This is a genomic window from Paenibacillus sp. FSL R7-0340, from assembly GCF_038002205.1.
Lineage (GTDB): Bacteria > Bacillota > Bacilli > Paenibacillales > Paenibacillaceae > Paenibacillus > Paenibacillus polymyxa_B.
In genome coordinates, this window is the sequence record NZ_JBBOBY010000002.1 from 580,343 (window position 1) to 638,013 (window position 57,671).

The window sequence follows — 57,671 nt, forward strand, 5'->3', positions numbered from 1 at the left end:
ATATGATGTACACGACCCAGCTTCCATGGATGCCATTTTGGAAGAAGTAGGAAAAGTAATATCAAAAAAATAGAGATATAACCCCAAATAAATAACAGGGACTGTGGTACAATCAGTATAAATTATGCTGATAGACTACAGTCTTTTTTTGTCGAATGAACATGTTAAAGCATGAGATATGACTAACGGTATAGTGGACAAGTTTAGGCTGGAATGCGAGAATAGGTACATATGAATTGTAATGACTCACGGGAAGGATGGGATACTGTGATGCGTTTTGGTATTGTTGGAACCAACTGGATAACAGAGAGGTTTATTCAAGCTGCGATGGAGACGGACGAATTTTCCCTGACGGCGGTGTACTCACGCACAGAGGATAAGGGCAAAGCTTTTGCTGACAAATATAACAGCCAGCCGGAGGTTTTTACAGACCTGGCGCAAATGGCCGCAAGTGATCAGGTCGATGCCGTATATATTGCCAGCCCCAATTCCTTACATGCGGAGCAGGCGATCTTATGTATGAATCACGGAAAGCACGTGTTGTGTGAGAAACCTTTTGCGTCTAATACAGCAGAGGTGAAGAGCATGATCGAAGCCGCGCGCAACAACGATGTTCTGCTGATGGAGGCCGTTAAATCCACACTTATGCCTAACTTTAAAATAATAAAGGATCATATGTATAAAATAGGCCGGGTTCGGCGTTATTTTGCAAGCTACTGTCAATACTCCTCACGCTTTGATGCTTTTAAGCAAGGTAAGGTATTGAATGCGTTTAATCCAGCCTTTTCCAATGGTTCCTTGATGGACCTTGGAGTGTATTGTTTGTATCCTATGGTGACTTTGTTCGGCAAACCTGAGGAGGTTCGGGCGGTTGGTGTACTTTTATCCTCTGGTGTCGATGGCGAGGGCAGTATCGTGATGAAGTATCCTGATATGGATGCTACGGTCATGTATTCCAAAATTACAGATTCCTATCTGCCTGCTGAAATTCAGGGTGAGAATGGAACGATGGTGATCGACAAAATCAGTCAGCCCTATGAGGTGAAAATTCATTATCGGGACGGCACGATTGAAGATCTGACCAAAGCTCAGACGCGTGAGCCCATGTATTATGAAATTCAGGAATTTATTGATTTGATCAAGAGTGGTGAACGCAACAGTTCCATTAACTCCTTGGAGTGTTCACTTACAGTCGCTGAAGTGATGGAGGAGGCAAGACAACAATTCGGCCTTCGTTATGAAGCAGATTTGAAAAATACTTCTGCACATTAATCAGTGGAATGATCAAGATTACAATGCACAAAGGGCTGCCGATTTTGCAAACTTTGCAAATATACGGTTAGCCTTATTTGGCTTTGTAGCCCTAAAAGTGTAAGCAATTGTAATGACAGGAGTCAGAAGGCTATATTCATTTTTTATTGACAGATTCTCCTTCTTGTCTTAAGGTGTTAACAATGCAATATACAGTTAAATAATCCCACCTTCGTTCAAACGAAGATTAGGGAATTTTTTTAGGGTATAAATCCGATTAAATCCACCGGATTACTAAAATAGGATGGAGGAATACATACATTGTAGACGTAAGGAGGAAGCAGTTTGATAAAGTTTGAACAAGTTAGCAAAATATTTACCTTACCCAATCGTAAGGTAAATGCACTCGAAAAGGTTTCGTTATCGGTTAAAAAAGGAGAAATTTTCGGCGTGATTGGCTTTAGCGGTGCAGGTAAAAGTACGCTGCTGCGGCTTGTCAATTTACTTGAACGCCCCTCAGAGGGACGAATTGTCGTTAATGATCAGGATGTTACTCAGATACGTCCTAAGGAACTAAGGAATTTAAGAAGACGGATCGGGATGGTATTCCAAACCTTTAATTTGTTTAACTCTCGTACTGTATATGGGAATCTGGCTTATCCTCTAAAACTGGCTAAACTGCCCAAGGCACAGATAGATGCTCGTGTTAAGGAACTGCTGCAATTTGTTGGATTGGAGGATAAAGCGGATTCCTATCCGGAGCAGTTATCTGGCGGGCAAAAGCAACGGGTCGGCATTGCCAGAGCACTAGCGAATTCGCCCGATATTCTCATCTGTGATGAAGCGACCTCGGCCCTCGATCCGGAAACGACAGAAGATATATTGAGGCTGCTGAAAAAAGTAAATGAAGAGTACCAGATTACGATCTTGCTCATTACCCATGAAATGAATGTGATTCGCAGTATTTGTGATCGTGTGGCGGTGATGGAGAATGGTAGGGTGATTGAGCAGGGCAGTGTGTTCGATGTATTTGCCAATCCACAGACGAAGACGACGAAAAATTTTATTCGCTCTGTACTGAATGATCAGCTTTCACCCAAACTGCTGAGCAAGATTCGGGAGCATCACGCTGGCCGATTGTACAGACTTGTTTTTCGGGGTGGGGCGACCAGTGAACCGGTGCTTTCTAGAGCGACACGGAAGCATAATCTGGATTACAACATTGTATATGGAAGTATTAATGAGCTACAGGGAGCGCTGTTCGGAAGCTTAATTGTCGAGTTAATCGGTGCAGACAATGAAGTTAACAAGGTCGTGGAGGAACTACGAACGACGGTGGAGGTCAGGGAGGTCGTCGATCATGAGAGTTAATTGGGATACATTTTGGCTCAAGGTAGTGGAGGCTACAGGGGAAACGCTTTTGATGGTTGTTGTCACGCTGATTTTTGCCAGTATTCTGGGGCTTATGATTGGTTTAGTACTGTATGTGACACGTAAAGGGAGCTTGTTTGAAAACAAATTTGTGTTTATGTTTCTGAATTTGCTGATTAATATCATTCGCCCGATTCCGTTTATCATTTTTTTAGTGGCGATTAGCCCGTTTACGCGTTTAATCATGGGAACCACGATTGGAACCTCGGCGGCTATTTTCCCAATGACTATTGTAGCGGCCTTTGCTGTAGCGAGAATTGTGGAAAATAATCTGGTCTCCATAGATCCGGGCATGATAGAAGCTGCCAAGGCACTGGGAGCGACTCCATTTCAGATCATCACGGGTGTGTTGATTCGGGAAGCGCTGGGACCTTTGATTCTAGGGTTGACGTTTATTACCGTGGCCTTGATTGATTTCTCTGCCATGGCTGGTACGGTGGGCGGAGGAGGCCTTGGGAACCTGGCAATGACCTATGGTTATCAACGATTCGATACTTCGGTCATGATTGTCACGATTGTTTTGCTGATCCTTTTTGTACAGGTCGCCCAATATACGGGGAATTACTTGTCTCGTAAATTTCTACGGCGCTAATGGGAACAGAGTATTATACATAACGATTAAAGGGGAAATGAAAATGAAAAAAATATTTCGCTTGGGTTTATTGGCTATTCTTAGTGTAGCGGTTCTATCTGCTTGCTCAGCTAACGGTTCGGGCTCAAATGCAAATGAAAAAGTACATGTTAAAATCGGGGTTTCAGGATCTGAGGACACGTATTGGGATGTGCTCAAGAAGAAAGCAGAGGCCAAAAATATTGAAATTGAGCTGATCAGTTTCTCGGATTATACATTACCCAATAAGGCGCTCGCCAATAAAGAGGTAGATTTGAATTCCTTTCAACATTTGGCCTTTCTCAGTCAGTTTAATGTAGAAAATGATGTGAATATCGTCCCTATTGGTGCAACGATTATCGCTCCAATGGCACTGTACTCTGAAAAATTCAAAAACGTATCGGATATTCCTGACGGCTCCAAAATTGCTATACCGGATGATCCGTCCAATCAGGGACGGGCTTTAAAACTTCTCCAGTCTGCAGGGCTGATTAAATTGAAGCAGGATGCGGGCCTGTATCCGACCACGGATGAAATCGAAGGGAATCCTAAAAAGCTGGAGATTGTCCCAGTTGTCGCCCAGCAGACGCCGCGCGTCTTGTCTGATGTAGCCGCCTCAGCTGTGAACAGCGGTGTTGCTACAGATGCCGGGCTCAAGCTGGATGGAGCCATCTACAAGGATGATGCAAGCAGCGAAGAAGCGAAGCCATATGTGAACGTGTTTGCTGCCCGTGCGGAGGATAAGGATAATGCGACTTACAAAACGATCGTGGATTTGTACCATGATGCTGATGTAGCCGAGGCGGTAAAACAGGATTCCAAAGGAGCTAACGTCGTGGTAGACCAGTCTGCCGAAGAGCTACAGGCCACATTGGATAAGCTGGTAGCAGATGTTAAAGCGCAAAAGAAATAAGAATGTTGAACAGAAGTAGGGTTGGAAGCATACTAATCTATTTTCGAAACGAGGAGAGATTGCGATGAGTACAACGAACACGGTCGATACACATAGACAGCGGATTATTGAGGAAATTGAGGATTCTCGTCAGCTTTACACGGAAACGAGCCGGTTTATTCATGCTAATCCCGAAATCGGCAATCAAGAATTTCAGGCTTCCCAGGCACTGACGGGCATTTTGGAGCAAGCGGGGTTTGAGGTAACTCGGAATGTAGCGGGACACGAAACCGGATTTGTTGCCCGTAAGGCTTCTGCTAGACCAGGTCCGAAAATCGGATACTTGGCTGAATATGATGCATTGCCCGGTCTGGGCCATGCTTGTGGCCACAATATTATCGGAACCGCAAGCACGGCAGCAGCCATCGCCTTGGCGCAGGTGATCGACGAAACGGGAGGTGAGGTGTATGTGTTCGGTACACCAGCGGAAGAAGGCGGTCCTAATGGCAGTGCAAAAGGCAGCTTCGTGAAGCACGGGCTGTTCGAAGGGATTGATGCTGCACTGATGGTTCATCCATCTGGTGTGACCCGGCTGACCTCACCAAGTCTGGCAGTTGATCCGCTAGATTTTCATTTTTACGGCAAAGCGGCTCACGCCGCAGGATCACCAGAGCAGGGAATCAATGCGCTCGATGCGGTGCTGCAGTTGTTCAGCGGTATCAATGCTTTGCGTCAGCAACTGCCGACCGATGTGCGTATTCATGGCATCATTACGCATGGAGGAGACGCGCCCAATATCATTCCGGACTATGCGTCGGCACGCTTTTTCATTCGGGCAAGTACTTGGCAGCGCACAGAGGAGGTTTCCACGAAAGTTCGCCATATCGCAGATGCTGCTGCTTTGGCAACAGGAGCCACTGTGAAAATCGAACGTTTTCAAAATGAAGTGCGTGATTTCATTCTGAACGATACCCTGGATGAGGTAGTAGGTCGTGAACTGGAAGCGCTGGGAGAACAGCTGGATCGTGGCCCTCGTGCCGGACTGGGTTCGACGGATGCGGGAAATGTAAGCCATGTTATCCCGACTGCACATGCTTACATTAAGATCGGTCCGGATGATCTCATCGCTCATACGGTGGAATTCAGGGAAGCGGCTGGCTCTGAGAAGGGTGAGGAAGCCTTAGTGATTGGAGCCAAGGCGTTAGCCTTGTCAGGCTTGGAGCTACTGGTGAATGAAACACTACTGGTTGCGGTGAAGGAAGATTTTAAGCGTACGCATTCAGCGGCACAGTAAGCCAAGTCCACACATGGCATAGCAGAGCCGTCTAATATGAGTGTTATAGTTGAAGAGGATATCCTACAGTCTGTTTGGCTGCATGGATATCCTTTTTCATTTTCTTATAAGCTGCTATCATTGCTCCTCAATCGCTAGGTCACTCATAACCTCATTTTTACAAAGTACTATATTTCCAAAAACAACGTATTAACATTTGATTGTTATGATTATAGTTATAACTTTTACATATTAACTGCAAAGAGGAGTGTACACATGTTTAAGAAGTTTCAAAAGTGGTCAGCAACATCTATGTCTGTTGCTCTTGCACTAGGTTTGATTACTGGCATGTCAGCCTTACCTGTCCATGCTGAGTCACCAGGGAACACAGATCAAGGGATTAGTAAAGTTACAGCTACATTTTATGGAGACACAAAAGTCTCCAAAGGATTTACTTGGTATACTTCAAAACTTTTCACGAACAGCACTGTTCAAGTAATCAAGAAAACGGCTTCTGAAGCTGATTATACGAGTGCTCTTACATTTGAAGGCACTTCCTCTCCATCGACCAATTCTGCAGAAGAGCTTGTCCATAAAGCTGTAGCTACAGGTCTTCAAGCGGACACAGCTTATTATTATCGTGTGGGTGATGCAGCGCGCGGGATATGGAGCGAAACAGGTACGTTTCAAACGGCTCCTAAGAGCGGTGAATTTACCTTCATCGATCTAGCTGATACACAAGCAAAAAGCGAAGATGAAGCCATATTGTCTTCACAGACGCTCGAAAAAGCACTTCAAACCGTAGAAAATGCTCAGTTTGTAGTCCACAACGGAGATATCGTAGATACGGGTACCAAAGAAGAGCAGTGGAACTGGCTGCTGGGGCATTCACAAAAAAGCCTTTTGAATACAACCATTGTTCCTTCAGCGGGTAATCACGAGGATGAGAACTACGCTTTTTATGATCACTTTAATATTAACGAACCTTCTGGTTCCGCTACTAAAACAGGAGCGTACTACTCTTATGATTACAGCAATGCTCACTTTATCGTACTGAACTCCAATGAGGACTCAGAGAAATATGCCAATTTTTCTGAAGCTCAAGTCGAATGGTTAAAGAAAGATGCGGCAGCAGCCAAAAGGGCAGGTGCAAAGTGGATCATTGTTAACATTCATAAAGGTCCTTACACTACCTCTAATCATGCAACAGATTCTGACATCATGGATAAGAATGGAGTTCGTAACCAAATCGCTCCACTAATGGCCGAACTTGATATCGACTTTGTCGTGCAAGGGCACGATCATATTTACGCTCGTACGAAACCAATCAACCAAGAGGGTAAAGCAACAACGCCAACAAAATTAAAAGATACATTAAATGATAAGACGATTGAATATAGTGTGAATCCAGATGGAAGTATCTATGTCATCCCAGCAACCGCTGGCCCCAAAGTCTACTACAAAAACCCAAGTGAAAAACTTGGAGATAAGTACTATAATCTCTTTGAATTAGCTGAAGAGAATCATGCGGCAGTATATGGCCCAGATCCGAGTGACAATCGTAGACCAACACGTGGACAGGTACAGAATTTTGTTGGCATTACTGTAGACGGAAATAAACTTACAGCCGTAACGTATGAAATTGATCAAAACAAAAATGATTCCAAACCTTTTATTGTGGATCAATTCGGAATCATCAAAAAAGATTAGTATAATTGATTTAATAGTTTCTAAATGATCATAAAAGGATATCCTACAGTCTGGTTGGCTGCATGGGTATCCTTTTTCATTTTCTTAGGGGATATCTACTATTGTACTTGTAATACTTACGCCCTGTTCGGAAGCTGGTAAAACGTACATAATGCAATTAACGACTTTACAAGTTTAAACATGGAGTGACTTACAGGAGGATGAAACGACGATGGCTTATCAAGAAATCAATGGAGTACGAGTATGGGGATCACCTGATCCAGGGGCATTATCTCAAGCTCGTACATGTGCCGAAAACGGTAATGTAATTCAAGCGCTGCTGATGGCAGATCATCATAAAGGCTACAGTCAGCCGATTGGCGGTGTGATGGTGTATGACGGACAAATTTCGCCTTCAGGTGTCGGGTATGATATCGGTTGCGGAAATAAGGCGGTAAGAACCAAGCTGTTTGCAGCAGATATTATGCCGCGTATTTCAGCCGTGATGGATGAGGTTGCATGTCATATTTCGTTTGGCGTAGGTCGTGTGAATGCAATTCAGATAGACCATGAACTGTTCGATGACCCGGATTGGGCAGTATATGCGGCGATTGGGAAACAAGAACATGACAAACTGAAGTCCTTGGCGAGAGAACAGCTGGGTACAGTAGGGAGTGGTAATCATTTTGTTGATGTATTCGTCGAGGAAGCGACAGGACAGGTCTGGATTGCCAATCATTTCGGCAGCCGGGGCTTTGGACACAAAACAGCAAGTGGGTTTCTAAATTTGGCCGCTGGACGAGAGTTTCTCGGAAAGGCGCCGGGAGAGCATATGGATCAGCCGCCTGTGCTGCTGGATATGAACAGTGAGTTGGGGGATATGTACTACCGTGCGATGCGCCTTGCCGGACGCTATGCGTATGCGGGACGTGACTATGTGATTGAACAAGTGCTTGGTATTATGGGGACCGAAGCGGACTTTACTGTGCATAACCACCATAATTACGCATGGAAAGAACAGCATGATGGGCGTGACACCATTGTGGTCCGTAAAGGCGCTACTCCCTCGGCACCTGGCCAGATGGGCTTTATTGGAGGAAGCATGGGCGATATTTCGGTGATTGTACGCGGAAAAGATTCGGTAGAAAATCGGGATTCCTACTATAGTACAGTTCATGGGGCAGGTCGTATTATGAGTCGTACCCAGGCAGCTGGTAAAATGAATTGGAAAACCCGCACACGGAGTGGTGGACAAATCACGGACGTACAGATGAAGGAGGCCGTTCTGAACTATAGTGTCGAGCTGCGCGGAGCCGGTACAGATGAAAGCCCGTTCGTCTACCGTAAACTGCGCGAGGTACTGGATGCTCATTCCGAGACCGTGGAAGTTATGCATGAACTGAAGCCTATTGGGGTATGCATGGCTGGGGCTAATGAATTTGACCCTTATAAGGATTAATAAAAAGACTATGCCAGGCAGAAGTGTTCATTCGCCGAGCATAGTCTTTTGAGTACATAAATGAGTATATAATAGAAGGAATTCATTGCTTGATGCGTTTGTTAGTAGCTCTATGTTTACAGCTTGTCAGCAAAAAGCTGTTCTTTAATATAAGCGACTGGCATTTCTTGGCCTGTCCACAGTTCGAACGCCAATGCACCCTGCCACAGCATCATGCCCAGACCGTTAATGGCAGTTGCACCTACGGATTCGGCTTGTTCCATCAGCTTGGATTTAGCTGGGCTGTACACTACATCGGTTACGATCAGATCGGAACGAAGCATGGACACATCTTCAATCACACTTTTGCCTTCTAACGGTTTCATACCAACCCCTGTACCGTTAGCGAGAATATGACTTGTGCGGATCTCTTCACGTAGCTGTTCTTGATTTTCCAATGGATAGATATTCGCCTTAACTTGGGTGTGTTTCATATCTTCATTAATAATACGGACATTCTCTTCTGCACGAGCAAAGAACTGATCGTTACGGGCAAAGATTGAAATTTCAGCCAGACCTGCTTGAGCCGCTTCAATAGCAATCGGTGTAGCTGCGCCGCCAGAGCCGACAAGTGTCATTTTCTTACCTTTCAGGTCAATGCCGTGTTCACGCAAGTTACGAACATAACCAGATCCATCTGTACTGTAGCCTTTCAGTTTACCATCTGTGTTCACGACGGTGTTGACGGCACCTGTAAATTTAGCGCTGTCGTCCAGCTCGTCAAGATACTGTAGAATAGCTGTTTTATTAGGCATAGACACGTTATAACCGCGTATGTTCAGAGCGCGCATCCCCCGTACCACTTCTTCAAGTTGTTCATTTCCTACTTCAAAGGCCATATACACGTTATTTAGACCCAGCTTTTCAAACGCAAGATTATGCATAGCCGGGGACAAAGAGTGTCCGATTGGTGTAGCAAGCAGTCCGATTAGTTGTGTTCTTCCGTCAATACGTCCAGCATTTTTCATGATATAAGCCTCCAAGTAATCTGTGTAGTTTAATGAAATACTTTTTTATATCGATAAGCAACAAACACGGCCAGCAAAATACTGACTACAGCAATCGCAATATCCAGAATGAATACCGAGGTAATTCCCAAACTTTTGGACATGCCCCCGGTAGCCAAAGGCATCAGGATGAACGAAAGACTGGCTGCTATGTTCACGAGAGAAGTCGTAGTGCCTTTGTTCTTGCGGAAAAATTCCGTCATAACCGTGAGGGCAATTTGGAATATGCCTGCGGTAGACAAGCCGATCAGGAATGAACTGATCAAAGTAGCGACAGGATTGTGCCATGTAATTAAAGCTAGCAAAGAAAGTAGGGCAATAAGCGGATATACAATCATGACAGTAATCGGTTTAATGAATTTACCAAGTACCACTGCTAACAAAATAACGGAAACCAATGAACCTATACTATAGTAGCTCAGCAGTTTAATGGCACTGGCTTTGTCCATGCCTAGGGCCTCTTGTCCAAAGGTAGGAAGCCATAGCTGCACGATCATGAACAATACAGTAGAAGTAAAACCGATAATAATCAGAGATAAACCTTCTTGCCAAAACTTAGGCTCGCTGCGGAAAATATCTGTGGATTGGGCAGCCTCGGTTGGAGCCTTTTGTTCCTCAGCTTTGTGGTTGGGGAAAGCAGTCATCGACAAGAAGATACCGTTCAGCAGATAAATCCCTGCTGGAATAAAGAAGGAATATCCATAGAACATATCGTGATTAATAAAGAATGCAATCATGAACGGAATCACAATAGCACCGATAGAGATGGATGCTTTGACCAGTACAGTTGCAGATCCTGCTTTTTTTCCAAAGCCTTCAATTAATGCAGGATACGTTCCTGAATCCATCATAGAGTTGCAAAGCCCTGCGATAATGGCAAATACGAATGCCAGCGAATAGTTAGGTGCAAGCGGAATGCCAATCAGAAAGATTAAATAAGCAAATGATGCAATAACAATGAGTGGTTTTCTTCCGTATTTGTCTGACATTTTTCCGGCTACCCCGAGAGCGAGCAGCTTACCGATCCCAATCGCGGACACCAGATAGCCGATGGCTGCTTTATCCGTGTTCAATTGGACGGTCAGGAAGCTCATATTCGACGAGAGAATAACATTGATCATACCCAGAAGAAAATAGTTGATGTAAAGCCCTGCTGCCATTCTGATATAAGGATTTTTCATAAGTGTAACTCCCAACTTAAATTTTAGATCAATGGCCTAGGTAGGCATCGTCCAGCGGTATTGCATTACGCCTACAGATAAGTGAAATTATTCACATTCTTTCTATGTCATTATTATATAAGGAGTGTTATTATAAATCCAATGCATATTTCTATCGTTTTTCATAGTTTGGGTCTATAATTTAAAATATGAATTAAAGAAGGAGATTACATAATTATGAACCTGAAGCACTTACAATATTTTCGTGTACTTGCGGAGATGGAGCATTTTACCCAGGCAGCTATGCGACTATGTATTACTCAGCCCAGTTTAAGTCATGCGATTTCAGAATTAGAAAAAGATTTGGGAGTTCATCTGTTTGAGAAGCAGGGGAGAAATATTCGGTTAAACAAATACGGACGATTTTTCCTGAAGTATGTGGAGCACGCGATGGATGAATTAGAAAAGGGAGAACACAATTTACGGGAGCTAGTGAGTCCAAGCCATGGAAATATAGATTTGGCGTTCATTTACACGTTAGGCTCACACTTCATTCCAGCGATCATTCAGGCCTTTTCAGCTCTAGATGCCCGTAAAGATATCTCCTTTTCGTTTCACCAAGGGAATACGAACGATATTATCAAGGGGCTGAAGCAGGAACATTATGATGTGGCGTTCTGCTCTCACATGGAAAATGAACCGGATGTGGAGTTTATTCCGTTGGCTCAGCAGGAACTGGTTGTCATTGTTTCGCCTGATCATCCACTGGCGACTCTAGACCAAATTGATCTCAAGGATACAGCGGATTATCCGGTGATCTTCTTCAACAAAAAGAGTGGGGTTCGGCCCATTATTGAGAATTTGTTTGTCAAAGCGGGCGTCACGCCACAGATTATTTGCGAGATTGAAGAGGATACAGCAATGGCAGGGCTGGTGTCTGTCAATTACGGAATTGGGGTTATGCCTCGAATTTCATCGTTAGATTATTTTAACGTCAAAACATTGCCTATTGTAAATCCAGAATACGAGCGTTTTATCTACCTGGCCAGCATCAAAAATAGATATTTATCCCCGGCAGTAGTGGACTTTCGGAACTTTGCACTAAGCTACGGCAAGGAGTTTTATCTGAAAACGCATCAGCGCGTCTAGGTTGGGGTCCCGCAATATTTAAACTTGATAAATCTTAAAATGTGTTCTATACTTCATCATCGACACAGGTAATGTGAAATGATTCACATTTTTAATACTACAAGACTTACTTACAAAAGCAGGTGAATTCATGATGAAACGTTCTTCTTTTCCAGTGGCGACAGGCCTTTATGTAAACTATCTTTTGTTCGGCATGTTTAATATTATGCTGGCGTCCCACATGTCCTTTTTAACAGAGCATTTGCATACAGATCAGGCGGGCATCAGTCTCTTGGTTTCTGCGATGGGATTTGGCAGGCTGTTTACGCTGTACATATCCGGGGTGCTCTCCGATCGTTATGGTCGTAAGCCGTTTATTGTGGTAGCAGGGCTACTAATGGCTGTATTCTTGGTCGGTATACCGCTAAGTCCCAGCTTTGAGATGGCGATCGTACTGGCTGTGCTGGCAGGCGTAGCGAATTCTTTTCTTGATTCAGGTACTTATCCAGCGCTGATCGAAGCTTTTCCCCAATCCTCTGGTTCGGCTACAGTGTTGGTAAGAGGTTTTATATCCATCGGGGCGGCATTTTTACCGTTAATGATTATCTTTTTTATGAATCACGACATTTTCTACGGATTCTCTTTCTTTTTACCAGCCCTCATATTTACTTTGAATGCAATCTACTTGTTCAGAATGAAGTTTCCAGACATGCGGGTTCAGTCACCCAAGGAGCCAGTTGGTGATACTTCTGTATCGAGCGTTGAGCAAGCGGGAAAATTGGAGGCAAATGATCGGAGTAAGCCGCGGTTTTGGCAGGAAGGAGTATGCCTTATCTTGCTCGGATTTACCGGACCTACCTTGCTTTATATTGTGCAATTATGGTTGCCTACTTTTGGACAACAGTTTATCGGTATGACCCAATCAGAGTCTCTCAGATTATTAGTTTATTACAATGTCGGTTCACTGATTTCCGTGTTTGTATTGGTAATTGTGTTAAGAAAATGGGTTAAACCTGTTCACATTATTCTTATTTATCCATGTATTTCCCTGTTGGCTTTTGGAGCGCTTCTCCTATTCAAGTCAGGGGCGGCGGCCATTATTTGTGCGAGTGTCATTGGGTTTTCAATATCAGGTGTACTTCAGCTGACATTAACCGTAATGAGTGAATTTTTTAGTCAACGAAAAGGACAGATTACCGGGTTTGTGTATACAGCAACCTCGCTGTCATACACGGTCATTCCTGTGTTTACAGGCTTTCTTTTGAAACATTCTCAGATATCGAGTGTTTTTATGCTAGCTATTATTGTGAATGTGCTAGGGATCGTACTAGCGGTGTTTGTTAATTTTCGGTACAGTTTAGTTTTTCCAGCAAGTCGCAAATTGTCCCCTAAAATCGTACTTGATACCAAATAAATGACGACTGGACCTAATCATCTGCATGCTTATTCAGAATGCGTTATACTATGAATTATTGTACATGTTCGACTTGAAACTGTAATTTGGGAGTGAGATAGAGATGGCTAAAATCGTAAAGGTGAAAGATGTTCTGATCGGTGAAGGAGCGCCAAAAATTTGTGTGCCCATGGTGGGAGAAACGTTGGAGCAGTTGAAGGAAGAGGCCACTTATTTACGTACGCTCGACCTGGATATCGTGGAGTGGAGAGTCGATTTTTTCGAGCATGTGGAGGATCTGGAAAAGGTTAAAGCTGCCTTACATGAAATTCGGTCTATTTTAGCAAATGTTCCGCTCGTATTTACGTTCCGTAGCGCTCGGGAAGGCGGAGAAAAGGAAATCAGTGCAGCGAGTTATGTGGAATTGAACCGTACAGTAGCCGAAACGGGGCAAGTCGAACTTATTGATGTAGAGCTTTTTAATGAGGAAGCTGATGTGAAGACGCTGGTAGAAGCAGCACATAAGCATAACGTATATGTGATTATATCTAATCATGATTTTCATAAGACGCCGTCGAAGGAGGAGATTGTGTCCCGGTTACGTAAGGCGCAGGAATTGGGAGGCGATCTGCCTAAGATAGCAGTGATGCCAACCAATACAGCCGATGTGCTCACTTTGCTGGATGCCACGCGTACCATGGCAGAAGAGCATGCAGATCGGCCGATTATTACGATGTCGATGGCGGGGAAAGGTGTTGTGAGCCGCCTGACCGGAGAAGTGTTTGGTTCGGCTCTGACCTTTGGTGCTGCTAAGAAAGCTTCCGCACCGGGGCAGATTCCTGTCACTGAACTGAGAGAGATATTGACGGTGCTGCATAACCATTCTTAAAAGATGGATAGGCATTACTCGCTAGTCAGTAATATATCCGCAGTGAACCAAAAAGGAAGGCCCCCATGCGGTAAGCATGCGAGCCCTCCTTTTTGTGTAACTCTTAATTCAATCCCCGAGTAGGTTCATACAACTCCCAACCTAGATTCAGCGTTTGAATAATATAGTCTGCGACTTCTTCCGCATCCAACTGATCCGTATCGATCTTGGAGTGATTCACCGCGTAAATGTCCTGTCTGGAACGGAAGAGATCCTCAATTTCCCCTAAAGTCTTGTTTTGTAGATTGGGACGGGTGTCAATCAGCATCTTGAGCCGATCTTTCCAGGAATCCCAATTTAAATCCAAGAAGAAAACAATCGATGAAGCCAAACAAGCTTGCTTCACCTCTTCCTGTAAAAATGCACCACCGCCAACGGAAATGATTTTGAGGCGTGTGTTGCTGCATAGCTTCAAAATATGCTCTTTTTCAATCTCACGGAAACGCTTCTCTCCATAAGTTTTGAAAATCTCTGTTGTTGGCATGTTGTATTCTCGTTCAATCTCCTGGTCAATATCCACGAAATCGCGATACAGCTTGCGCGCTAGATGGGAACCGATCGTTGTTTTGCCTACACCCATAAAGCCGATGAGCACAATATTTTGTTCTTTTAATGGAATCTCACTATTGTTTTGCACGATAACCACTCTTTTCTCACCAGTAATGTTGAGATGTGACGCTTCAAAGCACTAAATACATTATACGTTCATCAAACGTGTCATTCAATAGTATAGACTACATCAAAAATGAGGTATAGAACGAAATAAGGTTCTGATTACCATTGTAGTGACATAGAGCACGCATTAGAGACTAGATACTCAGTAATTTGATGCGTAAATTGTCAAAAAATAAACTTGTACAAGTATAAAAGAGGCAATATTGTGTACTTAATTGAAAAAAAGGACATATTTTGGCGGAAAATATATTGAAATTACTGGAAGTATGATTATAATAGAGTTATGCAAATTGTAAATGTAATCGCTCTATTTACAATTTGTGCTTTATATTAATTAGGAGACAAAATTGCTTTGAACCAAAAACCAAGTATACATATGCAAATAGTTAAATAACGACTTTTAGACGTGTATCGGTCAATGGGTTCATTGTACGAAGGTGGTGATACGGTCTACGCGCTCTAGTCAACGAAGAATTGACAAGAATAAAAAAATATCTACGAGAGGGATGAATTGAAATGAAAACAAACACAGCTAAAGTATTGAAAAAGGGAATCAGTATCGCTTTATCAGGAATGTTGGTCGCTTTATTTGTCGGCAATTATTCTGCACATGCAGCTCCAGAAGTCGTTCATAAGACCATACTTGTTAAAGCTGGAGAAGTATACGATGGTAAAGGCAAGACTGTAGTGGCTGATCCCGATACCTTGGGAGACGGAAGCCAGAAAGAGGCTCAAAAGCCTATTTTCAAGCTTGAAAATAATGCAACTTTGAAAAATGTGATCATCGCTGCCCCTGCTGCGGATGGTGTACATGTGTATGGCAACGGAACTATTTCCAACGTAACGTGGGAGGATGTAGGTGAAGATGCCTTGACGCTTAAAGAGCCAGGCACGGTAAACATTACGGGCGGTGGAGCGTTCCATGCGTACGATAAAGTATTCCAAATTAATGCCGAAGGCACGATTAACATTAAGAACTTTAGAGCCGATGATATCGGAAAGTTGGTTCGCCAACTTGGGGGCTCTACATTCAGAGTGAATATGACTTTGGATAACTCGGATATTTCCAACGTTAAGGATTCAATTCTGAGATCGGACGGTCCTAACAGCAAAGCTAAAATTACGAACACTCGTTATCACAATGTGAAACAATTGTTCAAAGGCTTTAAATCCAGTAATACGAGCGAGTCCGGCAATACTCAATATTAATCGGAGTAAGATAGGAGTAGAGATATGATAAGGGGCTGTCCAACAGGTCTTGTGATCTGATTGGACAAGCCCCTTTTTTGGTACGGCGAGTTTCCCCAAGATGATCTGGACTTCGTTCGGAACGAGGACTGTGATATGATCGTGCTATTACATTTTATACAAAAAAGTTGGGTAGCTATGAATCCTTTTCATCAATATGTGAATGTTGACGGCACTTTGAATGATACGCTGGCGCGGAATCGTGAAATTTTATATACAGGTACGAATGGTCGGCATGTGGAACGTTTTTACGTGTCTTCCTCTGAAAGTTATATATTCAAACCTCTAACCAACGATGATCAGGAGGGGCGGGAGAGATGGGTGTACGAGCATGTGCTTCCTGCGTTATCACCAATCTATCCCCGATTGCTAGCCTGGTCTGACGCAGACGCGGATGGCGGAGGAGAATGGATGGTTTTTGAGGACCTTGGTCCGTTACATCATCTACACGCAGACGAAACCCTGTTACGGGCTATTGGACTTGTTGCATGGTGGCATGCTTTGCCGACGGATCGTTTTGCTGGAATGCCGCTGCGGGGACCGAAGCCACTCATTCAGGAGATGGTTTCCGAGCTATACACGCGCAAGCCGGATGTGTTAAAGCTTTGCAGCTCACTGGGATTATCTAAGCAACAGATGCAGCGTATGTATGTACAGCTGGAGCATTTATCTTTTTCACAGCAGCTAGTACTGTCTCATGGTGATCTTCATCCGGGGAACTATGCGCTGAGCGGGGAACGGCTTATGGTACTGGATTGGGAGCATGCTCATCTGAACACACCGCTGTGGGATGTATATCACCTGATCGACATGTCCCATCCGTTGTTTCCCCGACGGATGACGTCCGAATTGCGTATTCGTATACTGGACACATACGTGGAGCAGCTGGAGCTGTTGGGGATAAGAGTGGATCGAACGGCATTTATGCTGGAATATGGCATGTTTGCGGTGGTATTTTCGCTCTGGATGCTGTTGTTAATCACAAGTGATTTGCAAAGGATTGGAACGAACCTGCATAGAAACGGCGATAAATGGTCAAAAGAGCAATTAGAGTCCCAGTTGGATGAAACGTTAGCCTGTTTGAACCAATGTGCAGCGATGATGGATTGGGGACAAGCCCAACAATGTAGATAGTAGCTTAAGACATAGACTGTATTTAGTTAGTAAAAGAAGGTGGGAAATAAATCCATGAAAAAAGTCGGTTTGGTCATGAGAAAAATACAATTTGCTGAAGCACAGGGTCCTCGTATTTTTGCAGAACGTCTGAAGCAGATCGGGTTGGAATTGGGGGTGGACATCGTATTTGTATCACCAGAGCGCCATGTGAGCAGCCATGACTGGCTTCCGGGCTATGAGCACGAAAAGGGCGACTTGGTCAACTATGACGTCGTACTGGACCAACTCCATGAGCAGCAGATTGAGCACGTTATTTATACGGTATCTGGCTTTACCTATTTGAACATGTTCTTTAAAAACAGCGTGCTTTTTCCGCATAGTTTTCCTGATCCGGCACTTACAGGCTATGAGATGATGAAGCCTTTTTATCAGATCGTGGACAAGGCTATTGTACAGACTGCCTTTCTCAAGCAGGAGATGGCTTCGAAGTTTGGCGTAACCGACGTGACAGTCATCCCGATCGGATTTAATGAGCGGCTGGTTGAAAAGCATTTTGATCCCTCGCAAGTGGTAGAGAACCGGGTGATGTGGATTGGTAGAGATGAGGAGAACCGACGTCCGGATTTGGTGCTGGAGTATGCGAGGCATAATCCTGACAAGGATGTCTATATGGTATTTGGCGGTGAACGCTACAAGGAAAGTATGAAGAAGTACGATATCCCGGACAATGTTAAACTTCAATTTGCGTTGACGCAAGATGAGGTGTTTGCACTGATGAACACGGCAAAGGTGTATTGGAGCTGCTCCAAATTCGATACGTTCGCGATGCCACTGACCGAAGCGCTGGCTATGGGTAAAATCGTCGTGAAGCCAGAGCATCCTTGCTATGGACATATCAGCTCTACGCATTCTTTTTCAGGGAATGAGAAAAACTGGTTCGAGCTGGTCAATATGGCTGCCGCCTCACCGCGCCGGGTTTCTACAGAAAATCAGGCATACGCTATGGAAAAGTTTTCAAGTCAGGTGATGAAGCAGGGCTATCGGGACTTTTTTGATCATTGGTTAAGCTGAACGGCGAGGCAAAACACTGTGGTTGCAACAAGCGTCTGAATGTCCAGAGTGAAATAAAAATAACCCGCAAGGTGGTCACTTTTTTTCAAATATCCATCATGCGGGTTACGGTTCTTTGACTTATCGTTTGGACTTTACTGGAACCGGGGTTCCTTTTTTAAAGCGAGCCGGTCTTCTCGGAATTCTGCGAATGCCGGAGTCCTCCGATTTAGAAGGTAATGCTTTATGAGTTGTCTTTGTTGACAGTTGGCTGGTTCTGCCGAACTCGACAGTGTAACTGTCTACAGATGAGTCAATGGAAAGTCTACGCATCCCCACTCGTCTGGATGATCCGCTACTATAGTTCCAACACCAATGAAAATCACTGCTAGTGCTTCTCGGAAGCCGTGTGCGGTACGTACCACGCCACGAATTGGAGTGATCTTCAGCATAATAATAGAATGTGGTTCCCCCGACAGAACCACTCCATACTTCTCTCGTATCACCAGGTTCTATCCGATACCAGCCCATTTTAGAATAATTGGTGGGATGACAGTCGGAACTAGGATAAGCATAGGCGGCATAGATGGTATTACTCGTGTTGTTTGTAAAAAAAAGGCTCATCATACACACTTCTTTCCTCATAAATTTGTATTACAATGTCATACTATGAGGAATTTAGAAGAAGAGAGTGGACAATATCTCTCAATCTATGAAAAATGAACCAATCGTTTACGTCCAACTTGCTAAATGATTCTATGTCTGTATCTCCGCTATCGCTTCAGTATGAGCCGTCTTGCGATCCTCAATGTAGCTAACTATCATGAGTAGCAGACCGCCGACAGTGATTAGCGATGCAACCCATGGAATAGCGGCTAGCCCCATTTGATTAATAACAACTCCCCCGATAAAAGCACCGCCTGCGTTGCCCAGATTTAATGCGGAATGGCTGGAGGTAGAGGCAAGTAAAGGAGCCTCATAGGCCAGATTCATGATGCGAACCTGAATACCCGGCATGATGCCGAACGCAGCAATGCCCCAGATAAAGACCGTGATGACGGCCAATACCTTGCTTTGAAGCGTAAATGTCAGAATGGCCAAAATAATAGCCAGCACAGCATAGTTTGCGATCAGGGATGGAAGTAGTTTCCAATCTGCGAGCTTGCCGCCAACGATGTTGCCGATCGTTACCCCTAGGCCAAACAGGACGAGAATCCAGGTAATGCTATGCTCGGCAAAGCCACTAATATCCGTAAGCAAAGGCGTAATGTACGTAAAGACAGTGAACAGGCTACCACAACCGACTGCACCTGTGAGCAGCATCAGTAGCACTTTTGGATTAAACAGGCTTTTGACTTCTTGTTTGAGACTGGAAGGCTTGTCCTGATGAATCACCGGAATGTAGCGAATGATACCAAAGAGAGAAATCAAGCCGATGACCACAATGGCTCCAAAGGAAGCACGCCAGCCGAGCTGTTGTCCGATAAAGGTACCAAAGGGCACGCCAATAATGTTCGCCACGGTCAAACCGGTCAGCACCATAGAAATGGCACCCGCGCGCTTGTCAGGACGAACCAGTCTGGCAGCGATCAGGGAACCGGCTCCCAAAAAGGTTCCGTGCGATAATGCAGTAGCCATACGAGCGGCAATCAGAAGTTCGTAATTGGGAGCAATGACGGAAAAAAGATTGCCTAAAATGAATATAGTCATTAGTAGGCATAGCAGCTTTTTCTGCGGAACCTTATGGGTTAATACAGTAAGTACAGGTGCGCCAATGGCCACACCAAGCGCGTAACTGGTGATTAACTGCCCGGCTTGCGGAATCGTAACATGAAGATCATGGGCTACATTGGGCAGAAGTCCCATAATGACGAATTCGGTCATGCCGATGGCGAAGGCACCAAGGGTTAACCATAGCAAGGAGGGGGGGAAGCGATTTGCTGTCATATTTTCTTGATTACTCATAAGTGTCTTGTATCCTCCTGAAAAAATAGTAATGCGAGTATATCATTACAGGCGATATCTGGCGACCCATTTTGCAAGAATTTTACATACTAAGTTGATAAGTTTTATGTAATTTACAAAAGCGACAGGTAGGAAGGAGGCAAGTATGTTATTTTGGTAGTATGATATGAAGATCGTAAAATGACGCTGTAAGGAACGATCCAAGGAGGATATAACGATGGCACCTAAAGTGGTACATAGTATTACAGATTTAATAGGAGATACACCTTGTGTAAGACTCCAACGGCTCACACGGCCGCAGGATGCGGAAGTGTATGTGAAGCTGGAGTATTTTAATCCAAGCGGCAGTGTTAAAGATCGGGCGGCGGGCAATCTGATTGCCGAGGCGGAAAAGGCAGGACATCTAAAGCCGGGAGGCACCATTATTGAGCCGACGAGTGGCAACACGGGAATTGGTCTTGCGATGAATGCGGCAGCCCGAGGTTACCGTGCAATTTTGGTGATGCCTTCGAATATGACGAAGGAACGGATCAATATTTTGAAAGCCTACGGGGCTGAGGTCGTACTGACACCAGCGGAAGAACGGATGCCAGGAGCGATTCGCAAGGCACTCGAACTGGGGGCTGAAATTGAAGGGAGTTTTATCCCGCATCAATTTGAAAATGAGGCAAATCCGGATATCCACCGTACGACGACGGCACTTGAGATTTTGGAACAGACAGAAGGGAAGCTGGATGTGTTCGTCGCTTCTTCGGGAACGGGCGGTACCATTACGGGAACAGGTGAAGTGCTGCGTCAGCATTTGCCGGATCTGCGGATTGTTGTAGTTGAGCCTAAGGGCTCGCCAGTGCTATCTGGAGGAAAACCCGGTCCACATAAGCTGGTTGGCACCAGTCCAGGCTTTGTTCCCACCGTGCTGAATACGGAAGTGTATGACGAAATCGTGCAGGTTTCCGATGAGGATGCGATTGCAATGACACGGGCGATTGCTGCCCAGGAAGGGATTCTGGTTGGCCCCTCTAGCGGAGCTACGATATGGACGGCGATTCAGGAAGCTCGGCGTTTGGGAGCAGGCAAACGGGTACTTTGCATTGCCCCGGATACCGGAGAGCGTTATCTGAGCATGGGGATATTCGGATAAAAAGATGTGGATTGGGACCAAAGTGATACACGACCGTAAGTAAGTGGTAAAATAGGTGTGTGATAGCGGTTTCACGAACTATTCATATGTGGATAAAGCAGGGAATATTTTGAGGGTTGAAGGAGGAGCAGCATGAAGATTATGCCTTTACAGAAACGTGGAATCTCCGATAGTCGGCTGGCGCTCGGTTGTATGCCTTTTGGTGGAGAATGGAGCCATGCACCGTTTACGCAGGAGCATGTCGTTGAAGCGGAAAGAGCTGTAGAAGCTGCACAATCCATTGGGATTACGATGTTCGATCATGCGGATATCTATCGTATGGGGAAAGCGGAAGAAATTTTCGGTCGGGTTTTAAAGGGACAGCCGGGCTTGCGTGAACAAATCGTAATTCAGTCCAAATGCGGCATTTTTCTGCCGGATGGTACGCTCCCGGGTCGTTTTGATTTCTCATATGCTCATATTATGGAGTCCGTGGATGGTATTCTGAAGCGCTTGGGTACGGAATATTTGGACATCCTGCTGCTGCATCGCCCCGATCCACTGGTAGAGCCGGAAGAAGTAGCGAAGGCGTTCAGCGAGCTTAAGACATCTGGCAAAGTACGGCATTTTGGCGTCTCCAATATGAATGTAAGCCAAATTCGGTTTCTGGAGCGGAGCCTAACGGAGCCGCTGATCGCTAATCAGCTGGAAATGAGCCTGGCGCATCTACATTTTGTAGATCAGACAGTACATGTGAACCAGCAGGCGGGGACGAATGTACATTTTGGCGAAGGTTTGCTGGAATATTGCCAAACCGAGGATATTCAGCTCCAAGCCTGGGGACCGCTGGCGCAGGGACGTTTTAGCGGAGGTTCTTTGAAAGGGGAGCCTGAGCGTGTCGTTAAGACGGCAGAGCTGGTGCAGAAGCTGGCTTCTGAAAAGGAAACGACACGTGAAGCGATCGTCCTTGGCTGGCTTATGAAACATCCGGCACGGATTCAGCCTGTCATTGGCAGCGCCAATCCTGAACGAATCAAGGCATGTCAGGATGCGGAACGCCAGAGTGAGCTGATGACCCGTGAGGAATGGTACGAATTGTACGTCAGTGCGCGCGGACAAGCCTTGCCATAACTCGTATAGCGGACCAGCTTGTTACAACAGGCGTATGTGGATGTAAGTGTATGACTTCGTTTATACGAACCGTAGTTTAATAGCCCCTCCCTTCGTCTCATTAACAGACGGAGGAGAGGGGCTATTTACATGGCTGCATCTCATATTGTCTCAGCAGCTATTCCTCTTCGTAGCGTGCAAGGGCCTTGGCCGTTGTTTCCTTCATTCGTGAAATCAGCCGGGAGCCTTGGACGACCTTGACACGTTTGCCAAGGAAACGGATTTTAGATAGTACATATTCACATTCGTCTGCCTGGAAAGTGAGCGTAATACGATAGGTATCTGCTTGCTGAACATATTCGACCTCTTTTTCAAAGCAGGAAAAAGCATATAAAATACGAGACATTTCCCCGTTGTATACAGGAATAATTTCGATGATGCCCTGTTCTTTTCGCGACTCCAGTATACCGAGTATACGTTGGGTGAATTTTTCGGCCTCTTCAGGCAGAAGCTCATCTTCCGTGACGTTCACGATATTAGACAGCTTGGTAGACATGAGCGTGCGGTGTCTGCGGTTATACCACAGCAGGCTCCAATCTTTTTTGACCATGGAGAACTCCAGCTTATATGGAAAACCGGACATTCGCTCATGCATGTGTCCGTTGCGCAGTTTGTAGGTCATACAGATGCCAGAACGGGAGCGTAGGATCGGACGCAATGTGAGCAGAAGCGGATGATATACGGAGACAGCAGGGATACCTGCTTTTTCCCGCAAACTTCCATCGGCCTCCAGAGGCTCGTCGTCTGCGAGCATCTGCCGAAGCTTATCAAGCGTAGACGGGGTGAAAGCCTCTATTGCTGCCGAGTCTGTCAGCATAGATTGGAGCCAGACTCTTTCCTGCGATGTGGTGGCAAAAGCGCCCGATTCATCCAGCCGAGAGACGATCTGATAGTTAAATATTTTCTCGAACAGACTCATAATAGGCTTGCAGCTCCTTCCATTCCTGTCTGAATTCCTTACGTAGCCGCTGAGGCTCCAATACCTCACAGCTTGATCCGAAGCTGCGAATCCACGGTTTAATCTCGGTGATTCCATTCACTGTGATTTCATAGATAAAGGATTCACTTTCTTCCTCCGCGATCGTACCCCATTGTCCCTGTGACAGTACACGTTCCCGAATAAAGTTGCGCTTCGCGCCCTCAGGATTAAAAAAACGTACCCGTACCTTCACAGGACGACCTGTATCAACAAGCCAGCTGTACCGCATTTTTTCTTCCAACACCGCTAGCAGATCGGCATGAAACTGCTCTGGTACAGGCTTGCCCACCACCAATTGAGTCATGCCCTCCATACGAAACTTCATGATTCCTTTACCGCCTACATGACCAAGAACATACCAACGTCCATATTGATGATCATAGATGACTTGCAGGGGCAGAATGGTATGTTCACGGCCCTCCGTCTCTTTTTCAAACAGCGGGTTTGTGTTCTGTGACCCGTACATGCTTCGTTTGGACGTCGAAAAATATAAAAAAGTTACACAGCGACGTTGCCGAATGGCGTGTAGAAGCGGATGAATATGGGCTTCGTCCAGAATGCGTGAATAATAGTGGTATTTATATAAAAAAGGTTCAGCCAAATCCCGATCTCCGGCTTGACGGCGCATGGCTTTTTTTAGATGATCTCGCAACAGATATCCCTGAACAGAGGGAAGCTGGGTGTTGGCCATAATGTCTACAAAATCATATAAGTCCAGTAATTCCTCGTCCGTCAGTCCTGTCACCAGATCGTTGCGGACAGCATAGCGATAAGGTCTGCCGCCGGGTTCCTTGCGAACCACGCCGACTTCGACCAGATATTTCAGATCGGAACGAATCGTTTTCTCATCCGGCAGCGAACTGTCGGAAGGTAGCCCGTTGCAGCAAGCATCCAGCAATTCCATAGTGGTCAGAGGCTGTGACTGTAGCGCTGTCAGCAGAAGAGATAAGCGGACGCTTTCTGATTCCTTGAGCGATTTGGCCCGAAACAAGAATAGTAGTAATGGATCAGCGGATTCATAATAATTAAAGCGCAGCATTTCATTAAAATCATGTCCCTGGTCCTCAGGCAACTGCTGTTGTACGGATTGGACGATTTCCTTGAGACGCCGGATTGTTTTATCAAAGGTATGCACTGAAATGCCCAGTCTGTCTGCAAATTGCTGCCGATTATAAGCGCCGCTGGTCAGTGTGAGCATGCGCAGGAATTGAATTTCTTTATCAAAACTCTCTCTCGCCATGATGCATTCCCCGTTTCTGTTGCCGTTCTCCGAAAGCAATTATCCCTTTATTCTAACAGGGAAGGGATGCTGGAAAAAGGGAAATTATTCTTCTTTGTAATACTTTCACCATGTTCACGACTTCCAAAATAAAGCATCATAGAAATATAAGATAGCACGATGAAATAAGAAGCAATACATAACAGAAGGGTGATGCAACATGTTTGGACGACGCAAAAATGAAGTGTTATATCCATGGGTAGGCAAGCTTTCGATTTATGAAACGATTATGCAGGGAATGGATACTCAGGGCAGGCTTACTGATGATCAATTACCGGACGATGAAGAATATTGGGCAGGTCACACGATGCGTTGGGTGGCAGGAGGATTAGATGGAGCATTTGGGCATCATGGTGCTGGCGAGCATGTAGCCGATAAAATCAAGGATCTGGTGCAGCTGTTGTCCAGACAATGTCGTAAGCCAGGAATGAAGACGAGACGTGAGACGTATGTACGCTTGATGGAGGAACATGCGCTCAGTCTGATTGATCCGTTGCTGGATGCGGTGCGCCAGCATCCAGCAATTCAGCCGGATCGTTTGTATGAGGAAGCGCGTTGGCTGGCTGAACACGGAGCACACCGCAATGTGGTGAAGATTGGTATTGCGTTGCTTGGATTGCTGGAGACAGAGCAGCATCACGAGCTTATTTTAACGCTGGCAAAGCATGATGAATTCACGCTATATGCGGCTGTAGCTATCTGTAATATTTCGGAGCAAGCCAACGAACAGTTGTATACGTTAGCCCGCCAGGTACATGGCTGGGGACGTATTCACGTAGTGGAACGGCTGGAACCTACGCGTCAGGAAATACGTGATTGGCTACTGCGGGAAGGATTCCGCAATAATGTCATGTATGAATATCTTGCTTATGAGTGCGCTCATAAAGGCGAGCTGCATACAGCCATCGCCGTTCCGCAGATTGATCAGGAGTTGTTTGACGGAGCAGGCGAAATTCTGTCGGCTTTGCTGGCAGCAGGCGGACCTGCGGAAAGTATAGACGATTATGAGCATGCCGCTATGGTTATAGGTAACTACCTTCGTCATGCCAAGGCCATGTGCACGACGGTGCAACATTTTACGATCATCATGGATATTGCAGACTTTCTGGATGAAGAGGACGATTCATGGGAGACTCGTTATGAGCATGAATGGACACCGGAATTGCGTAGACGTTACGCGTCGCTGTGCCAGCAGATGATGGACGATCCGCAGTGGGTGAAGCTGGTAGAGCAGGAGCTGCAGCATGCAGATTCACCGCATCTCCACTGTGCCATTCGCGCAGCTCAAATGCTAACACTAGATGTATGGCCCGTGCTATTTGATCAATTAAGCAGATACCCAGTCAAGCCTAATCTGTACTTTGAACTCATCAAGACAGAGGATGAACAGCGGGTGCGCAAGTTGGTGGCTTTTGCAGAACAGCACTTGCCCTTGGGAGAGATTGCTTCCGGCCCTGCTAATCTACCTGGGTATGGACTGGAGTATGAAGCGCATCAATGTCTGGGTATGCTGTTGCAACTATTGTCTTCTCACGAAGGAATGGGACAAGAGCTAGTTGCTGCTGGGCTTTGGAGTCCGGTGACCTCCAATCGCCGTGCAGCGCTTCATGTACTCAAGGTATGGTCTTCTGAGATGTGGGGAGAGAAAACGACAGAGCGCCTTCGCCGCTTATCGGTAGCTGAAACGGAGGAGTCGATTAGAGAACAGATTCGGGAAATACTTTAATGATAAGGGAGGGAACAACATGACAGATGTGAAGCATGGGCAGGGTTTCATTCAACCGGACATGTGCGAGACGATTTTGCGTGAGCTGCGCGCGTTGGAGCAGGAGGAGCAGGTGCGCATTGTATACGCTTGTGAATCAGGCAGTCGGGCATGGGGGTTTCCTTCACAGGACAGTGACTATGATGTACGATTTATCTATGTAAGACCCGTAGAATGGTATTTATCTATCTTTGATAAGCGGGATGTGATTGAGCGACCCATCAGCAATTTGCTGGATATGAACGGCTGGGATTTGAAAAAGGCACTCCATTTGTTTCGCAAGTCCAATCCGCCTTTGCTGGAATGGCTGCAATCTCCGATTCCCTATCTGGAGCAGTATTCAGTGGCTGACCAGATTCGTGCGATATCGCCGTTAACCTTCTCTCCGAAGTCCTGTGTGTACCATTACCTGAATATGGCGCGGGGGAACTATCGGGATTATTTGCAAGGAGAACAGGTGAAGATTAAAAAGTATTTTTATGTACTGCGCCCACTGCTGGCCTGTGGCTGGATTGAACGTTACAACATCATGCCTCCGATGGAATTCGTAGACTTGCTAGAGGAATTAATTCCGGCCGATACAGAACTTTATCAGGTGATCGGGCATTTGCTACAACGTAAAAAAGCGGGTGAGGAACTGGATATGGAGCCACGGCTTTCGGTGGTGAATGATTTTATCCAGCAGCAAATTGCTTATTTTGAACAAAAGGCGCCCTTGCTTCAGCATATGGAGAGTGGCCGGGATCAGCAGTTGGATGATTTGTTCCGCGCTGCGGTGAATGAAGTATGGAAAGCATAAGCTGGGAAGGAAAAGTGGAGTATGCACATTACGCTAAAAGCAACCGGAACGAATGCAGGGATGATTTCGCATTTGCTTGCTAAGAATCCTTACAATACGTATGATCGCACAGAAAAAGGCGCACGTGTACGCATGGTGTACACTGTTTTTACCGAGGAAGAGGCTGAGATCGTCATTCAGGCTTCGCCAGATTCGATTGATTTGGTCAAAAACAGTCCAGACAGCTATGATATTACACAATATATAAATGATCGGGAGTTTGTAACCAGCAGCTTATTTTGCACCTATATTCGTGGCTCGCTTGGCACAGCCCTGAACGGTAAACCCAAAGAAGATTATGCAGGATGGGTGACGCACCCTTTTGCGCTGGAGTTATCGTTTGGGCCTGTTGCTTCGGATTTGCCGGATTCTGTGGTGGAGGGACTATTTGCTCCGCTGGGCTATCAAGTGGCCATAGAACGAGGGGAAGCAGATTATTCTTTTCAGCTGAAAAATCGAAGCACCGTCAGATATGTCACGTTAAGTGGCCACCAGACGGTGCAGTATGCGCTGCGTCAGTTATTGCTGTTGATTCCGGTGCTGGATAATTATAAGCATTACTATATTAGTGAAGAAGAGTTTGACAAGCTGAGACGTTACGGTGAAGGCTGGCTGCCAGAGCATCCGCTACGCGAGCTCATCATTCGACGCACGCTTCGTTTTACCAATCTGATTGAGCAATTTGAGCAATCAGATTCTGCTGAAACAGGTACTCAAAAACATATTGAAAAACATACTCAAAAACATACTGTCCAAGCTCAAAATGATAAGCACAAACAGATTCAACAGCCAGAACAGCCACAGGAGGAAGGGAAGCAACAGCCTACTGTACGGCTGAATGAACTGCGATATCAAGCTATTATGGACGTGATTCGCAAGCTGCCTCGAAGACAGAAAATCGTAGATTTTGGTTCAGGAGAAGGGAAGCTTTCGGCTCGGATGGCCCGAATGACGGGCATTGAAGAAATTTGGGCGGTGGAGCCGTCTGCGTATGCACAGGTGAGAGCCATGGAGCGTTTTGCCAAGCTGGAGAGGCATACCGACGCGATCATTCCTACACCCATGATGGGCTCTCTCTTTTATTATGATGAACAATTGCGGGGCAAAGATGTGATGATCCTATGTGAGGTCATTGAGCACGTGGACGAGCATCGTCTGAACCGGGTGATGAAGACGATTGTGACGGAGTATCAGCCAAATGTGCTGATCGTGACGACTCCCAATCGTGAATATAATGAGGTATATCGTATGAACCAGCAAGAGCTGCGGCATGGCGATCACCGTTTTGAATGGAATAGAAGCGAGTTTCAGGAACAATGTGAGCAGTGGATTGAGGAAGCTCCTTATTCGGTAGCGCTGAAGGGGATCGGAGAAGAGATCGAAGGCTTTGGACAACCGACCCAAATGGCTATATTTACGCGCAGAAAGGAGCAGAAGGAAGCATGAGCAATTCATCCAAACGTACGATTCATTTACCGCATGCTGGACTGGTTGTGTTGGTGGGGGCCTCCAACAGTGGCAAAACCACATTATTGGACAGGCTGGTGTGCGAAGGGATTCTACTGGAGACAGAAGTGGTATCCTCGGATCATTTTCGCAAGCTGGTCGGAGATACGGAATTTATAGACTGGAGTGGACTTCCAAGGCTGGAATCGGACGTACTGTTCTATGAGTATCAGCAAATGTCAGCCAAGGCGTTTGAGGCGATGGATACGATTCTGGCTATGCGCTGTCGCTTGAATAAGCTAACGGTTGTGGATGCCACTCATTTGTACGCTGAGGATCGCCAGAAATATGTACAGCTGGCAGCCAAGGCGCACGTTCCTGTTATGGCCTTGGTACTGGATGTACCCGAATCTGTGCTGCTGGAACGTGATTTAGGCAGGGAGCATCCGCGTGGCCGCCAACGGGTCAAGCAGCAGGCACAGCTGTTAAAGCGGAACCTGCGTGGTATCCGTGAGGAAGGCTTTAACGCTTGCTATGTTCTTAAGGATGTAGAAGAAATGAACTTTGTTCGCCGTGTGCAGCCACTGTTTCATGAGATTGGCTCAGGTATTGACATCATTGGTGATATCCATGGGTGCTACCGTGAGATGCTGGAAGTGATAGAGCGGCTAGGATATACGGAAGATACGGAAGGACTATACCATCATCCAGATGGTAGAAGACTAGTATCTGTCGGGGATGTGATGAGCCGTGGCCCAGAATCGTTACAAGCGGTGCAGTTCTGGAAAAAGCACGTGGATGCCGGACTAGCGTATATGATTGACAGCAATCATGGCTGGAAAATCGGCCGTTACCTCGATGGGAGAAAGGTGACTCTCAGTCATGGCGATGAACGATTTGCAGAGGAACTGGCCCAATATGAACAAAAAGCGGGCAAGACAGCGGCGGAACAGCTTAGAAGCGAGTTGAGAGATTTTCTGCTACATGCACCCTCTCATCTTATTTTTGGCAGAAATGGATTGCGACACGTGGTCGTGGCTCATGCCGGGATTAAGGATCATTTTATTGGCAAACAGTCGGCACGTATTTCTGATTATTGCCGCTATGGAGATACGGAAGGACAGGATGCGAACGGAACACCGATCCGCAAGGATTGGTTCGTAGACCATGAATCGGGAGAAATAGTAGTATGGGGACATGATCCGAGACCGCAACCTACCCTTGTGAACCAGACGGTGAATATTGATCAGGGTGTGGTATTTGGCGGGATGCTGACCGCTTATCGTTATCCGGAAAAGGAATTTGTCAGCGTTCCGGCACATGAGAATTATGCGAATGATCCAGATAGCCCACTTGTCCGGTGGCAGAGAAAACGGTTTTCCCCGCCGAATTTACGCAAGCTAATCGCTGGTTACAGTGTGTTGACGGAATCGTATGGCGAAGTGCGCGTACAAGGAGAATGGATCAAATCCGCTATAGATACCGTGTCACATGTGACTGTACCCATGGAGGAGCTGGTGTATATTCCACCGACGATGAGCCCTGCTTCAGCGGTGTCTGCAGAGGAAGGATATCTGGAGCATCCACGTGAGGCGCTAGCTTATTATCGAGGACAAGGAGTACAAACGATGGTGGCCGAGAAAAAACATATGGGTAGCCGAGCTATTCTACTGTTATTCAAAAACGAACAGGCCGCTGTTCAATATGTAGGCTACCCGACATTGGGCGCGATCTACAGTCGGAGTGGGAGAGCTTTCTTTGAACAAAGCCTTGGGAAGCAAGTGGTGGAGAAGCTGAATGTGGATCTACGGACTGCTGGATATTTTGAACGGAACCAGACGGATTTTGTATTGCTGGATGCGGAAATTGTACCGTGGAATCTCAAGGCTAGGGAACTGATTGCTGCACAGTATGCGCATGTGGGGGAGGCAGCCCTGCTGGATCGCAGTAAGCTGGTAGACAAGCTGAAGCAGGCGAAGGTTGCAGGTCGAGAGGTTGGAGACTGGTTGGAGGAAATGGAACAGAAGTACGCGAATGCCGTAACGTTTCAAGAGGCTTTTCAAAAATATTGCTGGGATGTGGACGGTCTGGATGAAATTCGTATTGCACCGTTCCATACACTGGCACACAGCGGAAAGACTTTTTTCGACCATTCTCATATTTGGCATATGGAGCAAAACCGGGAGCTGGCTGGGCTGTCTTCCCTGTTTATGGAGACAGAGTATCGCGTTATCACGGACGAAGCAAGCGAGGAAGAGGTCATTCGCTGGTGGAACGAGATGACAGAGGATGGTCATGAAGGGATTGTGATCAAGCCGGAACGCTTTTTGATGAAAAATCGGGACAAGATGATTCAGCCTGCAATCAAGGTGAGAGGCCGGAAGTATTTGCACATCATTTACGGTATGGATTATCTTGCCCCTGAGAATTTAAAGCGTCTGAAGCAGCGTCGAACGAACAAAAAGGAGCGTCATGCCCTGATGGAAGGAGCGCTTGGTATGGAAGGCGTGGAACGTTTTGTCCGCAAGGATACGGTAGATCGTATTCATGAATGCGTCCTTGCCGCGCTATCTCTGGAATCGGAGCCGATTGATCCGAGATTGTAGTTTGCGAAGGAGGGATTGAGATGGAAAGGGGTACACCGTTAATTGATATTGGCGTGAACTTGATGCACCGTTCGTTTCATGCGGATCGGGAACAGGTGGTAGAGAGAGCCGCAGCTGTAGGGATTTCACCCCTGATTATTACCGGGACCAGTGTCCGCAGCAGTCGGGAGGCTTCTCAGTATGCAGCACGTTATCCGGGCAAGCTGTATGCGACAGCTGGCGTGCATCCCCATGATGCCAAAGACTGCAGCGCAGAGACGGTTCAGCAGCTCCGTCAGCTGGCGAGTCAGCCGCAGGTCGTATCCATAGGGGAATGCGGATTGGACTATAACCGTGATTTTTCGCCGCGTGATGTGCAGCGCCGATGGTTTGGCGAGCAAATCCAACTGGCGGGTGAGCTGAATATGCCGTTATTTTTGCATGAACGAGATGCACATGAGGATTTTGCCGCTATGCTGCGGGAGTATCAAGGGCTTGTCGATAAAGCAGTGGTGCATTGTTTTACAGGCACGGAACAAGAATTGCATACGTATGTAGAGATGGGACTGTATATCGGGATCACCGGCTGGATTTGCGACGAACGGCGTGGCAAACATCTGCGTGAACTGGTCAGAGATATTCCCTTGGACCGTCTGATGATTGAAACGGATGCTCCATTTTTGACCCCGCGTAATTTGCCCGTGAAGCCCAAAGAAGGGCGTAATGAGTCGATGTATCTCGCTCACATTGCTGCTACGATAGCCGAATGTACAGGCCGAAGCATGATGGAGATCGAAATCGCCACGACGGAGACAGCCAAACGTTTCTTCGGATTATAGGATTGTCAAAGCCATAGATGTGGTATATATTATAGTGAATTAAAAAAGCATTGTCGGGAGCTTGAGAAAGTCAGGCTGAGAGGGTGGCCCTTGCCACTGACCGTGAAATCTGATCTGGGTAATGCCAGCGTAGAGAAACCAAGAACACTATACAGGAATGCCGCTTGTTTTGCGGTTGTCGATAGATACAATGTATGTCCTAGCATTTTACCTTGACCCTGACTTTGGCTTGGTATCAGTGTAGTAGCTTAGACTACTGGTTATATAAGGCATATCGACGAATGATGTTTTGTATGGTGCTTCACCTTTTACTGCGCATAAAGCTTGCCTGGAGATTCAGCTCCAGACAAGCTTTTTTTTATGTCCAAGAGGCCAATTATAAGGATAAGGGGAGCACGCAATAATGAATACTGCTGTAAGAGCGTCCAAAGGGTTGAAGCTGACTGATATTTTGGTCACGATTGTGATCGCTGTTGTGTTCGGGTTAGTCTACAAAATATGGGGACCTGCCTATGATTTGATGAAACCATTCGGTCTACACACCGAGCAACTGATGTATGGCATGTGGTTTATGGCAGGCACCTTTGCTTATCTCATCATTCGCAAGCCGGGTGTTGCAATTTTGGCAGAGGTGGCAGCGGCAACGGTCAGTGCTTTTTTGGGAAGCGAATGGGGGATGTCCACTTTGTACTATGGCCTGCTGCAAGGCTTGGGAGCGGAGCTATTTTTTGCGGCTTTTCTGTATCGGAACGCAAACCTGTGGGTTGCTTCGCTAGCTGCGGCCGGGGCGGCTGTCGCTTCTCTGATTTTAGACTTCAGCTACGGGTATATTGATCAGCTTTCGACCTGGAACTATGTTTTGTATATTGGTTTTCGCATGATTGGCAGCATTGTGATTGCCGGGGTATTCGCGTTCTATCTGGCTAGGGCATTGGAGGTAACCGGAGTCACGCGAAGTTTGAGACCCGCAACGGAACAAGATTATAAGGGGCTGGATTGATGAGCCAGGCAACCGAAGATGTGGTGGCTTCGATCACCCGTCTTCGGTTGAAATTCCCCGGTGAGCAGGAGCTGCTTTTTCACAATATGTCTTTGTCTGTCCGCAAGGGGGAAAAGCTGCTGTTGCTGGGACCGAGTGGATGCGGTAAATCAACGCTGCTCCAAGTGTTAAGCGGTCTGATTCCACGCACGATAGAAGTGCCTATGAAATGCGATGCTGCTGTAATCCCAAGTGTCTCAGGTATTGTATTTCAAGATCCTGATACGCAGTTTTGTATGTCATATGCAGACGAGGAACTGGCTTTTGTGTTGGAAAATAATCAGGTTCCTCGTGAGCAGATGCGATCCCGTATTCGCGAGCTGCTGATACAGGTTGGTCTATCAACGGATGATATACACATGCCCATTGGCAGCATGTCACAGGGAATGAAACAGCGGCTGGCGATTGCGTCTGTGCTGGCTATGGAGCCAGAAGTGCTTTTTCTGGATGAGCCCACGGCTTTGTTGGACGAGGAAGGCACTACACAGGTGTGGGATACCATTCGAAACATTTCGGTAGACCAGACACTGGTGATCGTGGAGCATAAAATTAATGAAATTGTCCATGATGTGGACCGGATTGTGGTGCTTTCTGCTCAAGGGGAGATCATTGCGGATGGAAGGGCGGAAGAAGTATTTCATGGGCAGCGGCAGGCATTGTCCGAGTATGGCGTGTGGTACCCGGGAGTATGGAGTGAATCGTCTTCGCCGCGTTGGAGTGAATCAGTGACACAGCAGAATGGTACGGGGAATGGTACAGGGATTGATTTGCTGGAGCTGGAACATTTTAGTGGCCTCCGCGGTTTAAGTTCAGTGATTTATGTGGAGCATGCGCAGGTGAAGCCTGGCGACTGGATTGGCGTGGTCGGTGAAAACGGGGCTGGCAAAAGCTCACTGCTGCTCTCCATGATGCGCTTACTTCGCACACAGGGACGTTATAGCGTGCGCGGAATTGAGGCAGGCAGTACAGAACAACTGGCAGAGCGTATCGGGTTCGCATTTCAAAATCCCGAGCTGCAATTCGTAGCGCATACCGTACGAAAGGAACTAGAGTATTCGTTACCGAAGAGCTTGTTTAGTGCTGAACAGTGCCGGGAGCGGGTGGATCGGATGCTCGTACAGTTCGGACTGGAGCGGCTGGACGAGCGTCATCCGTATCAGCTTTCATTGGGCCAAAAAAGGCGGTTGAGTATTGCTACGGCTATGATCCGTGAGCCGGAAGTGCTGCTGCTGGATGAACCGACTTTTGGGCAGGATGCGCGTAATACCTTTGTCATGCTGGATATGTTGGAGCAGCTGAGAGCGGCAGGCACGGCCATTGTGATGGTCACGCATGACCCAGAAATTGTCCATCGATATTGTACCGATATATGGCGGATTCAGAAAGGGGAACTACAGTATGAACCTGTCCTTTCCCCATCATAAAACATGGCTGCATCGTGTGAATCCGGGCCTAAAGCTCGTTATGTTTTCCATACTGTTTGTGGTCGTTATAGTCATTCATGATCCGAATGTCATGTTTAATGTTGCGTGTGCTATGCTGCTGCTGCTTGTCTGGTCAGGCCATCCATGGAAGCGGCTGCTGCTGTATGGATCTCCCTTTATATTGGTGTTTATTTCAACCTCAACGGGCATGATGATGTTCGGCAAAGGGGTGACGACCTGGTGGACATGGGGCCTGATCCATATTACGCAGGAAAGCTTTTATCGGGGTATACATCTGGGCTTTCGTGCGCTGAGTATGGCGGCGGTAGGGTTGCTGTTTGGTTTAACGACTCGTCCAGTGAACCTTTTTTATTCACTGATGCAGCAATGGAGGCTCTCTCCGAAGTATGCGTATAGCTTTTTGGCAGCCATGCGGTTGATGCCCATGATGGTGGAGGAATTCCAGGCATTGAGACAAGCCCATCGTATTCGAGGTTTACATCAGCATGTGTCCAAATGGAATATGTATGCCACGCTTCGCAGGTATGCAATTCCGCTGCTCGCTCAAAGTATCCGGCGTGCACAGAGAATTGCTATTGCCATGGAAGCCAAGGGTTTTACCAATGAAACCAAACGCACGTATTATTATGCGATTGGCTATTCGGCTGTAGATATTGTGTTCATATTCTATTTTGTCATCATGCTTACGCTGGCTTGGGGACTCGGTATCTGCTTTCCTTACGTGGGGGTGTGGGATGTGCGTTAATTGTTGTCAAAAGGCTTTGCCCGTTTTCTGCTCTGTGGTATATTAATGCAATGGGAATTGACGGCTCGTACAGACCCGCCTGGGCTGGCGGGCTTATTACATTTTCCCTGAGAAATGGATCATCAGGAGGCCAGGTTTCATGATTACGCTGCATCAGGTAAGCAAGCATTATACCACCTCAAGCGGCCAATTTCATGCGGTTCAATCCGTGTCCCTTCAAGTGGAGGAGGGGGAAATTCACGGTATCATAGGTGCCAGCGGTGCCGGTAAGTCTACGTTGCTCCGGTTGATGAATGTATTGGAAAGGCCGGATGAGGGAAACGTGGTTGTGAACGGGGAAGATCTGACTCGCATGCCGGAAAAACGTCTCCGTGAAGCGCGGCGATCCATAGGGATGATTTTTCAGCATTATCATCTTGTTCACAATCGGACGGTCAGTGGAAATGTGGCAATGCCGTTGGAGCTGGCAGGTGTCGGGAAAAAAGAGAGAGCGGAACGTGTGCGCGAATGCCTGCAATTCGTCGGTTTAGCTGATAAAGCAGAACAGTATCCGGCACAACTGAGCGGAGGCCAAAAGCAACGTGTGGCGATAGCCAGAGCGCTGGCGAATCGACCTGCGGTGCTGCTGTGTGATGAGCCGACCTCGGCGCTTGATCCGCAGACGACCGCGGATATTCTGGGCGTGTTACGGGAGATCAACCGGGAACTGGGAGTTACCATTGTAATCGTAACGCACGATATGGACGTGGTACGCAATATTTGTACCCGTGTATCAGAAATGCGGGATGGGCAACTGCTTTCAACGCAACGTGTAGCTGACACTGCGGTAGGTTCAACAGCGGGAGCAGGTGAAGCTGATGAATGAAATGCTGAGCATCATTGCGCAATACCAGTCTGAGATATGGAAAGCCATCGGAGAGACGTTTATCATGGTGGGGATTTCTATCGCAGCAGCTGTACTGTTAGGTCTTCCGGCAGGAACGATTTTGTATTTGTGCGGCAAAGGGCAAAAATATGAAAATCGACTGCTGTTCACCCTATTGAACAGTGTGGTCAATGTCATCCGCTCGTTCCCATTTTTGCTGCTCGTCGTGTTCATGATTCCATTTACACGTCTGGTCGTAGGGACGGCGCTGGGCACGATGGCTGCAACGGTTCCCTTGTCAGTGGTGGCCATCGCCTATTATTCGAGGCTGGTGGAGCAATCATTGCTTGAGGTGCCCAAGGGTGTAATTGAAGCCGCTACTTCTATGGGGGCATCCACCCTCCAGCTTATTTTTAAATTTCTGTACGTAGAAGCTCGTTCCGGGCTTGTACTGGGTTTGACCACGTCCACCATTAGCTTCATCTCCTACTCCACGGTGATGGGCATTGTGGGCGGCGGCGGGGTAGGCGATTTTGCCATCCGCTACGGTTACCAGCGTTTTGAAACAGGCTTGATGGCGTTCACCATCGTCGTCATGATTATTTTCGTACAAACGATCCAGTTCACTGGAAGCACCATATCCCGTCGGATCGACAAGCGATAGGGCAGAAATGTAACTTTTCGCTACACTTGCACCACCCACTATGGGAAATAAAAATGACTTTACAGTACCTCAAAAGCGGAGCGGACAGAATTGTTCTGGAGAAGCGTCAGCGTTCGCCTTTGAAATGGGATTCTAACCTATAAATTGTGTTATAAATCAGAGAGAATCCCATTTCAACAGCGATCGGAAGAACAATCTGCACGCGAAGCGGCTGCGGCTGTACTGTAACTCATTTTTATCTTCCCAATCACAATTTACTTGGAGGTTCCTCATCAAATGAGTCGGAAAAACAACATGAAAACGAACTTGAAACTACTCACACTATTTGCTGTCGTTATGCTACTGGTTGCCGGATGCGGTGGTCAAAAGCAGGCTGCTCCAGAAACACAGTCTAAAGAAGCAACTTCCCAAAAAGAAGTGACCTTGAAAGTAGCAACGCTAATCCCACCGATGACAGATGTGCTGGATATCGTGAAGCCGCTGCTTAAACAGGACGGAGTCAATCTGGAAATCGTCGTGCTTTCAGACAATATCCAACCGAATAACGCATTGGCAAGCCATGAAGTGGATGCTAACTTCTTTCAGCATGCTCCTTTTATGCAACAATATAATGAAAGCAACAAGTCCGATTTGGTAGCGGTAAAACCAATTTACAATGCCATTTATGGCGCGTACTCCAAAAAATACAAGAACATTAAAGACCTGCCCGAAGGTGCGACCATTGCTATTGCCAATGACCCGGCCAATACCGGACGCTCTTTAGTAATGATGGAGCAAAACGGTTTGATCAAGCTTAAAGAAGGCGTAGGCTATAATGCTACACAGGCTGATATTATTGAGAATAAGAAAAAATTCGTGTTTAAAGAAGTGGATTTGTTGATGCTGGCGCGGTCACTGGATGATGTGGACATGGCTGCCATGTATCCCGCATATGCCAAGCCGCTCGGTCTGACACCGAAGAAGGACGCGCTGATTACCGAAAAAGACGATACGCACTTTGCCATTAATCTGGTAGCGCGTAAGGATAATGTAGATTCCGATGCTATTCAAAAGCTGGCAAAGCGAATGACTGGACCGGAAGTACGTAAATTTTTTGAGGATAATTACAAGGACAGCGTTGTTCCAGCATTTTAAATAAATGAGGATTTTGCAAAAATCCAATAAGCGACTTCCAATGAATAAGATATAGATCGAAATGGTTTAGTTCGTCTATATCTTGCACGTTGGAGCGACTGGAATCGAATTTTGCAAAATCCTGAAATAAGTATGTTGAAACATCGTTTTATGATGAAATACGACCTGTATAATGGAAGGAAGTCTGTGAAGAACAGATGGTCTCCCTTGTGCAGGTCTTTTTTTCATCCTTAATATGGAAAGGAATGATCGAAAACAGGGTATAAAGTCTTATTTTTTAAGATTTTAGGGTGTTACACCGCTGCGAATTTTGGTCATAAAGGGCGATGGAGTAATGATAAGGAACATATTAAAATAAATATACGAACAAACATTCGTTTTCGATTTCGTTAACGGTGTTTTTATATGGGTCAAAAAATTCAGCTGACAACGGGCCAAAAGCGTGAATAAAAAGGAAGGGGAACGACATGAAGCTGTTTGTAACTGTAAAAAGTCTGGGAAAGCGCAAGCCCGCACTCGCACGACAGGAATTAGAACTGAGTCCTGCTCCAGAAACATTGCGAGATTTGATTACTGCAACCGTTGCTCTGAATGTTCAAAAGCTACGGGAAAAGCAGGAGAGTGTCGCGCTGATTCCGTTCCTCACGGGAGAGGAAGTTCAGGCACAAGGCGAGATAGGCAAAGTAGGATTCGGTTCCATATATAATGAGGGTGTCCCGGATATTAAGGATGCTGTGAACACGGCGATGCAGGCTTTTGAAGATGGTTTATACAGAGTTTTTGTATGTGACGAGGAAATTATTGAACTGGATGCTCCTTTGTCACTTAAGGATGGGAATGAGATTGTATTTATACGCTTCACAATGCTGGCTGGAGGCCTATGGTAGAGGGGGAAACGAAATATGCATCAAGAGAACAATGAGCAAGAATATTTCACCACACTGAAGGAGCGCGCGGCGCAACTGGATGGACAACAACAGGAGTTAGCCCAGTATGTTGTGGAACTGGGGAAGCTTCATTACATACAGGAGAACGAGGAGCCATTTAACGAATGTCAGCGAATATTAAAAGAACGGGCGACAGAAAGCGGAGAACCGCTGTTTAAGCCACTGACAGAGGTATTACGTGCTCTAATTGGACAAACAGCGGGCGATGTATTCGCCCATCTAACAGAGCATGTGACTGAATATCCATACAGCACAGGGTATGCGCGAAAACCGTTTCGCACTTCGGATATTACGGCCCATACTTCCCGGATTTATAAAAGAATGGTGCAGTTGATTCGAATGGACTGTATCGGGTTCTCTGTAATGGATTATTTAACAAAAAAGGATTATGAACCAGGCAGGGATTACCGGATTCAGGAAACGATTGGTGACTGGATTGCTTATGAGCTGGATAACGATAATTTACAGGTGCTTGAGGCGTTAAAAGCTATTATTTATGGAGATAATCAGGCTGCGTTACTTACGCGCAATATGATTAAAGGCATGCTCCTGAGTCATCAGGAGGAGAATTATCGCATGATCGGCGAGCTCTTGGCAGCCGCCAAGCTCCAGGAGGGATTGCGCCAAAGTATCGTGGAACAAATGGATGAAGGAACCCCGGAGGCTCTAATATATCTGTTAAAGGTGATCATCGACCAAGGCTTCATTCGTTACAGCTCGGTAGTGCGGGCGCTTGCAGTATGGACGGGCATGGGGCTGGAGTCCGCCAACCAGCGGGTCGTTCGTCAACTGGTCGAGCAGGCATATGAAGCATTGACTCGTAGTGAACTGCGCCAAGAATGGCTGACCAGCTCAAATGCTAATGAAGTATATATGAGTTTGTGGGCTACTGCAGTACATGAGGAACGTGATCTGTATGGACAGGTTCAGAAACTCATGGAGCAGGGAGCACCCTACCAGAAGATCGTAGCGCTTTATGTACTGTCTAACAGTGACAACAAGGATGTGCGCCTCGGAATCGCGAGAGAATATCTGGATGAAACGGACCCGGAGCTTCAATATTGGATATTGACGAACTATACAAGCAATTATTTTTATGAATGGATAGAAGGCGGGACGGTCGCGGATCGGATTGTTAAAGTGGTGCGCACTCCTTTGCTGGAGAGCAAAGAGGAGCGGCGTAAGGATTTTGAACGACTTCATAACCTGTTTGTACATATGAAAAAGGGTGAGTCCACCGAGCCCTCCAAGGTGCTGGATTTTGTTAATCTGTATCACCGCTCAGATGCACCTATTCAAAAAATGCTGTATCTCGCTGGTTATGATATGGACGCTTCCTGGATTGGGGAAATCATAGCCTTAAAGGAACAGATTAGCCCTAATCTGCGTGGCGAACTGTTGAACCATTTTGTGCAAAACCCTGAGGATACGGTACAGCGTGATTTTATTTTTTCCAGTTTGTCTGACAAAAGTATGAGTATCCGTGAGTTCGCTGTGGCCAAGGCGCGTAAGCTGACGCTGTCGGAACCAGAAATGCAACAAATGGAAGCCTTATTAAAGCTCAAGACGGGATCGTTGCGACAAAGTGTCATTGGTGTGTTGCTCTCACAATCGGAAGGGCCGCTGGCTGGCTCATTGGAACGCTTGCTTCGTGCTAAGGCGGAGCTGCAACGATTGGGTGGACTGGAAGTATTGACGAAGATATATGCAGACCCGGATCGTGCCGAACAGTATGAAAGCCTGCGGGCTTTGGCGGATATCATTCAGCAACCCACAGCCAAAGAGGAGCAACTGCTGTCCAAGCTGGGACAGGAGGATGCTTATACAGGGGCTAACGGTTTTGGCCTGTACGATCCGAATGTCAAGGAAGCTTGGTTGGAAGAGAAAGTTGATCTGGGTGATTTTCGATTGTCCGATGTTTTTGTTAGTCCATTGGAGAAGCTCAAGCAGTTCTTGAGCGGACTGGATGAGCTTGTTCATCATCATCGTGATGTGGAATATACTGCGGAGTATTATTCGGGCTACAAAGATACATTGCTTATTGGGACGAACCTTCGTCCTCTACGGCTGGTTCAGGTCGATGAAGAAGTAGATTCTAGACTGTCTTTATATCCTCTCTATGAGGAGTGGGACCGTTATTTGCAGGAAAGCGGCATGGAAGCGCGTGAACTGCTGGAGCTTGTTTTTTATGACCGATTGGAGCCTATGGACCGAACGCTGGATCGCTACTATCGATACTTTTCTTTTAACATGAACTATTCAGAACAAAGCAAGCACAAGCTGCTGGAAGGATGGCGTAAAGACTTCGCTGAGCAAATGTATCCTTTGGATCGGATTAACGAGGTTCAGAAGTGGATGGCAGAGCTGACCTATTCCGATCAGGTAAGTACATTAGTTAATGCTTATTTTATGGACACATCCGGTGACCAAACATTTGACGTAATTGACCTTGCTTTAAATTCACTAATGCAGGGCGTGCCTAAGGACAGACCTGCTGAGGATATGGGAATGCTCCATCTATTGTCCGGCCCGTGGGTGGCACTGGAGAAGGGGCAGGTTCATGATGGTGAGTCCTTTAAGCGCTTTTTCCATACCTTTGTGAACTACGCAGAACTGCCAGGAGCGGAAAATCGTTTTTATTCTCCGCTGGATCTGGAGGATTATTTCAAAGCATATGAAAAAGGGTTGATCGGTGTAGGGGAAGTCTATCGGGAACTGCTGGCCGGTAGGGAAAGCAGAAGACATATGAGTTCCTTAACCAATGCCCGCAATACATGGATTTCTAGCAAACATGAATTTTTGGAAATACGTCGTACGGTTATTGATCGACTGTTAGAGGTTGAATTGGTTCGAGGCGATTTGCCTACCGAGGCTACGCCAAAGGTTATGGGATTGAGCCAATTTGAAGGTATGGATTATTTCATCCGTATTTTGGAGGGTCTCGACAAGGAAACGTTTGTGCGTGGTTATGTGTACGGCTACGGTGATCGTATTACCAAAAAAGAATCGTTCAGCCACTTGCTCAAAGCATGTTATCCGAGTGATGGCGAGAATGCCACGTTGCTCAAGGAAAAGCTGAAAAACACTAAAATTACGGATAAACGTCTGCTGGAGGCTGCTATGTATGCTCCACAGTGGATTGAGATTGTAGCAGACTATCTCGGTTGGGAAGGGCTTCGCAGTGCCGCATGGTATTTCCATGCACATATCAATGAAGGTTTTTCGGCCGAGAAGGAAACGATTGTAGCCCATTATTCGCCGATTGCTCCGCAAGATTTTAATGATGGTGCCTTCGATATTCACTGGTTCCATGAGGCCTATGAGACGTTGGGCGAGGAACGATTTGATCTGCTGTACGATTGTGCCAAGTATATTTCGGCTGGAGCCAATCATCGTCGATCCCAGTTGTTTGCAGATGCGACGCTAGGCAAGCTGAAACGAAGTGACATGGAAAAATCAGTGGAAGACAAGCGAAACAAAGACCATTTGCTGACCTACAGTCTGATTCCACTTGCTCAGCCGCCTGAACCAGATGTACGCGAACGTTATGATTTTATCCAGAGGTTTCTGGAACAAAGCAAAAAATTTGGGGCACAGCGTAAGGCCAGTGAGGCACTGGTTTCACGGATTGCACTCGGGAATTTGGCACGTAACGCAGGTTATGATGATGTAACCCGTCTCGTATGGGACATGGAAGCTCGTAAGCTGGATGATCTCCGGTCTTATTTTGAGCCACATGCTTTGGACGAGGCTACAACGGTGCAGCTCGTCATTGATGCTGAAGGAGCGGCAGATATTGAAATTGTCAGCAAAGGCAAGACGCTGAAATCCATTCCGGCTCGTTTCAAGAAGGATGAGTATGTTACGTCGCTGAAGGAGCTTAAAGGAGATCTTGTGGATCAGTATCGCAGAGCTCGCAAAGAATTGGAACGCTCTATGGAGTCTGGTACGACCTTTATGGTGAAGGAATTGAGAGGATTGCTGGGTAATCCTGTGCTTGCTCCGTTGGTGCGAACACTGGTTTTCAAGGCCGATGATCACCTCGGATATTTTAATGAGGAAACGTTGGTATTGACGGCTCCTTTTGCTGAACAGCATACTATAGGAGAAGAAGACAAGCTGATTATCGCTCATCCCCTTCATTTGTTCGAAAGTGGTCGTTGGAGCGACTTCCAGAAGGACTTATTCGACCGCCAGATACGCCAACCATTTAAGCAGGTGTTCCGTGAGCTGTACCTACTGAATGCTGATGAACGTGCAAACGCGACCGTTTCCCGTCGATATGCGGGACACCAGGTACAGCCGAATAAAACGGTATCCCTATTGAAAGGTCGCCAATGGACAGTCAGCTATGAGGACGGACTCCAGAAGGTGTACTATGCCGAGAATCTGATTGCGAACCTGTATGCCATGGCAGACTGGTTCTCACCAGCGGATACTGAGGCTCCTACGCTGGAGACAGTACAGTTCTTTGATCGGACAACGTATAAGAGCGTACCGTTGGACGAAGTTCCTCCTGTTCTGTTCTCCGAAGTTATGCGGGACGTGGATCTGGTCGTCAGTGTTGCCCATGTAGGCGGCGTTGATCCGGAGGCCAGTCTGACGACCATTGAAATGCGTAGGGTGATTGTGCAGGAATCACTTCGCCTGCTGAAAATTAGCAATGTACGCTTGGATGGGAATTATGCACGTGTAGATGGGACTCTTGGCGAATATGCTGTGCATCTGGGAAGCGGGGGTGTCTATAAGCAAGCGAAGGGAGCACTGCATATTATTCCGGTGCATTCGCAGCATCGTGGACGCATCTTCCTGCCGTTTCTGGACGAAGACCCAAGAACAGCGGAGATTCTATCTAAAATTGTCTTGTTGGCTGAGGATCAGAAGATCAAGGACCCGCAAATTCTTACACAGCTTCAAGCGTAGAATAGAATTCTGATATATAGAGATTCATAATTAACTCAACGTTCGCACCTAGACAATGGTTTCAAATCCTCTACTGTGTAGGTGGAAACTTAGTTTAGTTGCGGAGGTTGAGTTATTTAATACTGAGCGTGTATCAAGCGCCAATAAGGAGATATGGGTAATATTTTAGGTTCTGTGGTTTGATGAGAATCTAATAGTATAACAATTGACGATAATAGGAGAACACAACGATGATTAATAGTATCTTTCTAAAAGAGTACTCAACCGAGTATCAATCACAAGTTGTCGATTTAATTTTACATATTCAAAAAGATGAATATAATATCGCCATAACCAAAGAAGATCAGCCAGATTTGCTTGATATTGAAAACTTTTATCAGCGTGGTAACGGCAACTTCTGGGTGGCTCTTAGTGAAGAAACCGTAGTAGGGACTATAGCTTTGTTAGATATTGGGAACCGTAAGACAGCACTCAGAAAAATGTTTGTAAAACAAAACTATAGAGGTAAAACATTCAATGTTTCGAATCAATTATTGCATCATGCCATAGGATGGGCCAGGGTAAGGTCTATTGAAGAAATCTATCTTGGAACAACACCACAATTCGTAGCAGCTCATCGTTTCTATGAGAAGAACGGCTTTGTTAGTATAGCTCCAGGAGAATTGCCGATTGGTTTTCCAGTCATGAAAGTGGATAAAAAGTTTTACAGATACGTCATTCAATAATGGGTATAAATGAAGATACTGCTGGGTCACAAAAGAAACCGTCGTCTAGCAAATGTTTCTTTTGTTTAGGACAGGCGTTTGCTAGAATAAAAGGGTATGTTGCAAGTCAACGTTAACCAAATTGCTGGGAGGGACACAAGTATGAGCAAAAAGATCAAATGGGGAATTGTCGGCACAGGCTGGATCTCAGATCAATTTGTGGCGGATTTGGCGCATGTTTCGAATGGAGAAGGGTATGCTGTTGGATCACGCACTATTGAAAGCGCTACCGAATTTGCAGCTAAGCATCAAATATCAAGGGCTTACGGGAGCTATGAGGAATTAGCACAAGATCCCGAGGTAGATGCTATTTACGTAGGGACTCCCCATCCTTTTCATAAAGAAAATGTTCTGACGGCTCTTCGGGCGGGCAAAGCAGTCTTGTGTGAGAAACCCTTCACCGTCAACAGCAAAGAATTGGAGGAAATGATCGGCTTTGCACGTGAGCGTAAGCTATTCCTGATGGAAGCAATGTGGACACGTTTTTTGCCTCCGATTCGCCAAGTGCGGGAGTGGATACATGCGGGACACATTGGCGAGGTAAAGCTGGTTAAGGCGGAATTTGGTTTTCGAATAGATTGGAACCCGGAGGGGCGGCTTTTGAACCCTGAGCTGGGCGGAGGTGCTCTATTAGATGCAGGAATTTATCCGGTTTCTTTTGCTTCAATGGTCTTCGGTCCTGAACCTGAGCATGTATGGAGCACTGCTCATATCGGGGAGACAGGCGTTGACGAGACATTTTCGATCTTGCTGGATTATGGAAAAGGACGCACGGCTATGCTTAACGGGGCAGTCCGTCTCGGATTGACGAATGAGGCATACATCCATGGAACAAAGGGTTATATCCACATTCCGTCATTCCTGAACAGCACATCTGCTACTTTAGTTGTGGACGGTGAAGAGGCACAAAACTTTCAGGATGACCGATCCTCTACAGGCTATGCCTTTGAAGCAGAAGAAGTCGGGCGTTGCTTGAACGAAGGTTTGCTCGAAAGTTCTACTATTTCTTTAGATGAATCGTTAGGAATTATGAAACTGATGGATCAGATTCGTTCACAATGGGGGCTTCGGTATCCGTTTGAATAATCACATTAATTCCAGGGACCTTTCAGGTTCTCTGGAATTTTTTTGTTTATGAGCGTTGTTTTTTATACCAGGATTTTGCAAAATCCTTATACATAAGTATTTCCAATTCCCAAATAGCGACTTTGGTCGCACGCTAGGTAACGCCATATGAGTAAGTCAAGAGTGGGACATATGAATCATTTTTATGGATTGAAATTAGTTAAAAAACCGTCATTAAATAGTTACAAAAGTGTAATTTTATTATCGGTTAACTGAATTGTTAACGCTCTCTTTTCATGAAAAAGAATGAAGGTCCTAGTGTTGTACTTCCAAAAACTTTCAATGAAATTTTCGAAAATGTACGGTAGGGTGGTAAACGTGTCACTTGAGCCATTGCGGCTTTTGCTGACTTGCTTGCTTATCCCGTGGCTCTGGATTCTTGTCGGAGCTCGCAGGATCGAGAGCCTTTGCAAGCCTGTGAGAGTTGAATAGGCATTCACCTCATGATCTAACATCAAGGAGGAATTACAAACGTGAAAGTGAAATCAACATGGTTGTTCCGTATGGTGATGATGACAGTTATCGCGGCTGTTGTGATCGGACCTATGAATATTGCAGGAGCGGCAGGAAGCCAGACAGATCGGCCTTGGATGAACACGGCCCTGTCGGCTGAGAAACGGACAGCGTTGCTGCTGCAGGAAATGACGCTGGAAGAAAAAATAGATTTGGTGACTGGCAAGGTCAACAATTACTATGGATTCTATAATAATTCGATGGAGCGGTTGGGCATTCCGGCGCTGACGATGGCAGATGGACCAGCGGGTGTGCGCATCGCTAATCCAGATGTGCAGGACAAGCAATCTACTGCGTTGCCTGCTCCAATTGCGTTGGCTGCAACGTGGGATACCCAAGCTGCCAAACAGTATGGTGATTTGATTGGAGACGAGGCTTTTAATACAACTCATAATGTTGCGCTTGGACCGGGGATGGATATTGCCCGTATTCCATGGGGATCGCGAAACTTTGAATCTATGGGTGAGGACCCGCTACTGCAATCGCAAATGGCGACCGCTTATGTCAAAGGTATACAAAGCCACCCTGTTTTGGCGACTGCGAAACATTATCTTATGAATAATCAGGAAACAGAGCGCTTCACGACGAATGTCAAAGTCAGTGACCGTGCGTTGCATGAGATTTACATACGCCCGTTCCAAGAAGTCATCGCCGAGGCAGATTTGGGAGGGGCAATGTGCTCCTTTAACAAGGTCAACGGCGAGTCTGCTTGTGAGAACAAAACTCTTTTGACGGACCTCTTGAAGAAGGAATTGCAATTCAAGGGCTTTGTGATGAGTGATTACGGTGCGAACCTGAGTACAGTCGAATCGGCAAATAGCGGATTGGACCTGGAAACACCGGGGACCCCTTATGGTAAATGGGGAGATCAGCTGCTGGCGGCTGTCAAAAATGGTAAGGTAAGTAAAAAAACGATTGATGATAAGGCTGGGCGCATTTTGGTGCAAATGTTCAGCAAAGGTTTATTCGATCACCCGGCTCAAAATAATCAAATTGATGCCCGTGACCATGGCAAGACAGCCCGTCAATTGGCTGAGGAAAGTATGGTACTGCTTCAAAATAAAAATAATGCATTACCGTTGTCTAAAGATAAACTCAAGTCCATTGCTGTGATTGGCCCCGATGCAGATAACGGCACTGTGGCAGGCGGAGGCAGTTCGTTGGTGAACCCGACGTATACCGTGAGTCCGTTAGAGGGCATCCGCAATCGTGTCGGCAAAGGTGTTACCGTCCAATATGCACCGGGTACAGACCCGATCTCTGCAGGAGACATTATGCCTGGCCCATCGGCTGTTCCGTCTTCACTGTTGACTACATCTGATCAGAAGGAGGATATCAGTGTTGGATATGCGACTTATGGAGATGGCGAACAGGGGCTTCGAGGCGAATACTGGAAGAATAACAAGATGGAAGGCAATCCGATTCTTGTACGCAATGATGACCAAGTCAATATGAACCTTGGATTTTATAATTATCAGGGCTTCAATGCGAAGTCCCCTAAAGTTCCAAATACACCAACGACACTGAACGGCTTGATATCTGCACGCTGGACAGGGGCAATTGCAGCTCCCAAGGATGGTGACTATGCATTGTCATTAACCAGTTTGGGATCAAGCAAGCTGTATCTCGACGATAAGCTTTTCGTGGACAATCAAGGTGAAAAGCTGGGCACTACGAAGAAAAGCATCTCCCTTAAAGCGGGTGAAAAGCACAAGATACGTATTGAATACCGCGCTGATTATCCGACAAATGGTCGTGATTCCGGGGGTATGGTTCGTCTGGGCTGGGAACCTCCGGCAGATACGTCAGATAAGTTGATTGACAACGCTGTGAAATTGGCGAAAAAATCGGATGTTGCGATTGTTGTTACGCGTACGTATGAGAGCGAAGGATATGTTGAGCGTTTCGATATGGAGCTGCCGAACAATCAGGATCGGCTAATCCGTGCGGTTGCGGCTGCAAATCCGAAAACTATTGTCGTACAAATGAGCGGCAGAGCCGTGCAAATGGATACCTGGCAGGACAAAGTCCCTTCCATCGTACAAGCATGGTTTGCTGGACAAGAGCAAGGGAATGCTATAGCACGCGTCTTATTCGGGGATGTGAATCCTTCGGGTAAGTTGCCGGTAACCTTCCCGGTTAACGAGCAGTCTACACCCGTGTCCTCACCAGAGAAGTTTCCGGGTGTGAACGGTATAGGTGACTATTCAGATGGTATTTTTGTAGGCTATCGTGGGTATGAGAAATCGGGTATTCAACCGGCGTTCTCCTTTGGACACGGTTTATCCTATACGACATTCGGATATAGCGATCTGAAAACAAAACAGCATGCGAGTGGAAAAAAATCCGATCGTACGAGTTCCGTCGAAGTTTCGCTAAAATTGAAGAACACGGGTAAAACAGCCGGAGCTGAGGTTGTACAGGTGTACAGCGGTAAGCTTCCGACAAACGTAGAGACTCCATCCCGTCAACTGGCAGGCTGGTCCAAGGTAGAGTTAAAGCCGCGTCAAGAGAAGAAGGTTCGCATTGAGCTCGACCCGAAAGCTTTCTCATATTGGGATGAAAAGTCCAAAGCATGGGTTATGCCAGCGGGTGAAGTGCCCATTTATGTGGGCAGTTCCTCTCAGGATTTACGACTGACAGGAAGTGTTACGATTCCGGCAACCTCTACAGAAAAGGCAAAAAAGTAATCCCGTTACATTTGTTTTAAAATGGTTATATTCAAGAGAGCGCGGGCACAAGCACCGGCTCTCTTTTTGCCATATGTATGCAAAGGGAAACCCAAGTGAAAGCTGAAATAGTAGGGAGGATGGGGATAGGCTAATGATAGGGAGAGGAGGACATGCTAATGATAGGGAGAGGAGGACATTAGATGAAGAAACTCCAAAAGCAACGACGTACTGACATCTGGCTGCTTATAGCTGCAGTAGCCATTTTGATCTGTGCGGTCCTGGCCAGTATGGCTATACGGAATGTTCCGGGGCCGAAAGCAGAAAATAACGTCAACATGTGGCTAACAACACCCGATCCGGCGAATCGCCTAACCCAACAAACCCCGATCCGTTGGGATAAGGATAACAGTAAAGAAAATGCAGCGAATGCGGATACACTGACGATTGAGATTAAGCCAGATATTCGTTACCAGACGATGGAAGGGTTTGGAGCAGCGGTGTCCGGTTCGTCCGCATACCTGATGAATTATGGCATGTCTGCCAATCAGCGTGATCAGCTGCTAAATGATTTGTTTACAGCCAGTGGCATTCAACTGAGTTATATTCGCCATACCATTGGAGCCTCAGATTATTCCGTAGATGAGCAGGGACAGCCTGGCAGCTATACCTATGACGATGTGGCAACAGGCAAGGACTATGAGCTGAATCATTTCTCCATCGCCAAGGATCGGGATGTGATCGATGTGTTGAAGCAAATCCTGAGAAGAAACCAGGATTTAAAGATTATGGGAACCCCATGGACAGCTCCGCCCTGGATGAAATATGGGGAGCAGATTTATAACGGCTGGTATTTGGACTATACCGATTCGCGCGTCTACCAGGCGTATGCTGACTATTTTGTTCGTTATCTACAGGCGTATGCGAACGAGGGAATTCCGATTCAGGCGATTTCCATTCAAAATGAGCCAGAATTCACTACGCCCAAGTATCCCAGCATGAGTATGGGAGCAGCAGAACAGGCGAATTTTATTAAACAATATCTGGGCCCGACCCTAAATCGAAACCATTTATCTACTCACATTATTGCCTTTGACCATAACTGGGATACAGGAAGCGATTATGCCAAGACCGTGTTAGGAGATGAACAGGCTCGAAGCTATACGCACGGAACGGCCTTTCATTGCTACAAAGGAGAGCCCACGGCGATGACAGATGTGCATAATGCTTTTCCTGATAAGCCTGTATATATGACAGAATGTAGTGGGGGGGCGTGGAGTCCGGGCTTTGGAGATGATTTGAGCTGGGATATGTCCAAGCTGATCATTGGTGCACCCCGAAACTGGTCGCAAAATGTCCTCTTTTGGAATATCGCACTTGACCCGTCCGGGGGTCCGACCAATGGGGGTTGCGCCAACTGTAGAGGTGTAGTGACCATCGACCCGTTAAGCGGTGCAGTTACGAAAAATGTGGAGTACTATGCGATTGGGCACGCCAGCAAATTTGTCCGTCCAGGTGCGGTACGTATTGATTCTACACATTATAGTGGAAGTATCGAAACGGTCGCTTATCGCAACCCCGACGGTACGCTTGTCCTGATTGCCGCCAATACGGGAGAGAACACAAAGACATTTAAGGTTCGGCAGGGAAATAAGGTTTTCAAATCTACCCTTCCCTCCAAGTCCGCAGCTACCTTTCAATGGAATCCTACGGTTTCCTGATATGGCATGTACATCAACGTTTTATAGAAGTTTTAGAGCGCTTAGCCCATCTGGCTGAGCGCTCTTTTTTCATTTGCTACAAAGTCCAGACTGTGAAAAAGATAAAATTTTAATATTGTTCAGAATTGGTTCAGAGGCGGATGATAAGATATTTTCACTAATAACAAGAATGAACCGTTCACGGGGGAGAGTCTGATGAATCAAGAAACAAATAAAGAATGGCAAAAAGTGCTGATGGTGACGTTGCTGGCAGGTATGGCATGGGGGCCCCAGCTTGTTCATGCGGAAACGAAAGGGGAGACGTCAGCGATTGTGACTAAAGCCAGTACAGTATCTTTTACAGATCAGTCCACTATGTCATCCCAGGCATTACAGGCGGTACAGGAGGCTGTGAAGCAAGGACTGATCACGGGTTATCCAGATGGTTCTTTCCGTCCAGATCAACCGTTAACGCGTAAGGAAATGGCAGCTTTGCTGGCTAATGCACTTAAGCTTGACGCAACGGAGAAAGCAGTAACTTTTAAGGATACGCAGGGGAGTTGGGCAGCTTCTTATATAGAAGCTGTACGTGCGGCAGGTCTAATGACCGGAGATGAATCAGGTGCTTTCCGCCCGGATGCTGCAGTGAGTCGTGAGGAATTGGCAGCCATTCTGGTGAGAGCGATTGGAGGAACCCATGTTCAAGGCGGAGATGTTCAGGACATTTCTGATGGGGATCAGGTGAGCGCATGGGCCAAAAGCAACGTAGAGGCAGCTCTCAAACTGGGATTAATGGATACGCCGGATAATCGGTTTGACTCTAAAGTACAGGTAAAACGTCAGGATATCGCAGCCTTTTTGGTGAATGTATTCCAATCGGGTGAACGGACGGGAATCCTTTCTCGTATCGACGGGGATATCGCCTATATGGATGGAAAGCCCTATTTGATCGGCCAGCAATTGAAGCAACTGTTCGGAGCAGACAATGTGCCGGCGCTTCAAGGGGCTACCCTGACCTATCAGACATCGAACCGAAACGTAGCTGATCTGTCAGCACTTCAAATTGTGCAAAGTGGTACAGCCCAACAACCGGTGACTTTGTATAGCAAAGGGACAGAATTTAAAGGCAAGTTAGCTATTGCAGCGGATTATGTGCGTATTCAAGGTGATACGTTACCTCAGGTAACCTTGATGCAGGGTGCCAAAAATGTAGAGATTCATGCAGATGTAAACGAAATGATCGTGGATACGCATGAGCCTATTCAGATTCAGGGAAGTGGTGTATGGCAGCAGCTTAAACTGAATTTTGCCGATACACAGGTACGTCTCGCCAATGGGATACAGACTGTACAGACCCGTCTTGCGGAGCGGGGAACAGAGACTCAAATTATACGTGATACCACGTTGGGTGCATCTTCGGATACATCCTCAACAAGCACTAAAAAAAGTTCATCTGGTGGTGGCGGTGGCAGTTCTACAACGAATCCAACGCCAACATCTAATCATGTACCTGTCTCAGCTATCGTTCCTGCCGATCAATATGCCATTTTGGGTTCTGGAGATACGCTAGTGGATTTGAAAAATGTGTTTTACGATGCCGATCAGGATGAACTGTCGTACCATGCGGTCACTTCGGATGTATACGTAGCAGAAGCAGAAGTGGCAAATCAACAGCTTACACTAAAACCTAAATCAGTAGGAAGCACACAGGTATTTGTTACGGCAGAGGATGGAAAAGGCGGTAAAGCGAGCGTGTTTTTCAGCTATACAGTGACCAGTTCTACTTATGAGGAGGACATTAATCACAGTCCTGTCGCGAGCAACAGCCTAAATGACATTCCTTTGCTCTTAAATGAAGGTGGCAAGCAGATTAGCCTGTCTGACTTGTTTAACGATGAGGATGGCGATGCACTGACCTACACGGTGGAATCGGCTTCGCCAGAAGTGGCCACAGGAGAAGTAACAGGCGATCAGCTTATGCTTACGCCGCTTCAAGCCGGCATTAGTCTAATGACGATAACAGCCCATGACGGCAAGGGAGGTACAGCCTCGCTTCAGTTTACTGCTATGGTGAATGCGCCTTTGCCTGATCCGCAGCCTGAGAATCACATACCTGTGGCTTTGCCTCATTTACCTGTCGTAGTTGCTAATGTGTTGCAGGACAAGCTGATGCTGTATCCGGGCTCGTTATTTATGGATCAGGATGGCGACACCTTGACGTATACCATAACTTCCTCCAACCCCCTAGTAGGCAGTGTGGTAGAGAATGGAGAAGATTCCTTTGTAACACTGCATAATGCTGGTATTACGATGATTGGAATTACGGCGAATGATGGTCGTGGGGGCGTTTCTTTCACTTCATTTATGCTCCAAGTTGAAGCTCCTCAACCAGTAAATCATCGTCCGGTAGTGACCCGTGTGCCTGAACCTCAATATTTGGACCCGGGAGATGGTCAGCAAACATTGCAGCTGAATGATATGTTCTCTGATGAGGACGGAGACACGCTGACCTATACTGTGGTGTCTTCTGATCCATTGGTGGCAGGGGGGCAGGTAGAAGGGAATGCACTTTTCATACAACCTTTGCGTAATGGTATGACGTTCCTTACGATTACAGCAAATGATAATCGTGGTGAAACGACATCTTTTACAATTCCAGTGATTGTTGAGAAAAGAGACTTGTTCATTTCCGAAGTCGTGTGGCAAGGCGAACCGGATTATCTGGACCAGGCGATTGAATTGTATAACCCTACAAACAGACCGTTGGAGAAAAATAGAATATGGATTGAGCGATCCGACCAACCAGACCCGATTATCATAAACGCCAATGACGGGGATGTGATTATGCCTGGGCAAACATTTGTTATTGCGGATGATCTGAGTTCGTTCGTATCGGAGGAGTGGTATTTTACCTTCCTGCAGTTACAAAATAACAATTCGGAACCTGTTACGCTTAAGCTGTATTACAACAACACGCTTATAGATATCGCAGTTATTGGTCAAGGGCAGGCTTTGGGACGGAATAGCGGTACGGTCATTGGTAATACAGATCCATATCAAGCTGGTGAATGGAATGTTGAGGGGACGAACTACCCTGTTAATTTAGGAGTCTTTATCGGTCGTCCTCGGCCGTAAAACATACGTATCCTATGATTTTAAATACATGATTACATTTATCGGTGGGGAGAGAATTGCACCATGAAAAATAAGAAGTTAACCGCTCAGCTGGCAGCTGCTTTGCTGCTGCTGACCCCCTCGTTTCCTGCCGGAGCAGAGCAGGCTACCGTGATAGATACGGCTTCCGTATCCAAGGGGTCCACACGGAACAATACTGCTGCCTGGACGGATGTACAGAAGCTTACAGCACAGCAATTGGAACAACTGCAAAAAGCCCGTGAACTCGGGATTATCCAAGGCGATCCCGCCGGAACGCTCAGACCTGAGCAGAAGCTCACACGTCAGGAGCTAGCCGTGCTGCTAGTCAAAGCGTTGCAGCTTCCGACGGGCAACTTGGACGGCGCTGCCTCCTTCACGGACGTGCCCGCCGATAGCTGGGGGCGCCCGGCTATAGAGGCAGCCCGTAAGGCCGGGCTGATGCAAGGCGACGCCAACGGACACTTCCGTCCGAATGACCTGATCAGCGCTCAGGAACTGATCGCGCTGTTGGTCAGGTCTGCTGGGACGGGGACGTCTGCGGGCACACCCGCCAGCACAACCGACTCGCCGTCGGCGCAGACGCTGCCGACGGCGTGGAAGGACGCCAGCCCGTGGGCGACCCCGATGATTTGGGCGGCGCTGAATGACGGGCTGATGAGTGAATTTGGCGGAAATCTACACGCCAAAGACTCGGTAAGCCGCGTAGATGCGGCCAGCCTGCTCGTATCTGCTTTGTTTCCACAGGAGCGTGCTTCGCAGCTCCAGGAAATGGACGGCAAGCAGATATGGATCAATGGCATCGCTTATGACGTGGCAGAGCCGCTGCGCGGCATTTTTCACGCGGATAATCAGGCCGCGCTGCGCAACGCAGGCATTCGTTTCCATGCCACAGGCCGGACGGTGGACAAGGTCACTTGGCTGGAGCTTCGCAGCAGCGGGACTTCGGCTCGTGACGGCGAAGCGGAGTTCAGTGGCAACGTTGTGCTGAACGGACACGGCTCCACGCTAAACGGAGATTTGGTGATCGCCGTGGATTTTACATCCGTACTGCATTTGAAAGTGGAACAGCAGTTAACGGTGGATGCCCGAGTACAGCAGGATTTTTATGCACAGGATGTACAGGTGCAGGGACAGACCCATATTAACGGCGGAGATAACAATACAGTCGTATTTGATAGCTCAACGTTGACGCAAATGGATGTCACAAAGCCGGACGTTCACGTTGTACTTAGTGGTACCGCAAGCGCGACGGTCATGAACGTGCAATCCAGCGCAAGCATTGAGGTTAGCGCGGATGCTTCCTTGCCGCAGTTGAATGTTAATGAAGGGACGGACAAAGTCAATCTTCAGGGAACGGTTCAGACCGTTCAGGTAACTGGCAGCCAATCCGTCGAGATGACAGGTAATAGCACAATCCAGCAGCTGACCGTCACCGGGACGGGTGCTTTGGAATTGAAAACTACAGGTAGTATTGAAAATATTCAAGTCAGCAACCCGGCAGCTAGAGTAAATGTGAGTGGAAATGTACAGGTATCTGCGGTCACACTGGGTACCGGAGTAGCTTCCAACGCTGTTACGGGCCTAGCTGTGGCAAGTGTAACAGGCACGTCCTCATCTTCTGGAAGCTCATCTGGTTCATCCAGCAGTGCTAACCGTTCACCGGAAGTTGTAAATGCTTCTGTTGAGCGTGTAATTACAGAAGGCACTGGTGAACAATTGTACGATTTGCGCCAATTCTTTACCGATCCTGATGGGGATACCTTGACCTTTTCGGCAGCTTCTCTTCAATCCGGCATCGTACGGGCGTCCGTATCGGGCAATACATTAAAGCTTACGCCAGTCAGTGTCGGAAAAGCATCCATCAGTGTATCGGCTAATGATGGACGGGGAAAAAGGGTGTCGTCTACCTTCAAAATTATCGTGAATGGCAATCCTGTATCTGCAGATATACCAGATCAGGCGCTTACTGTGGGACAGTCCGACTCGGTACTGCATTTGAACGACTATGTTCAGGACCCGGAAAATGCTAGCTTAACGTATCAGGTTACTGTTGATAATCCTGCTGTAGCGTCGGTGGTGCTTACAGGAGATGAATTGCGTTTGAGTCCGCTTCGCGCGGGCAGTACGATCGTTCATGTCACTGCCAATGACGGACAGCAAGGAGAAGATGGCAGCACAGGCCAAAAGCAGATTGAATTCAAGCTAACGGTTCAGGGCACTCCTAACCATGCTCCGCATGGACAAGACCCTCAACCGCTAACCGTCACATTGGGTCAGCCGAATACGACGCTGGATCTTTCCACGATATTTACGGATGTAGATGGTGACCCGCTGGTGTTCACAGCGACCATTTCGGATGCTTCTATCGTGCAGACTGCCATAACGAGCGATCAGCTTTCTTTGCAGTCGCTGCAAGCGGGGAGCGCAAGTATTACCCTGACGGCAGACGACAGCAAGGGTGGAACAGATACAGTTACCTTGATTGTAACAATTTTGCCTATACCGAACAGTAGCCCGGTAGTAACCCGTGCACCAGACGCGGTACATCTGATTTTAGGCAAGGCTGACGGAACCGTGGATCTGTCCACCATCTTTGTCGACCCGGATCATGATCCGATTCGTTATGAAATCAGTTCGTCTGATCCAGCCGTGGCAGCTGCTACAGTTCAAAATGATCAGCTTGTCATTCATGGACTGACTAGCGGCAATACCGTGATTACCATCACGGCTAAAGACGATAGAGGCGGAGAGATTAGCACAGACCTACAGGTTCATCTATTGGAAAATGCAGTTATTACAGCAATTCCTGAGCAGTTGCTTCAATTGGGAGATGCTGCATCAGAACTGGATCTCTCACCGTTCCTGTTGAACTGGGATCTAGCATCCCTGTCAGTGACAGCAGACACGTATGATCCAGGAATTGCTACGGCCCATATGAATGGTCAGAAACTACAGTTAAACCCAGTGAGTGTAGGAACCACAAGTGTAACACTCAGTGTGTATGACCAGTACGGACGTGCAGAGGGAGCGACGTTCCCGGTTACCGTCAGCATGCCTCAGCTTAATCAAGCTCCTCAAGTCATAGCGGCTATAAACGAGCAGGTATTGACTCCCGGAGTTACACAGCAAAGGGATTATGATCTGCAACAACTGTTCTACGACGAGGATGGGGATGAGCTGCGATTTACAGTCAGCTCCAGTGATCCGACGTTGGTGAGTGCATCGCTTAATGGCAGCATTTTAACACTGGCTTCGGGTACAGGCAGCGGCCTTGCTGAAATTACTATTACGGCTGCGGATGATCGGGGTGGCTCAGTTCAATACACGTTGAATACACGCAACGCGGAGCTGGTTTCCGGCGGTATCACTCCGATTGGGGTTAAATATGGCTTGCCGCACAGAACCGTGGATCTGTCCAGTTATTTCCCAGGACAATCTAAATTCCTGGTATATAGAGGAACACCATCATCGACATTCCTCGGTCCTGTAGAACTCATGGGCACCTCCATCCCCCTTTCCCCCGAACCTTTACTGGTATGGGTAGTAGGAGCAGATGGAAGGGCTGCTGTGTTTCAGGTCCAACAGGAACCACAGCAAGCGCCTGCTGTATATTTCTCGCAATATGTGGATGGCGGGGATGGAAGAAT

At 46.8% G+C, this 57,671-nt stretch carries 42 protein-coding genes and 1 riboswitch (2 of these 43 running past the window's edge); of the genes, 35 read left to right on the plus strand and 7 right to left on the minus strand.

All coding sequences use genetic code 11. The features are described 5' to 3' along the window. The 8 genes from MKX59_RS25510 to MKX59_RS25545 all read left to right on the plus strand — a co-directional run. Window positions 1-73: the final stretch of a deoxynucleoside kinase gene (locus MKX59_RS25510; protein ID WP_013308920.1), read on the plus strand. 569 nt of this gene lie to the left of the window's left edge; the window shows 73 of its 642 coding nt (coding positions 570-642); its start codon lies beyond the left edge, outside the window; the stop codon is at window positions 71-73. Window positions 74-270: 197 nt separating this feature from the next. Next, on the plus strand, window positions 271-1,272 hold the full coding sequence (locus tag MKX59_RS25515; protein WP_075153781.1) for a Gfo/Idh/MocA family protein: 1,002 nt from the start codon (window positions 271-273) through the stop codon (window positions 1,270-1,272). A gap of 324 nt (window positions 1,273-1,596) precedes the next feature. Next, window positions 1,597-2,622: a methionine ABC transporter ATP-binding protein gene (locus MKX59_RS25520; protein ID WP_053324692.1), complete on the plus strand. Its 1,026-nt coding sequence runs from the start codon at window positions 1,597-1,599 to the stop codon at window positions 2,620-2,622. Further along, window positions 2,612-3,274: a methionine ABC transporter permease gene (locus tag MKX59_RS25525; protein ID WP_071559258.1), complete on the plus strand. Its 663-nt coding sequence runs from the start codon at window positions 2,612-2,614 to the stop codon at window positions 3,272-3,274. The genes MKX59_RS25520 and MKX59_RS25525 overlap by 11 nt, the downstream gene beginning before the upstream one ends. 43 nt (window positions 3,275-3,317) lie before the next feature. Continuing rightward, window positions 3,318-4,205 (plus strand): MetQ/NlpA family ABC transporter substrate-binding protein, encoded by an 888-nt coding sequence (locus MKX59_RS25530; protein WP_023987134.1) that lies wholly within the window; start codon window positions 3,318-3,320, stop codon window positions 4,203-4,205. Between the two features lie 64 nt (window positions 4,206-4,269). After that, complete coding sequence (locus MKX59_RS25535; RefSeq protein ID WP_068938578.1) at window positions 4,270-5,478, plus strand: M20 family metallopeptidase; 1,209 nt, start codon at window positions 4,270-4,272, stop codon at window positions 5,476-5,478. 255 nt (window positions 5,479-5,733) lie between these two features. Further along, complete coding sequence (locus MKX59_RS25540) at window positions 5,734-7,167, plus strand: purple acid phosphatase family protein (protein WP_071559257.1); 1,434 nt, start codon at window positions 5,734-5,736, stop codon at window positions 7,165-7,167. Window positions 7,168-7,378: 211 nt separating this feature from the next. Then, complete coding sequence (locus tag MKX59_RS25545; protein WP_023987137.1) at window positions 7,379-8,605, plus strand: RtcB family protein; 1,227 nt, start codon at window positions 7,379-7,381, stop codon at window positions 8,603-8,605. A gap of 116 nt (window positions 8,606-8,721) precedes the next feature. Here the strand turns inward: MKX59_RS25545 and MKX59_RS25550 are convergent, their stop codons facing one another. Continuing rightward, window positions 8,722-9,612 carry a shikimate dehydrogenase gene (locus MKX59_RS25550; protein WP_071559256.1) on the minus strand — a complete coding sequence of 297 codons (891 nt, stop codon included), beginning with the start codon at window positions 9,610-9,612 and terminating at the stop codon, window positions 8,722-8,724. 29 nt (window positions 9,613-9,641) lie between these two features. Next, complete coding sequence (locus tag MKX59_RS25555; RefSeq protein WP_028542037.1) at window positions 9,642-10,832, minus strand: MFS transporter; 1,191 nt, start codon at window positions 10,830-10,832, stop codon at window positions 9,642-9,644. Between the two features lie 216 nt (window positions 10,833-11,048). On the opposite strand from MKX59_RS25555, the gene MKX59_RS25560 reads away from it, so the two are divergent. The 3 genes from MKX59_RS25560 to aroD all read left to right on the plus strand — a co-directional run bounded on the left by MKX59_RS25560 (window position 11,049) and on the right by aroD (window position 14,221). Beyond that, window positions 11,049-11,960, plus strand: a complete 912-nt coding sequence (locus MKX59_RS25560; RefSeq protein WP_023987140.1) for a LysR family transcriptional regulator — start codon at window positions 11,049-11,051, stop codon at window positions 11,958-11,960. Window positions 11,961-12,090: 130 nt separating this feature from the next. Beyond that, window positions 12,091-13,353, plus strand: a complete 1,263-nt coding sequence (locus MKX59_RS25565; RefSeq protein WP_081365935.1) for an MFS transporter — start codon at window positions 12,091-12,093, stop codon at window positions 13,351-13,353. A 103-nt stretch (window positions 13,354-13,456) separates the two neighbouring features. Next, complete coding sequence (aroD, locus tag MKX59_RS25570) at window positions 13,457-14,221, plus strand: type I 3-dehydroquinate dehydratase (RefSeq protein WP_071559254.1); 765 nt, start codon at window positions 13,457-13,459, stop codon at window positions 14,219-14,221. A 103-nt stretch (window positions 14,222-14,324) separates the two neighbouring features. Here the strand turns inward: aroD and MKX59_RS25575 are convergent, their stop codons facing one another. Then, window positions 14,325-14,897: a shikimate kinase gene (locus MKX59_RS25575; RefSeq protein WP_023987143.1), complete on the minus strand. Its 573-nt coding sequence runs from the start codon at window positions 14,895-14,897 to the stop codon at window positions 14,325-14,327. 554 nt (window positions 14,898-15,451) lie between these two features. Here MKX59_RS25575 and MKX59_RS25580 point away from each other — a divergent pair. The 3 genes from MKX59_RS25580 to MKX59_RS25590 all read left to right on the plus strand — a co-directional run bounded on the left by MKX59_RS25580 (window position 15,452) and on the right by MKX59_RS25590 (window position 18,370). Beyond that, window positions 15,452-16,144: a pectate lyase gene (locus MKX59_RS25580; protein WP_023987144.1), complete on the plus strand. Its 693-nt coding sequence runs from the start codon at window positions 15,452-15,454 to the stop codon at window positions 16,142-16,144. Between the two features lie 135 nt (window positions 16,145-16,279). Further along, on the plus strand, window positions 16,280-17,317 hold the full coding sequence (locus MKX59_RS25585) for an aminoglycoside phosphotransferase family protein (protein WP_175405209.1): 1,038 nt from the start codon (window positions 16,280-16,282) through the stop codon (window positions 17,315-17,317). A 54-nt stretch (window positions 17,318-17,371) separates the two neighbouring features. Further along, the gene (locus MKX59_RS25590) at window positions 17,372-18,370 is read left to right on the plus strand and encodes a glycosyltransferase (protein ID WP_023987146.1); all 999 of its coding nucleotides are present in this window, start codon (window positions 17,372-17,374) and stop codon (window positions 18,368-18,370) included. A gap of 120 nt (window positions 18,371-18,490) precedes the next feature. Here the strand turns inward: MKX59_RS25590 and MKX59_RS25595 are convergent, their stop codons facing one another. After that, window positions 18,491-18,976, minus strand: coding sequence for a DUF1036 domain-containing protein (locus tag MKX59_RS25595; protein WP_158451748.1), 486 nt, complete (start codon window positions 18,974-18,976; stop codon window positions 18,491-18,493). A 129-nt stretch (window positions 18,977-19,105) separates the two neighbouring features. After that, window positions 19,106-20,314: an MFS transporter gene (locus MKX59_RS25600; protein ID WP_076295781.1), complete on the minus strand. Its 1,209-nt coding sequence runs from the start codon at window positions 20,312-20,314 to the stop codon at window positions 19,106-19,108. Between the two features lie 217 nt (window positions 20,315-20,531). Here MKX59_RS25600 and cysK point away from each other — a divergent pair, with 217 nt between their 5' ends. Together cysK and MKX59_RS25610 are read left to right on the plus strand one after the other, a co-directional pair. Continuing rightward, window positions 20,532-21,455 (plus strand): cysteine synthase A, encoded by a 924-nt coding sequence (cysK, locus tag MKX59_RS25605; protein WP_023987148.1) that lies wholly within the window; start codon window positions 20,532-20,534, stop codon window positions 21,453-21,455. Window positions 21,456-21,587: 132 nt separating this feature from the next. Then, entirely contained in the window at window positions 21,588-22,565 is a 978-nt protein-coding gene (locus MKX59_RS25610) for an aldo/keto reductase (protein WP_103744812.1), read from the plus strand. A gap of 157 nt (window positions 22,566-22,722) precedes the next feature. Here MKX59_RS25610 and MKX59_RS25615 read toward each other — a convergent pair whose 3' ends face one another. Both MKX59_RS25615 and MKX59_RS25620 read right to left on the minus strand, forming a co-directional pair. Next, window positions 22,723-23,523 (minus strand): WYL domain-containing protein, encoded by an 801-nt coding sequence (locus tag MKX59_RS25615; protein ID WP_071559251.1) that lies wholly within the window; start codon window positions 23,521-23,523, stop codon window positions 22,723-22,725. Further along, a complete protein-coding gene (locus tag MKX59_RS25620) occupies window positions 23,498-24,823 on the minus strand; it encodes a helix-turn-helix transcriptional regulator (RefSeq protein ID WP_103744811.1) in 1,326 nt (441 codons plus the stop codon). Before MKX59_RS25620 ends, MKX59_RS25615 begins: the two co-directional genes overlap by 26 nt. A gap of 199 nt (window positions 24,824-25,022) precedes the next feature. Here MKX59_RS25620 and MKX59_RS25625 point away from each other — a divergent pair, with 199 nt between their 5' ends. The 19 genes from MKX59_RS25625 to MKX59_RS25715 all read left to right on the plus strand — a co-directional run. Next, window positions 25,023-26,588 (plus strand): limonene hydroxylase, encoded by a 1,566-nt coding sequence (locus MKX59_RS25625; RefSeq protein ID WP_103744810.1) that lies wholly within the window; start codon window positions 25,023-25,025, stop codon window positions 26,586-26,588. Window positions 26,589-26,607: 19 nt separating this feature from the next. Then, on the plus strand, window positions 26,608-27,426 hold the full coding sequence (locus MKX59_RS25630; RefSeq protein ID WP_103744809.1) for a nucleotidyltransferase domain-containing protein: 819 nt from the start codon (window positions 26,608-26,610) through the stop codon (window positions 27,424-27,426). 21 nt (window positions 27,427-27,447) lie between these two features. Continuing rightward, complete coding sequence (locus tag MKX59_RS25635; RefSeq protein WP_103744808.1) at window positions 27,448-28,911, plus strand: 3' terminal RNA ribose 2'-O-methyltransferase Hen1; 1,464 nt, start codon at window positions 27,448-27,450, stop codon at window positions 28,909-28,911. Next, window positions 28,908-31,517, plus strand: coding sequence for a polynucleotide kinase-phosphatase (locus MKX59_RS25640; RefSeq protein WP_071559247.1), 2,610 nt, complete (start codon window positions 28,908-28,910; stop codon window positions 31,515-31,517). The genes MKX59_RS25635 and MKX59_RS25640 overlap by 4 nt, the downstream gene beginning before the upstream one ends. A gap of 20 nt (window positions 31,518-31,537) precedes the next feature. Further along, window positions 31,538-32,335: a TatD family hydrolase gene (locus tag MKX59_RS25645; RefSeq protein WP_028542048.1), complete on the plus strand. Its 798-nt coding sequence runs from the start codon at window positions 31,538-31,540 to the stop codon at window positions 32,333-32,335. A gap of 44 nt (window positions 32,336-32,379) precedes the next feature. Then, window positions 32,380-32,489: riboswitch (TPP riboswitch) on the plus strand. A gap of 249 nt (window positions 32,490-32,738) precedes the next feature. After that, on the plus strand, window positions 32,739-33,335 hold the full coding sequence (locus tag MKX59_RS25650) for an ECF transporter S component (RefSeq protein WP_071559246.1): 597 nt from the start codon (window positions 32,739-32,741) through the stop codon (window positions 33,333-33,335). Continuing rightward, window positions 33,335-34,798 carry an ABC transporter ATP-binding protein gene (locus tag MKX59_RS25655; RefSeq protein ID WP_071559245.1) on the plus strand — a complete coding sequence of 488 codons (1,464 nt, stop codon included), beginning with the start codon at window positions 33,335-33,337 and terminating at the stop codon, window positions 34,796-34,798. Before MKX59_RS25650 ends, MKX59_RS25655 begins: the two co-directional genes overlap by 1 nt. After that, window positions 34,773-35,564, plus strand: coding sequence for an energy-coupling factor transporter transmembrane component T family protein (locus MKX59_RS25660; protein WP_023987159.1), 792 nt, complete (start codon window positions 34,773-34,775; stop codon window positions 35,562-35,564). The genes MKX59_RS25655 and MKX59_RS25660 overlap by 26 nt, the downstream gene beginning before the upstream one ends. 139 nt (window positions 35,565-35,703) lie before the next feature. Then, on the plus strand, window positions 35,704-36,429 hold the full coding sequence (locus MKX59_RS25665) for a methionine ABC transporter ATP-binding protein (RefSeq protein WP_023987160.1): 726 nt from the start codon (window positions 35,704-35,706) through the stop codon (window positions 36,427-36,429). Then, entirely contained in the window at window positions 36,422-37,093 is a 672-nt protein-coding gene (locus tag MKX59_RS25670) for a methionine ABC transporter permease (protein ID WP_013308947.1), read from the plus strand. Before MKX59_RS25665 ends, MKX59_RS25670 begins: the two co-directional genes overlap by 8 nt. Window positions 37,094-37,369: 276 nt before the next feature. Beyond that, on the plus strand, window positions 37,370-38,227 hold the full coding sequence (locus MKX59_RS25675; protein ID WP_023987162.1) for a MetQ/NlpA family ABC transporter substrate-binding protein: 858 nt from the start codon (window positions 37,370-37,372) through the stop codon (window positions 38,225-38,227). A gap of 467 nt (window positions 38,228-38,694) precedes the next feature. Further along, window positions 38,695-39,114, plus strand: a complete 420-nt coding sequence (locus MKX59_RS25680) for a hypothetical protein (protein WP_023987163.1) — start codon at window positions 38,695-38,697, stop codon at window positions 39,112-39,114. Between the two features lie 15 nt (window positions 39,115-39,129). Beyond that, window positions 39,130-44,097 carry a DUF4132 domain-containing protein gene (locus MKX59_RS25685; protein ID WP_340859366.1) on the plus strand — a complete coding sequence of 1,656 codons (4,968 nt, stop codon included), beginning with the start codon at window positions 39,130-39,132 and terminating at the stop codon, window positions 44,095-44,097. A gap of 230 nt (window positions 44,098-44,327) precedes the next feature. Further along, the gene (locus tag MKX59_RS25690) at window positions 44,328-44,822 is read left to right on the plus strand and encodes a GNAT family N-acetyltransferase (protein WP_103744805.1); all 495 of its coding nucleotides are present in this window, start codon (window positions 44,328-44,330) and stop codon (window positions 44,820-44,822) included. Between the two features lie 141 nt (window positions 44,823-44,963). Next, on the plus strand, window positions 44,964-45,947 hold the full coding sequence (locus MKX59_RS25695; protein WP_071559239.1) for a Gfo/Idh/MocA family protein: 984 nt from the start codon (window positions 44,964-44,966) through the stop codon (window positions 45,945-45,947). A 512-nt stretch (window positions 45,948-46,459) separates the two neighbouring features. Continuing rightward, a complete protein-coding gene (locus tag MKX59_RS25700) occupies window positions 46,460-49,189 on the plus strand; it encodes a glycoside hydrolase family 3 C-terminal domain-containing protein (RefSeq protein WP_340859369.1) in 2,730 nt (909 codons plus the stop codon). Between the two features lie 182 nt (window positions 49,190-49,371). Beyond that, window positions 49,372-50,889, plus strand: coding sequence for a glycoside hydrolase family 30 protein (locus tag MKX59_RS25705; RefSeq protein WP_071559237.1), 1,518 nt, complete (start codon window positions 49,372-49,374; stop codon window positions 50,887-50,889). 195 nt (window positions 50,890-51,084) lie between these two features. Continuing rightward, window positions 51,085-54,003, plus strand: a complete 2,919-nt coding sequence (locus tag MKX59_RS25710) for an S-layer homology domain-containing protein (RefSeq protein ID WP_053324712.1) — start codon at window positions 51,085-51,087, stop codon at window positions 54,001-54,003. Between the two features lie 63 nt (window positions 54,004-54,066). After that, window positions 54,067-57,671, plus strand: partial view of an S-layer homology domain-containing protein gene (locus tag MKX59_RS25715; protein ID WP_340859372.1) — the 5' portion only. The gene runs 448 nt beyond the window's last position; the window shows 3,605 of its 4,053 coding nt (coding positions 1-3,605); it begins with the start codon at window positions 54,067-54,069; its stop codon lies off the right edge, out of view.

Bases quoted from the DNA above. Each gene is read 5' to 3' on its own strand.
- MKX59_RS25560 (WP_023987140.1), top strand. From the start codon at position 11,049: ATGAACCTGAAGCACTTACAATATTTTCGTGTACTTGCGGAGATGGAG.
- MKX59_RS25670 (WP_013308947.1), top strand. From the start codon at position 36,422: ATGAATGAAATGCTGAGCATCATTGCGCAATACCAGTCTGAGATATGG.
- MKX59_RS25640 (WP_071559247.1), top strand. From the start codon at position 28,908: ATGAGCAATTCATCCAAACGTACGATTCATTTACCGCATGCTGGACTG.
- MKX59_RS25635 (WP_103744808.1), top strand. From the start codon at position 27,448: ATGCACATTACGCTAAAAGCAACCGGAACGAATGCAGGGATGATTTCG.
- MKX59_RS25650 (WP_071559246.1), top strand. From the start codon at position 32,739: ATGAATACTGCTGTAAGAGCGTCCAAAGGGTTGAAGCTGACTGATATT.
- MKX59_RS25680 (WP_023987163.1), top strand. From the start codon at position 38,695: ATGAAGCTGTTTGTAACTGTAAAAAGTCTGGGAAAGCGCAAGCCCGCA.
- MKX59_RS25610 (WP_103744812.1), top strand. From the start codon at position 21,588: ATGAAGATTATGCCTTTACAGAAACGTGGAATCTCCGATAGTCGGCTG.
- MKX59_RS25625 (WP_103744810.1), top strand. From the start codon at position 25,023: ATGTTTGGACGACGCAAAAATGAAGTGTTATATCCATGGGTAGGCAAG.
- MKX59_RS25695 (WP_071559239.1), top strand. From the start codon at position 44,964: ATGAGCAAAAAGATCAAATGGGGAATTGTCGGCACAGGCTGGATCTCA.
- MKX59_RS25630 (WP_103744809.1), top strand. From the start codon at position 26,608: ATGACAGATGTGAAGCATGGGCAGGGTTTCATTCAACCGGACATGTGC.
- cysK (WP_023987148.1), top strand. From the start codon at position 20,532: ATGGCACCTAAAGTGGTACATAGTATTACAGATTTAATAGGAGATACA.
- MKX59_RS25580 (WP_023987144.1), top strand. From the start codon at position 15,452: ATGAAAACAAACACAGCTAAAGTATTGAAAAAGGGAATCAGTATCGCT.
- MKX59_RS25530 (WP_023987134.1), top strand. From the start codon at position 3,318: ATGAAAAAAATATTTCGCTTGGGTTTATTGGCTATTCTTAGTGTAGCG.
- MKX59_RS25545 (WP_023987137.1), top strand. From the start codon at position 7,379: ATGGCTTATCAAGAAATCAATGGAGTACGAGTATGGGGATCACCTGAT.
- MKX59_RS25675 (WP_023987162.1), top strand. From the start codon at position 37,370: ATGAGTCGGAAAAACAACATGAAAACGAACTTGAAACTACTCACACTA.
- MKX59_RS25705 (WP_071559237.1), top strand. From the start codon at position 49,372: ATGAAGAAACTCCAAAAGCAACGACGTACTGACATCTGGCTGCTTATA.
- MKX59_RS25595 (WP_158451748.1), bottom strand. From the start codon at position 18,976: ATGATGAGCCTTTTTTTTACAAACAACACGAGTAATACCATCTATGCC.
- MKX59_RS25620 (WP_103744811.1), bottom strand. From the start codon at position 24,823: ATGGCGAGAGAGAGTTTTGATAAAGAAATTCAATTCCTGCGCATGCTC.
- MKX59_RS25540 (WP_071559257.1), top strand. From the start codon at position 5,734: ATGTTTAAGAAGTTTCAAAAGTGGTCAGCAACATCTATGTCTGTTGCT.
- MKX59_RS25690 (WP_103744805.1), top strand. From the start codon at position 44,328: ATGATTAATAGTATCTTTCTAAAAGAGTACTCAACCGAGTATCAATCA.
- MKX59_RS25710 (WP_053324712.1), top strand. From the start codon at position 51,085: ATGAATCAAGAAACAAATAAAGAATGGCAAAAAGTGCTGATGGTGACG.
- MKX59_RS25565 (WP_081365935.1), top strand. From the start codon at position 12,091: ATGATGAAACGTTCTTCTTTTCCAGTGGCGACAGGCCTTTATGTAAAC.
- MKX59_RS25525 (WP_071559258.1), top strand. From the start codon at position 2,612: ATGAGAGTTAATTGGGATACATTTTGGCTCAAGGTAGTGGAGGCTACA.
- MKX59_RS25515 (WP_075153781.1), top strand. From the start codon at position 271: ATGCGTTTTGGTATTGTTGGAACCAACTGGATAACAGAGAGGTTTATT.
- MKX59_RS25585 (WP_175405209.1), top strand. From the start codon at position 16,280: ATGATCGTGCTATTACATTTTATACAAAAAAGTTGGGTAGCTATGAAT.
- aroD (WP_071559254.1), top strand. From the start codon at position 13,457: ATGGCTAAAATCGTAAAGGTGAAAGATGTTCTGATCGGTGAAGGAGCG.
- MKX59_RS25655 (WP_071559245.1), top strand. From the start codon at position 33,335: ATGAGCCAGGCAACCGAAGATGTGGTGGCTTCGATCACCCGTCTTCGG.
- MKX59_RS25660 (WP_023987159.1), top strand. From the start codon at position 34,773: ATGAACCTGTCCTTTCCCCATCATAAAACATGGCTGCATCGTGTGAAT.
- MKX59_RS25535 (WP_068938578.1), top strand. From the start codon at position 4,270: ATGAGTACAACGAACACGGTCGATACACATAGACAGCGGATTATTGAG.
- MKX59_RS25550 (WP_071559256.1), bottom strand. From the start codon at position 9,612: ATGAAAAATGCTGGACGTATTGACGGAAGAACACAACTAATCGGACTG.
- MKX59_RS25685 (WP_340859366.1), top strand. From the start codon at position 39,130: ATGCATCAAGAGAACAATGAGCAAGAATATTTCACCACACTGAAGGAG.
- MKX59_RS25600 (WP_076295781.1), bottom strand. From the start codon at position 20,314: ATGAGTAATCAAGAAAATATGACAGCAAATCGCTTCCCCCCCTCCTTG.
- MKX59_RS25615 (WP_071559251.1), bottom strand. From the start codon at position 23,523: ATGAGTCTGTTCGAGAAAATATTTAACTATCAGATCGTCTCTCGGCTG.
- MKX59_RS25555 (WP_028542037.1), bottom strand. From the start codon at position 10,832: ATGAAAAATCCTTATATCAGAATGGCAGCAGGGCTTTACATCAACTAT.
- MKX59_RS25590 (WP_023987146.1), top strand. From the start codon at position 17,372: ATGAAAAAAGTCGGTTTGGTCATGAGAAAAATACAATTTGCTGAAGCA.
- MKX59_RS25665 (WP_023987160.1), top strand. From the start codon at position 35,704: ATGATTACGCTGCATCAGGTAAGCAAGCATTATACCACCTCAAGCGGC.
- MKX59_RS25645 (WP_028542048.1), top strand. From the start codon at position 31,538: ATGGAAAGGGGTACACCGTTAATTGATATTGGCGTGAACTTGATGCAC.